47 protein-coding genes (1 of these 47 cut by a window edge) are annotated in these 47,500 nt (G+C 49.8%); all 47 read left to right on the top strand.

Features of this window, described 5'->3' with window-relative positions:
• On the top strand, positions 1 to 943 hold the 3' portion of the coding sequence (locus GF409_00315; GenBank protein ID MBD3425657.1) for a hypothetical protein. 38 nt of this gene lie to the left of the window's left edge; only the last 943 of its 981 coding nucleotides appear in the window; the start codon falls outside the window, past its left edge; its stop codon occupies positions 941 to 943.
• A gap of 140 nt (positions 944 to 1,083) precedes the next feature.
• Positions 1,084 to 1,254 (top strand): hypothetical protein, encoded by a 171-nt coding sequence (locus GF409_00310; protein MBD3425656.1) that lies wholly within the window; start codon positions 1,084 to 1,086, stop codon positions 1,252 to 1,254.
• A 2-nt stretch (positions 1,255 to 1,256) separates the two neighbouring features.
• Positions 1,257 to 1,529 carry a hypothetical protein gene (locus tag GF409_00305; protein MBD3425655.1) on the top strand — a complete coding sequence of 91 codons (273 nt, stop codon included), beginning with the start codon at positions 1,257 to 1,259 and terminating at the stop codon, positions 1,527 to 1,529.
• Positions 1,530 to 1,692: 163 nt separating this feature from the next.
• Positions 1,693 to 1,884, top strand: coding sequence for a hypothetical protein (locus tag GF409_00300; protein ID MBD3425654.1), 192 nt, complete (start codon positions 1,693 to 1,695; stop codon positions 1,882 to 1,884).
• Between the two features lie 8 nt (positions 1,885 to 1,892).
• The gene (locus GF409_00295) at positions 1,893 to 2,648 is read left to right on the top strand and encodes a hypothetical protein (GenBank protein MBD3425653.1); all 756 of its coding nucleotides are present in this window, start codon (positions 1,893 to 1,895) and stop codon (positions 2,646 to 2,648) included.
• A 284-nt stretch (positions 2,649 to 2,932) separates the two neighbouring features.
• Positions 2,933 to 4,972 (top strand): elongation factor G, encoded by a 2,040-nt coding sequence (locus tag GF409_00290; GenBank protein ID MBD3425652.1) that lies wholly within the window; start codon positions 2,933 to 2,935, stop codon positions 4,970 to 4,972.
• A 43-nt stretch (positions 4,973 to 5,015) separates the two neighbouring features.
• Positions 5,016 to 5,771: a YebC/PmpR family DNA-binding transcriptional regulator gene (locus GF409_00285; protein ID MBD3425651.1), complete on the top strand. Its 756-nt coding sequence runs from the start codon at positions 5,016 to 5,018 to the stop codon at positions 5,769 to 5,771.
• 23 nt (positions 5,772 to 5,794) lie between these two features.
• Positions 5,795 to 6,319, top strand: a complete 525-nt coding sequence (ruvC, locus tag GF409_00280) for a crossover junction endodeoxyribonuclease RuvC (protein MBD3425650.1) — start codon at positions 5,795 to 5,797, stop codon at positions 6,317 to 6,319.
• Entirely contained in the window at positions 6,265 to 6,948 is a 684-nt protein-coding gene (locus tag GF409_00275) for a hypothetical protein (protein ID MBD3425649.1), read from the top strand. The genes ruvC and GF409_00275 overlap by 55 nt, the downstream gene beginning before the upstream one ends.
• Before the next feature lie 15 nt (positions 6,949 to 6,963).
• Entirely contained in the window at positions 6,964 to 8,010 is a 1,047-nt protein-coding gene (ruvB, locus tag GF409_00270) for a Holliday junction branch migration DNA helicase RuvB (protein MBD3425648.1), read from the top strand.
• A gap of 120 nt (positions 8,011 to 8,130) precedes the next feature.
• Positions 8,131 to 9,225, top strand: coding sequence for a radical SAM protein (locus GF409_00265; protein MBD3425647.1), 1,095 nt, complete (start codon positions 8,131 to 8,133; stop codon positions 9,223 to 9,225).
• Positions 9,222 to 10,436: an aminotransferase class I/II-fold pyridoxal phosphate-dependent enzyme gene (locus tag GF409_00260; GenBank protein ID MBD3425646.1), complete on the top strand. Its 1,215-nt coding sequence runs from the start codon at positions 9,222 to 9,224 to the stop codon at positions 10,434 to 10,436. The genes GF409_00265 and GF409_00260 overlap by 4 nt, the downstream gene beginning before the upstream one ends.
• On the top strand, positions 10,433 to 11,641 hold the full coding sequence (locus tag GF409_00255) for a hypothetical protein (protein ID MBD3425645.1): 1,209 nt from the start codon (positions 10,433 to 10,435) through the stop codon (positions 11,639 to 11,641). Before GF409_00260 ends, GF409_00255 begins: the two co-directional genes overlap by 4 nt.
• A gap of 155 nt (positions 11,642 to 11,796) precedes the next feature.
• Positions 11,797 to 12,972: a hypothetical protein gene (locus GF409_00250; GenBank protein ID MBD3425644.1), complete on the top strand. Its 1,176-nt coding sequence runs from the start codon at positions 11,797 to 11,799 to the stop codon at positions 12,970 to 12,972.
• A gap of 13 nt (positions 12,973 to 12,985) precedes the next feature.
• Entirely contained in the window at positions 12,986 to 13,138 is a 153-nt protein-coding gene (locus tag GF409_00245; protein MBD3425643.1) for a hypothetical protein, read from the top strand.
• The gene (locus tag GF409_00240; protein MBD3425642.1) at positions 13,110 to 15,461 is read left to right on the top strand and encodes a tetratricopeptide repeat protein; all 2,352 of its coding nucleotides are present in this window, start codon (positions 13,110 to 13,112) and stop codon (positions 15,459 to 15,461) included. The genes GF409_00245 and GF409_00240 overlap by 29 nt, the downstream gene beginning before the upstream one ends.
• Before the next feature lie 7 nt (positions 15,462 to 15,468).
• Positions 15,469 to 16,191, top strand: coding sequence for a glycosyltransferase (locus tag GF409_00235; protein MBD3425641.1), 723 nt, complete (start codon positions 15,469 to 15,471; stop codon positions 16,189 to 16,191).
• A gap of 8 nt (positions 16,192 to 16,199) precedes the next feature.
• Positions 16,200 to 16,415: a DUF2905 family protein gene (locus tag GF409_00230; protein ID MBD3425640.1), complete on the top strand. Its 216-nt coding sequence runs from the start codon at positions 16,200 to 16,202 to the stop codon at positions 16,413 to 16,415.
• A 7-nt stretch (positions 16,416 to 16,422) separates the two neighbouring features.
• Positions 16,423 to 17,598 (top strand): SpoIID/LytB domain-containing protein, encoded by a 1,176-nt coding sequence (locus GF409_00225; GenBank protein MBD3425639.1) that lies wholly within the window; start codon positions 16,423 to 16,425, stop codon positions 17,596 to 17,598.
• 18 nt (positions 17,599 to 17,616) lie between these two features.
• On the top strand, positions 17,617 to 18,627 hold the full coding sequence (queA, locus tag GF409_00220) for a tRNA preQ1(34) S-adenosylmethionine ribosyltransferase-isomerase QueA (GenBank protein ID MBD3425638.1): 1,011 nt from the start codon (positions 17,617 to 17,619) through the stop codon (positions 18,625 to 18,627).
• A 49-nt stretch (positions 18,628 to 18,676) separates the two neighbouring features.
• Entirely contained in the window at positions 18,677 to 19,126 is a 450-nt protein-coding gene (locus GF409_00215) for a hypothetical protein (GenBank protein MBD3425637.1), read from the top strand.
• The gene (locus tag GF409_00210; protein MBD3425636.1) at positions 19,127 to 21,304 is read left to right on the top strand and encodes a PAS domain S-box protein; all 2,178 of its coding nucleotides are present in this window, start codon (positions 19,127 to 19,129) and stop codon (positions 21,302 to 21,304) included.
• A 40-nt stretch (positions 21,305 to 21,344) separates the two neighbouring features.
• Positions 21,345 to 21,782 carry a hypothetical protein gene (locus GF409_00205; GenBank protein ID MBD3425635.1) on the top strand — a complete coding sequence of 146 codons (438 nt, stop codon included), beginning with the start codon at positions 21,345 to 21,347 and terminating at the stop codon, positions 21,780 to 21,782.
• Positions 21,775 to 22,497, top strand: a complete 723-nt coding sequence (locus GF409_00200) for a hypothetical protein (GenBank protein ID MBD3425634.1) — start codon at positions 21,775 to 21,777, stop codon at positions 22,495 to 22,497. The genes GF409_00205 and GF409_00200 overlap by 8 nt, the downstream gene beginning before the upstream one ends.
• Before the next feature lie 161 nt (positions 22,498 to 22,658).
• Complete coding sequence (locus GF409_00195) at positions 22,659 to 23,042, top strand: response regulator (protein ID MBD3425633.1); 384 nt, start codon at positions 22,659 to 22,661, stop codon at positions 23,040 to 23,042.
• A 35-nt stretch (positions 23,043 to 23,077) separates the two neighbouring features.
• Positions 23,078 to 24,154, top strand: a complete 1,077-nt coding sequence (locus tag GF409_00190; GenBank protein ID MBD3425632.1) for an undecaprenyl/decaprenyl-phosphate alpha-N-acetylglucosaminyl 1-phosphate transferase — start codon at positions 23,078 to 23,080, stop codon at positions 24,152 to 24,154.
• A gap of 9 nt (positions 24,155 to 24,163) precedes the next feature.
• Positions 24,164 to 24,976 carry an AAA family ATPase gene (locus GF409_00185; protein MBD3425631.1) on the top strand — a complete coding sequence of 271 codons (813 nt, stop codon included), beginning with the start codon at positions 24,164 to 24,166 and terminating at the stop codon, positions 24,974 to 24,976.
• A gap of 8 nt (positions 24,977 to 24,984) precedes the next feature.
• Complete coding sequence (locus GF409_00180) at positions 24,985 to 26,034, top strand: HD domain-containing protein (protein ID MBD3425630.1); 1,050 nt, start codon at positions 24,985 to 24,987, stop codon at positions 26,032 to 26,034.
• A gap of 20 nt (positions 26,035 to 26,054) precedes the next feature.
• Complete coding sequence (locus GF409_00175) at positions 26,055 to 26,837, top strand: hypothetical protein (protein ID MBD3425629.1); 783 nt, start codon at positions 26,055 to 26,057, stop codon at positions 26,835 to 26,837.
• A 35-nt stretch (positions 26,838 to 26,872) separates the two neighbouring features.
• Complete coding sequence (locus GF409_00170; protein ID MBD3425628.1) at positions 26,873 to 28,828, top strand: AAA family ATPase; 1,956 nt, start codon at positions 26,873 to 26,875, stop codon at positions 28,826 to 28,828.
• Between the two features lie 120 nt (positions 28,829 to 28,948).
• Entirely contained in the window at positions 28,949 to 30,313 is a 1,365-nt protein-coding gene (locus tag GF409_00165) for a hypothetical protein (GenBank protein MBD3425627.1), read from the top strand.
• A 35-nt stretch (positions 30,314 to 30,348) separates the two neighbouring features.
• A complete protein-coding gene (locus tag GF409_00160) occupies positions 30,349 to 31,032 on the top strand; it encodes a methyltransferase domain-containing protein (protein MBD3425626.1) in 684 nt (227 codons plus the stop codon).
• The gene (locus GF409_00155) at positions 31,025 to 31,870 is read left to right on the top strand and encodes an FkbM family methyltransferase (protein ID MBD3425625.1); all 846 of its coding nucleotides are present in this window, start codon (positions 31,025 to 31,027) and stop codon (positions 31,868 to 31,870) included. Before GF409_00160 ends, GF409_00155 begins: the two co-directional genes overlap by 8 nt.
• Before the next feature lie 106 nt (positions 31,871 to 31,976).
• Positions 31,977 to 32,624, top strand: coding sequence for a methyltransferase domain-containing protein (locus tag GF409_00150; GenBank protein MBD3425624.1), 648 nt, complete (start codon positions 31,977 to 31,979; stop codon positions 32,622 to 32,624).
• Positions 32,625 to 32,752: 128 nt separating this feature from the next.
• Positions 32,753 to 33,691: a glycosyltransferase gene (locus GF409_00145; GenBank protein ID MBD3425623.1), complete on the top strand. Its 939-nt coding sequence runs from the start codon at positions 32,753 to 32,755 to the stop codon at positions 33,689 to 33,691.
• 32 nt (positions 33,692 to 33,723) lie between these two features.
• Positions 33,724 to 35,226: an oligosaccharide flippase family protein gene (locus tag GF409_00140; protein ID MBD3425622.1), complete on the top strand. Its 1,503-nt coding sequence runs from the start codon at positions 33,724 to 33,726 to the stop codon at positions 35,224 to 35,226.
• Positions 35,227 to 35,862 (top strand): methyltransferase domain-containing protein, encoded by a 636-nt coding sequence (locus GF409_00135; GenBank protein ID MBD3425621.1) that lies wholly within the window; start codon positions 35,227 to 35,229, stop codon positions 35,860 to 35,862.
• Positions 35,859 to 36,896 carry a glycosyltransferase gene (locus GF409_00130; GenBank protein MBD3425620.1) on the top strand — a complete coding sequence of 346 codons (1,038 nt, stop codon included), beginning with the start codon at positions 35,859 to 35,861 and terminating at the stop codon, positions 36,894 to 36,896. Before GF409_00135 ends, GF409_00130 begins: the two co-directional genes overlap by 4 nt.
• Positions 36,797 to 37,687, top strand: coding sequence for a methyltransferase domain-containing protein (locus GF409_00125; GenBank protein MBD3425619.1), 891 nt, complete (start codon positions 36,797 to 36,799; stop codon positions 37,685 to 37,687). Before GF409_00130 ends, GF409_00125 begins: the two co-directional genes overlap by 100 nt.
• Positions 37,688 to 37,694: 7 nt before the next feature.
• Positions 37,695 to 38,879 carry a glycosyltransferase gene (locus GF409_00120; GenBank protein MBD3425618.1) on the top strand — a complete coding sequence of 395 codons (1,185 nt, stop codon included), beginning with the start codon at positions 37,695 to 37,697 and terminating at the stop codon, positions 38,877 to 38,879.
• Between the two features lie 21 nt (positions 38,880 to 38,900).
• Positions 38,901 to 40,034, top strand: a complete 1,134-nt coding sequence (locus tag GF409_00115; protein ID MBD3425617.1) for a glycosyltransferase — start codon at positions 38,901 to 38,903, stop codon at positions 40,032 to 40,034.
• 27 nt (positions 40,035 to 40,061) lie between these two features.
• Complete coding sequence (waaF, locus tag GF409_00110; protein ID MBD3425616.1) at positions 40,062 to 41,249, top strand: lipopolysaccharide heptosyltransferase II; 1,188 nt, start codon at positions 40,062 to 40,064, stop codon at positions 41,247 to 41,249.
• Positions 41,239 to 42,702 (top strand): hypothetical protein, encoded by a 1,464-nt coding sequence (locus GF409_00105; GenBank protein ID MBD3425615.1) that lies wholly within the window; start codon positions 41,239 to 41,241, stop codon positions 42,700 to 42,702. The genes waaF and GF409_00105 overlap by 11 nt, the downstream gene beginning before the upstream one ends.
• Positions 42,699 to 43,826 (top strand): glycosyltransferase, encoded by a 1,128-nt coding sequence (locus GF409_00100; protein MBD3425614.1) that lies wholly within the window; start codon positions 42,699 to 42,701, stop codon positions 43,824 to 43,826. The genes GF409_00105 and GF409_00100 overlap by 4 nt, the downstream gene beginning before the upstream one ends.
• A complete protein-coding gene (locus tag GF409_00095; GenBank protein ID MBD3425613.1) occupies positions 43,823 to 46,063 on the top strand; it encodes a glycosyltransferase in 2,241 nt (746 codons plus the stop codon). Before GF409_00100 ends, GF409_00095 begins: the two co-directional genes overlap by 4 nt.
• Complete coding sequence (locus tag GF409_00090) at positions 46,056 to 47,147, top strand: radical SAM protein (GenBank protein ID MBD3425612.1); 1,092 nt, start codon at positions 46,056 to 46,058, stop codon at positions 47,145 to 47,147. The genes GF409_00095 and GF409_00090 overlap by 8 nt, the downstream gene beginning before the upstream one ends.
• Positions 47,144 to 47,500 (top strand): glycosyltransferase (locus tag GF409_00085; protein MBD3425611.1); only part of this gene is annotated, 357 nt, incomplete at its 3' end. The genes GF409_00090 and GF409_00085, both read left to right, overlap by 4 nt.

Genomic DNA, 47,500 nt, shown 5'->3' with positions numbered 1-47,500 from the left:
GCTGGCGGTTTGCCTTCTCGGCGTGACGGCGGTATATGTTTTCAGTGATCATTTCATAAAACTCGCCGGCATCCGACTTATGGAGAACCTTTCAGGGGCGCCTGTCGAAATGGAAAGCCTCTCCTTCGACCCGGAAGAGCACATCATACATATAACCGGTTTTAAGATACATAATCCCGCGGGTTTTCCCGATGGGACGCTTATTGATATAAGTAAGATAGCCTTAAGAGGCGTCAGTATCGATATGGAACATGGTAAAATACCCGTCGGGTTCGCCGATATCGAGATAGATGAGTTGAACGTTATCAGGAACGAGAGCGGACGCCTTAACATCGATGAGCTCAGGTTCGTCAAGGAAGGCAGGGAAAAAGGTCTTCACCTTTCGGATATACTGCCCATTGATACGTTCGAGTTCAGTATGGAGAAGGTTCTGTATACCGATTATTCGCGGGAAGGAGAGGCCCCATTCTTCCGGGTCTTTGACGTCCAGATCAAAGACCGCAAATACAGCGACATGCTGGATGTAATGGACCTGCTTATAATAATCTTCCACGAAGCCGTGGGGGAGACCACCATAAAGGGCGCGGCCGTGGCGGGTCTTCTCACCATAGGAGGGGCAGGGCTTCTTCCCGTAGGTGCGGGATTCCTGGTCCTGGGAAAGGACTCCGCGACGGCGGAGTTCCCCGACAGGCCTGAGGATATTTTCATAAAGAGCGTCGAAATAATCGACAGGCTGGGCAGGAGGACTAAAACTCGCAAGGTAGAGCATCACAGGATCATAAGAGCGATAATAGAAGGACATAATGTCATCGTAAAAATCCGTGAAAGCGGCGGTGCTTCCTGCAGGATGACCGTTTATGCCCGGAAATTCCTTATACCCCAGCCGCATTTCGCTTCGACCGTGCTATACCAGATCTCACGCGATCTGGGGTGTCCCGATTAGGAAGGGCCAGTTCTGTATCTTATCATCCGTGAATACGCCGCATCCGGTCGAATTGCCGGATAGAGCCGGCCTTTGCTCCCTGTTTTTATTTATGCCCGTGTTGGGTTATACTTGAATCCATACCGAAAGGAGGATCACGAATGAACAATGAATGGGGCATAAAGAAATGTCCTCTTGTGGACAGACAGTGCATGCAGGTACAGTGCGCCTGGTGGATGGAGCGGGAGATGGAATGCGCTCTGAAAAAAATAGCCTCCCGCGGACAGGATGAGAGCTCAGGCAGTATACACAAAAAACAAGGAGATCGATGAATATGTGCGAAAGAACTAGACTTATACTTGCGTTCATATTATTGTTCGGCGCGGCCACTTTCTTTTGCGGGCTGTGCTTCGCCCAGTTTGACAGGGGGGAGGCTGAGACCCCGGATTACACCCAGTATGAAGTCCTGGTCTATCCTTCGGGCCTTACGGGGTTCTTCGACCGGGCCAGCGGCAGGATATATGTTTATGACACCAGGCTGGATGATTGCATCATGGTGCGGCATATGACGAGCCCGGGCAGGTCAATGAGGATCATCAAGGACTAGAACGCCTAAAGGTTTGCTTGATACGATGCTCCGAGGTATACTTTAGAAAAAAAGAGGTGCCCGTATGGAGTTTTTTATAACTGATATTTGGTTGAAAGGCGCAGGCCTTTTCTTGAACATTATTGGCATATCACTTATCTGGGCCTTCGGCTTTCCGCCTAAAATGGATATCGCCACCAGGGCGTATGTTGCAGGCGTCGATCTCGAAGCGGATAAGATGAAAAAAGATGCCTTTTCCGATATCTTGTCCAATATCGGCATGCTGCTTCTGGTGCTTGGTTTCGTTCTTCAGTTCATTGCCAACTATGTAGAGGGGGCGATGATGTTCGATATTTCTTTCCGGCCGAACTTCTGAAGCTCTATATGCGGTCAAATAAATTTTTCCATAGCATTCTTGTTGCAGCTGTTGTTCTTACCTTTTCCGAGGCATCCTCAGCGGATAGTGACATACTCGTAAAAAGCCGGGCCGCTCAATTCAGCATAAAAAGCGGGAAAACCCGAAAGAGCGAGATACTGGGGTTTTTCGGTAAACCTTTTTTCGAGAGGACCATCCAGGACAAGGAATGCTGGTTCTATAAAAGCGGCATGAAGGTCCGGAGCGCGGAGAAGAAGAATTATCTTATCTTTTTCCAGTTCTCCGACGCCGGTGTGGTGGAGAACGTTCTTTTGGTCATGCCCGGGGCGATACCGGCACTCGGCAAAAAGGTCTGGGAATACAGGCTGGAGCACGATGAGCTCGGAACGCAGTGGAGAGCCAACCTGGAAAAATACGGCCATCCGGAAAAGGTCTTTTTCAGCGGCGAGAAGATCGTCTGGAGGTGTGACACACAAGAGAAGGTAGTATCCCGCGAGGATATTTTCCACGGTCTTGCCGCGCGTACGGTGCTGGTCGAAAGCAGGATCGTTGAGTTCGATGATTCCGGAAGGATGCTTAAAGATTACGTCTCGAGAAAAGAGGTCCCGCGCCTTGAGGTCAAGGTTACCGAGGATTTGCCCGAGAGCAGGAAAGAGGTTCTCAGGGATATGAGCGAGGAGATATTGAGCGGGCCGAAAGCGGGCCTGATAATATATGAGGACGAGACCGGAGCGAAAGGAAAAGTCCCTTCGGTCGAAAGGTGAGAATGAAAGCCGCCTACCCCTTTGCGAAAAACACGATCTGCCAGACATCCGAGGGACCGGGCTCTATGAGTGAACTGCGGATATTATAATTACCTGCCGCCTAACCACAGGTCTTTTAAGGCGCGGGCCACTAATTCCATTGACAAAAGTCCCTTTACTATTATAATAAAAAATAATGTATATATTATAAAGTAATAATTCTTTTACGCTGGACGCGTAGGGGGAAATAATTGTTTTTTCAATTAACTTTCTGAATCCTATTCATATGAGAAGGGGGTAATCAAGTGGCAGTCACGACCAAAAATATCCGTAATGTTGTTCTATTGTCCCACGCCGGCGAAGGTAAAACGACTCTTGTCGAGAATCTCCTGTTCAAGGGGGGTGCCGTCTCGAACAAGGGAAGCGTAGCGGAAGGGACCACGGTTTCTGATTATAATGATGACGAAAAGGAGCGCAAGAACTCAATAGACCTGGCGGTGGCGTCCTATGAGAAAGACGGCGTCAAGGTCAATCTCATAGACACCCCCGGCTACCTGGACTATGTGGGCGATGTGATCGGGGGCGTTCACGCCGCCGATGCCCAGATAATGCTTGTCGACGCTTTCGGGGGCGTGAAGGTAGGAACAACAAAATACTGGAAGATATCCAGGCAGAGATCGCTGCCCGGTATGATCGTCATCAACAAGATGGACAGCGAGCATGCCAATTTTTCCAAGGCCCTGGAAAGCATTAAATCATCCCTCGGCAAGAATTGCGTCGCTTTGTATTACCCCAACGGCAGCGGCTCAAGTTTTTCCGGTATGGCGAACATACTTACCGGTGAAGGGATCGATAAGCTTCAGGGGGATGACCAGACCAACGCAGAGGTGCTTTCCAAGGAAATGATGGAAGGGGTTGCCGAATCTGATGATGCGCTCCTGGAAAAGTATTTCGAAGCCGGCACTCTTACCCCGGAGGAGCTGAAACCCGCTTTCAGGAAAGCCGTAATCGAAGGTAAGATCATCCCGGTCATACCCGCCGCCGCGGAAAAAGAGATAGGCATCGAGGAAATAATGACGGTGATAGCCAATTACATGCCCTCGCCGGAAGATGCTCCGGCCAAGGCGACCGTCGAGGAAGGCAAGACTGTGGAGGCAAAGCCGGATGCGCCTTTTGCCGCGCAGGTTTTCAAGACCATATCCGATCCTTTTGCCGGACAGATATCGATATTCCGCGTATGGGCCGGGGAGATATCCACCAACCAGTCCGTGCAGAACTCTAACAAGGAAATAACCGAAAAAATGGGACAGATCTTCTACCTGAAGGGTAAGGACCATATCAACACGGATAAAGTGCTTGCCGGGGATATTGCCGCTGTGGTCAAACTGAAGGATACCGCTACCGGAGATACCTTGTGCGACAGCAAGAACCCGGTTAAGTTCAAACCCATTAATTTCCCGGACCCGGCGATAAGCTATTCGCTGAAACCTAAAAGCCGGTCCGACGAAGATAAGATATCCGATGTTCTGACCAAGTTGATAGCAGAAGATCCTTCGTTCTCCATGGTGCGGGACAAACAGACGCACGAACTTGTCGTCTCGGGTATGGGTGAGCTCCACCTGAAGACCATGCTCAACAGGATGAAGGACCGGTATAACGTCGAGGTCGACATCGGGACGCCTAAGGTTGCTTACAAGGAAACGATTACCGCCAAAGGTGATTCCAAGTACCGCCACAAGAAGCAGAGCGGCGGTGCCGGGCAGTTCGCAGAAGTATGGATGAGGATCGAACCCCTGCCCCGGGGGGAAGGGTTTGAATTCGTCGACGAGGTCGTAGGCGGTGCCATTCCCAAACAGTTCCTCGGAAGCTGCGAAAAGGGCGTGCTTAACGCCATGGAGGAAGGTACGGTCGCCGGTTACCCCGTGGTCGATGTAAGGGTGGTAGTGTATGACGGTAAGACCCACCCGGTGGATTCGAAGGATATAGCCTTCCAGATCGCTGCCGCGCATGCTTTCCGTGAATCCACCCAGAAAGCGAAACCCGCGCTGCTTGAACCCATAATGAACGTTGAACTGACCATACCGGAGGAGAACATGGGTGATATTACAGGTTCTCTGAGCACCCACAGAGGTCGGGTGCAGGGAATGGATTCCGAAGGTGGCATGCAGGTGGTGAAGGCGCAGATACCCCTTGCTGAGATGTACACCTATGCCAACGAGCTCAAGTCCATAACCGGCGGCAGGGCCACATATACCATGACGTTCTCCCATTACGATCCAGTGCCCTCCAATGTCGCTCAAAAGGTCATTACCCAGAGCAAGAGTGGTAAGGAAGAAAGTGAATAAAGTGAATCTGTTTACTATTTAAAAGCACCAGGAGGCGCGAAATATGTCCGGACATTCCAAATGGGCAAGTATCAAACATAAAAAAGGCGCTCTGGACGCTAAAAGGGGTAAGCTTTTTACCAAACTCATTCGGGAGATAACCGTCTCCGCAAGAGAAGGTGGAGGCGATCCTGATGCCAATCCCCGGTTGAGGCTTGCCATCCAGAAGGCGAAGGATTCCAACATGCCGGCGGACAATATCGACCGCGCCATAAAAAAAGGGACCGGTGAGCTTGAAGGCGTTTCTTACGAGAACGTGTCCTTCGAAGGTTATGCCCCGGGAGGTGTGGCCATTATCGTCGAAGGTCTTACCGATAACAGGAACAGGACAACCAGCGAGGTCAGAAGTATATTTTCCAAGCGCGGCGGTAATATGGCGGGGGAAGGCTCGGTTTCCTTCCAGTTCGAGCGCAAAGGGGTTTTCATGGTAAGGCGTGAGGATGCCCAGGAGGACGAACTTCTGGATATAGCCCTGGAAGCAGGAGCAGAGGACCTTACTTCAGACGAGGACTTTTACCAGATAGTATGTGCCCCGCAGGATTTTGACAAGGTACGCACCGGTCTGGTCGAAAAGAACGTCGAGCTGGAATCCAGTGAACTCAGCCAGGTTCCCAAGAACACCATAAAAGTGGATGACATCGAGACAGCGAAAAAAGTGCTCGCTCTGGTCGAGGACCTTGAGGATAACGATGACGTCCAGAACGTATACAGCAATTTTGACATACCCGATCAAGTGCTCGCGAAGATAGAGAACGAATGAAGATCTATTAACCTCCAGGATCTATGCGTATATTAGGGATCGACCCAGGACTGAACAGGACCGGCTACGGCCTTATCGAGTTTACCGGTAACGGACGTATGAAGGTCGTGGAAGCCGGGGTGATCCGCACCTCTGCCGATAGCGGCATAACGCAAAGACTTTCCGAAATATACCGTAACGTCACGGATGTTATCCGTGAGCATAGACCTGAAATCCTTGTTCTCGAGAAGCTGTATGCACATTACAAGCATCCTACCACCGCTCTTCTGATGGGACATGCCAGAGGTGTTGTCTGCCTGGCCTGCGGGGTGGAAGGTGTCCCCCTGGTAAGTTATGCTTCAACGAGGATCAAGAAAGCCGTCACCGGTAACGGCAGGGCCGGCAAGCACCAGGTCCAGGACATGGTCAGGTCAATGCTGGAGCTTGAGGCTTCACCGGGACCGTTCGATGTCAGTGACGCTTTGGCGATGGCGATCTGTTATATTTATATGGAATGCGGCGGAAGGCCCATGGGGCCTGGCGCCAGAACAGTAAAGGCGGCCGAATGATATCCAGGATATCGGGCGAATTGACCGAGGTAAAAGAAGATGCTCTTATGATAGCGACGGGAGGACTGTGCTATGAGGTGCTTATCCCTGTCGCGGTAAGGAGCGCTCTTGAGGAGACAGGTTCTCTGCAGGGCGATCTCAACCTGGTTACGTACCACTATCTTCAGCTTTCTCAGTCCTCCGGAGTACCTGTTCTCATAGGGTTTCAGAACGAGGTAGAAAGGGAGTTCTTCGAGAAGTTCATATCCGTTTCCGGTATAGGACCAAAGGCCGCGTGCAGGGCCCTGGCGGAACCATTTTCACTCATAGCCGAAGCGATAGATTCGGGCAATGAAGCGTTCCTTAAGAACCTGCCGGGCATCGGCAAGCGTAAGGCCGCCGAAATAGTCGCCAAACTGAAAGGGAAAGTGGGCAAATACGGTCTTATAAGGGATGCCTCGCTCAAGGTCGCCAGGCGCCACGAGGACATAAAAAGCGAAGCGCTGGAAGTCCTCCTGCAGCTACAGTACAAGAAGACCGAAGCGGAGAACATGATAAGCAAGGCCCTGGAGAGGGCTCCTGCGACGAAGACCAGCGAGGAGCTTCTTAACGAGGTCTACCGGGAAAGAAAACAACTAAATACAGCTTAGCGATGAGGTAATAAAATGACTGATGCGGGAAGAGAAAAATTCATAGATAAAAGCGAACAGATCGTGCGCGAGGGGGAGACAGAGGACGATGTTATAATGAACCTCAGCCTGAGGCCGAAACATCTTGAGGATTTTATCGGCCAGTCCGCCGTGGCCGATTCCCTGAGTATCGCCTTACAGGCCGCGAAAAAGCGCAATGAGCCCATGGAACATGTTCTTCTTTCAGGGCCTCCGGGACTGGGAAAGACTTCACTGGCGTACATCATAGCTAACGAAGTCGGGACCAAGGTAACGGCTACCAGCGGGCCGGCCATAGAAAGGGCCGGGGACCTCATAGGTATCCTCACGAACATGTCCGAGGGGGACGTGCTCTTCATAGACGAGATACACCGCCTGTCCAAGGTGGTGGAGGAATTCATCTACCCGGCCATGGAGAATTTCCAGATAGATTTCCTCGTGGACAAGGGGCCGTACGCCAAGACCATAAAGTTCAACCTGAAAAGGTTCACCCTGGTCGGGGCCACTACCAGGGCGGGGCTTTTAAGCTCACCCCTGAGGGACAGGTTCGGGATGTTCTACCACCTTGAATTCTATTCACCGGAGGAACTCAAGACGATAGTAAAAAGGTCGGCGGAACTATTAGGGATATTCGTGGACGATGAGGGGGCCGGCGAGATCGCAAGGCGTTCCCGCGGAACACCAAGGATAGCCAACAGGCTGCTGCGCAGGGTCAGGGACTGGGTCGAGGTCAAGTCCGACGGACGGATAACGAAGCAGGCCACGATATCCGCCCTGACCAGTCACGGTATCGACGAGGCGGGTCTTGACAGGATAGACCGCAGGTTGCTGGATATAATACACGGCGCCTACAAGGGAGGGCCCGTGGGAATAGATGCCATAGCTTCTTCGCTCAATGAGGAAACCGATACAATTCAGGATATAGTCGAACCGTATCTGTTGAAAATAGGTTTTCTTAGAAGGACGCCCAGAGGCCGGGAACTTACCGAAAAAGCATACGAGTACATGGGGAAAAGGAGTGATCCGCAGAAAGAGCTATTTTAGTACATTCGCCGCGGCGGACGCGGCAGGTGTTTGATCAAGGGGCTGCACCCTGGAACGTGAAAAAGATGTTCTTAGCGCACGTTTAGGGTCCGGCCCTTTGCTTTTTTGCGGACGAGACGCATGAGGGGACTTTCAGTAAAAGACATAACGGATCTCTGGTCCAAGTACGGCAGGCATCCCGTGCGGTTGCTCAGGACTTTTCTGGATAACGCTCGTGTTCTCAGGCACAACGCCATTCCCCGAAGGGGACCTTTGGTCCTGGTGTTCAACGCCAGTACCGTTTGTGATGCCAAATGCTCTTTCTGCGAATACTGGCGGCGCCCCCGCAGTAGCGACCGGCAGGAAGCCACGTTAAAAGAAAGGGCTGAGATCGTCAGACAGGCGGGTGAAGCTGGGGTCTGGTTGCTGAGTTTCTGCGCGGCTGAACCGTTCCTTATGAGCGATTTGGAGGACCTTATCTTAGTGGCAAAGCGCGGGGGGATGCTCGTCAATATTTCAACCAACGGTTCCAAGCTGAGAGAGAAGGCAGGTATGTTATGCGAGTTCGGGGTCGATATGGTCACCATAAGCGTCGATAGCCACATAGCCAGTGAGCATGACAGTTTGCGGGGCTATCCGGGTCTTTATACCCGGATAGAAGAGGGGGTACACGAACTTCTCAGGATGCGCAAAAAGAGAAGGCCCTGGATATCCGTCAGGCATTTATTGACGGGGAAGAACGCTTTCGGTGCGGACGAACTGGTAAAGAGCTGGAGGAAAAGGAGCGATGATATAATTTTCAAAGTGATCAGTTCTACCGGAGACGGAATGTACAAGGTTCCTCCCGGATTCGAAATAGATCAAAATAAGGCGCCGGAATTCAGAGAATATTTCCTAGGATTGCTGGAAAAATATCCCGAACTCGATAATGAGTATCACCGGCGGATACCCGATCACGTGGCTGGAACGCTCTCTGGGGAAGAATATCGCTGCATGGCAGGCATTTTTTTCGGTGATCTTGATCCGGAAGGGGGTTTATACGCATGTATCGAACAGGGTGAGGTCCTGGGGAACGTGATCGAAAGCGGATTTATGGGGGCGTGGACGGGGGATAAGATGCGCAAGTTCAGGGAGAACCTCCTCATGAAGAAAAGATGTGATCGATGCTGGGGGGACAGGTTCAGGCAGGGTCTTCTCGTAGAGAAGGCGCTTAAGATCATCGGAGGCGGGGTATGATACGCAGGCGCCGCCCTCGTTTTTACAGCGGCATGTGGAAGGACATCGCAGGCTGCCTGTTCGATGATAAATGCAACGAGGATCTCATCGGGCTTTTTGAAGATCGTTTCGCCGCTTTTATAGACAGCCGCAATGCTATATCCTGCTGTTCGGGGCGCAATGCGATGGAGCTTATCCTCTCATCCATCGGCCTGGAGCAGGGAGATGAGGTTATCATTCCCGCCTATACGCTCAAGGACCTGGTGCCCCTGATAAAGAAGCTGGGGTTTAAGGTCGTATTCTGTGATGTTGAAGATGATAGTTTCAATATCGATCCCGACGCTATCAGTAAAAAGATAACCCCTCGCACCGGTGCCATCATGGCAACCCATTTATTCGGTGTTCCCTGCGACATGGAACGGATACTCTCCATTGCCCGCGAGCACGGCGTTAAGGTCATTGAGGACTGCGCGCATGCGGCCGGCGCCGAGTACAAGGGCAGGAAGGTCGGTTCTCTGGGTGACGCTTCTTTTTTTAGTTTTGAACTGACAAAGCCGGTCAATACTTTCGGCGGGGGCATGATAACCTGTAATGACGATACGCTTGCTTCGGGGATAAGGGAAAAGATCTCGGAATATCCGCTTGATCACTGGGGTGTCGTAAACAAGATAGTCTTTTTATGTTTTGAGAACCTTATGGTGCAGGGGCCGCTATTCCCCTTACTGATAAGGATATACAGAAAGAACGAGGAGCTCATTAAGAGGCTTTACTGGAAGGCGCATGCCGGAACGCGGCAGGAACGCACAAGGTTTACTTCCCTGCAGGCCAGACTGGGCATGAGACAGCTGGAGCGGCTGAAGGGTAGAGAATCGCTTCGCCGGGAGAAAGGCGCCCGGATAACAAGCGCCCTGCCGGATACGGTCATCCCCCAGAGCATACCCCGGGATTCACAGAGGGTGTATTATTTTCTGGTGGTAAAGATCAGAGAACAAAAACCTCTGGACGAGGTAAAGCTTGAGATGCTGTCCAGAGGCGTCGATTGCGGCATCGCAGAAGAAATAACGGATAACTGTCCGGTGCTTTTTGGATCAGAAGGGGAAGATTTTCCGGCAGCCACACGGCTTTATTCGGTCAACCTGCAGCTACCGATCTATGATGAAATGACCGACCGTGAGATTTTGAAGATAACAGGATCTCTTCGCGAGGTGCTTGGCGCGGAGGAAGCCCGATGACCACGATAAATGCATTAATTTTCCTGGCGGGCTCTCTTGCCGTTTACTGGCTTATACCTTCAGCCCGGGCAAGAAGATGGATGGTCATGCTTCTCAGTCTAGGTGCCGTATGCGCGATCGGCCCGATGTTCGGAGTGTATTATCTTCTGATGTGCGCTTTCGTTTACTGGATATGTCGCCTGATGAGTGCCGCGGCTGAGCCTTCCAGAAAACCCTATCTGATAACGGTCATAGCGCTTCTGGTGGCGAACCTCTCTTTTTACAAGATCTTTGGTGCGCGGGTTATGTACCTTAACAGTAATATTTTCCCTGAATGGTCAGGCCCCTTGATTGAAAATTCCAATATAATAATACCCATTGGTCTTTCGTTCGTGACATTCAGGCTTATTCATTATGCCGTTGAAACATACCGGGAGAAAGTGCCTGATCCCGGGCTGGCGGATTTCGTCTCTTACGTTTTGTTCTTTCCTACTTTCCTTGCAGGTCCCGTTGAAAGGTTCCCGGCTTTCCATGGCCAGGCGGTCTCCGGTCAGAGGATAGGTCTTGGAGATTTCAATTACGGGCTTTGGAGGATATTCCGCGGCATTATCAGAAAATTCATGATAGCCGATACCATAGCGGTATTTATCATGCCGGTCCTCCAGGACCCGCTTTCGTTCTCCGGGTGGGCTGTTCTTCTGTCGATATACGCCGCGGCCATATGGCTCTACATGGATTTCGGGGGTTATTGCGACATGGCTATAGGTGTATCACGGCTTTTCGGTTTCCGGATAATCGAGAACTTCAATAACCCCTTTTTCAAGAGCAACATAGCACTTTTCTGGAGGAACTGGCATATATCGGTGTACAGCTGGATCAGGGACTATTTTTACCTGCCGTTTTTCGCCTACAAAGGGACAAGGGCCAAGATGTATGTCGGGATATTCCTGACCATGCTTCTTTTCATGCTCTGGCACGCACCGACCGTGAATTTTTTGGTCGCGGGAATATATAACGGCATCGGACTGGTCGTTTGGCGGTATTTCCAGGATATAAGGTCCAAAAACCGTCTGCTTTCCCGGATAAGTGCATTGAGGGGAATGGGGGTGGTATCTACAATAATTACTTTCAGTTACGTGAGTTTCGGCGTTGGTATAGCTTTCGGGGGGCGGGGTATCGATTTCCTCAAGGGTGTGGCAAGTTCCTTTCTCTCCGGGATCTTCTAGAATGTCCCTCCCAGACAGTATTGTCTTGCAATAATCCCATCTTATGTTAGATTATTATAGTAATTATAATATTAATATAAGCAAATTTCGGCTTATATCTGGAAATGAATATTCGTATTCTTATAAAGCATTTTACAGCGTCTACCATCGTATCTATGCCCGCTTTGCTGACTCTGGCGGTCTTGCTGAACATCTGGCTTAACGTGAACAGAGTGAACACGGAGCTTGACCTTGATATTTTCAGGGAAAGAGTAAGCTCTTACCTCAGATCTGAAAGAAGAGAGGCTTCCGCCAGGGTACAGGACGGGGAGTTGACCATTAGATATGAGTATCTTTATCCAAGGAGCCAGTACGATTATTTCGAAAAGACAATAGAGTTCGCGCCTTCTTCCGAAGACAAGACTATTTACATATACGGCAGCTCCCCCGCCGTGTCCAGACTGCCGGTTATAGGCGGACGGTCCAGCGCCTTCCCGGTTATCCTGGAGAGGAAGTTGAATTCAGTTCCGCAAGAGCCGGAATTCAAGGTCTACAACATGGCCATGACATCCGCCGATTCGGAAGCCATCCATGAAATTATCCGTGCCACTGTAGCTGTTAAAAAACCAGACCTGGCGGTATATTTCTACGAAGGAGGGATGGATTATGAGGCCGCTTATCACGCGGCCGGAATAAAGGAATTTTTCTACCCTCTGAAGATCATTTCAGTGAAAGGCCTGTTGAAGGCATCGGGCCTGGATAAGAACAGGACCCTCACCCACTGGGCGGGATATCTTTCATGGTTCAACAGGTGTTATTTTCAGCCGGCTCTTTTGAACTTTGTCCAGGCTACCGGTCTAATGCGCGTTCCCGCTGGAAGTTTCAAACGGGTTAATGCCATGATAACATCTGATTATAAGAAAAATCTGGATGAAACGGTAAGCTTCCTGGCAAGCCGGGATGTCCCCGTCGTGTTGGTGCTGAACCCGGACAACCTTGAGGCAAAACCTTACGGGGTCTATTCAGTGACAGAGTTCTATTATGATAGTGCGATGGGCTCTGGGGATCCGGAGGATAGATTGTCTTTGCTGAAGAAAGCGAGGGATTCGGAAATATTCACCGGTGACCTTGGCACCAGGACCGAGGCGTACGAAGCAATGAAGCGCCTCGCGAAGGAAGGCAAAAAGGGAGTGTATGTTCTCGACCTTGCGGGGGAGCTGGAGCAACAGGGCTATCCATTGGGGTATGAGAGTTTTTACGATTACGGGCATATGAAGCCGGCTCTCCAGGAAGAGGTCTCCTCGGAAATCTACGAATATCTTGATTCCCGTGGATTGTTGGCGGGGATCTAAGGAAGGTTTATATATGGAAAGGCTGATCGATGCTGTTTTAAGTGAAATATATCACTACAGGCATATCATGCTCCTGCCGTTACTGCTGCTTCTGCTGTTTTTTGCGGTAGTTATGGTCTGGGACCGTGGCGCATTGAATGTTCCGGTGGTTTACGCGGGGTTTTAATATGAAACGAAGGCACTTGAGGATAATATTCGTTCTGTTCATAGTAATTGCGGGTGTTTTGGTCTATTCCAATTCCCTGGATAACGGATTTTTACTCGATGACAGGTATTCGGTTAAGGAGAACGCCTTTATCGGGGACCTTTCCAACCTTAAGTTCCTTTTTGACCGGGACAGGTTCTTCAGGGGCACGAAAGAGGGTACATACAGGCCAATTACCACGATAACATACTTTCTGGATAACGCTATATGGGATTACGAGGCTTTCGGTTATCACCTGACCAACGTTCTGTTTCATGTGGTGAACGGGGTAATGCTGTATTTCGTTCTGTGCGCACTTCTCGGCGCCCGGCCAGAGGACGATCTCTCACCGGGGGAAGCCCGTGCCTGGTCGGCCCGTATTCTTGTGCCTTTCGCGGCAGCCGTTTTTTTTACCGTCCATCCCGTCCAGACCGAAACAGTGAATAATATAGGCACGCGGCATGAGGCGGTAATGACCCTTTTTTATCTTGGGGCGATCTGGACATATCTGAGGTCGGTGTCCCCGGAGGCGGGCAGAAGAGGGCTGTTTTACGCGCTCTCGCTTTTATTCTATGGCCTGAGCTGTTTTTCCAAGGAAATGGGATTCACGCTTCCTGCGGTGCTTGTCCTATGTGATCTTTACGCGGGAGGTTCTATCGAACGCGACCGTATGTTCAAGTACGCCGGCTATGCTGTCGTGGCGGCGCTGTTTCTTTTCGTCAGGTTCGGTGTCATGGCATACCCCGGTGAAGCCGGGGCGGGATTTTTCGACCCGGCCAGACTCCTTCTCACGGGAAGGATGATAGCTACCTACCTGTGGCTCTTTATCTTTCCATTAAGGCTCAGCGTCGAGTATCCTTTTGGGCAGATGTTCCCGGGGAGCATGCCTTCTTCGGCGGCCGATCCCGCTTTCTTTGTCCCTGTTATCGTGACGGCTGCGGTTTTAGCCGGTGCCATCGCCATCAGGAAAAAGGCACCGCTTGCCTTCTTCGGCGCGGGATGGTTCTTCATCACGATACTCCCGGTTTCGAATATCTTTTTCCGTCTTATGCAGTTCCCCATAAGGGAAAGATATATCTATCTTCCCTGCGCGGGTTTTTGCATATTCCTTGCAGCTGTTCTTTGGAAGGTTTTCCAGTCCCCGAGGATCAAGGCTTTCCGCTATAACAGGATGGCCCTGGCGGCCGTGTTCATTCTGCTGACAGTTCTCTATTCGGCGAGGACCTATGCCAGGAACAACGACTGGCAGAACGCGGTCACTCTATGGAAAGCCACTAAAGGAACTTCCCCGGGGAGCTATCGCGTCTATTATAACCTGGGAATGGCCTACCAGTATGAAAAAGGCAATACCGAAAGGGCACTGGAATATTTCCAGAAGTCCCTGTCCCTCAGGGACATGGCCATTACACATGATGCTGTGGGATATATCTATTATCAGCAGGGTGATTATGAAAAAGCCCTCAGCGAGCTTCAGAAAGCCAGGCAGATGGACCCCTCTCTCGGCTCGGTTTATTACCATTTGGGATTATTGTATGTGGCGATGGGGGAATACGACAAGGCCATAGCGCTTCAGGAAGAAGGGTTCAGCCGTGACGAAAACAGAGAAGGGGCGCTTTTCCGTTATGTTTACAATCCCATGCCCCGCGCGGATATGCATTTTGTGATTGGTCTGGCCCGTTTCAATAAGGCGCAGTACGATGAGGCCGTCCGGCAGTTCAGGGAAACACTGCGTTTTGACCCCATATATCCCAATGCGCATTATCACCTGGCCTACTCGCTTATCAAATCGGGCCGTTACGCCGAAGCGGAAAAAGTCCTTGAAAAAGGTATCGATCTTTATCCCGACGATCCCGGGTTAAGATATCTTCTGGCGACATCTCTGATGAAAAGACGTCTTTACGAGAAGTCGCTTGAGCAGTACGAAAAAGTGCTTGAGCTCGATCCGGGAGACGTTAACGCGAGGAACAATCTGGCCAATATATATTATACCAAGGGCAGAATTGATGAGGCGATGGAGCAGTACCGCAGGATACTCGAGTCTAAACCTTCGCATTACAAGGCAAGGAACAATCTCGCGAACATATATTTGAGCAGGAAGATCTACGACAAGGCTATCGGCGAGTATAAGGCGATAATAAGGCAAAGACCCGCGTCCCCGGTGGTACGCTACAACCTGGGTCTGGCCTATTACGGCAAAAAGATGTATGACAAGGCGCGGGAAGAGTGGCAGGAAGCTTTGAGGCTTAAACCGGATTTCGAACCGGCGAGGAACGCCTTGTTGAAACTCAAGATAAAGGGATACTGAACTTAAAATGACGAGCGTCTCCGATGAACAGATGAAACTGGTGCTCATTCCCGCCTGCAATGAGCGGGATAATATACGTCTTCTTTTGGAGAAAGTGCTTTCGACGAGAGAAGATCTTAATGTCCTGGTCGTCGATGACAGTTCAACCGATGGTACTACGGAGATAATCCGAGGGATATCCGAACGGGAGTCGAGAGTCGAGATGATCCAGCGCGAGGGCCCCAGGGGAATGGGATATGCCATAAAGGACGGTCTGGAATACGCTCTGGATAAAGGGGTCCGTTTCGTAATCGTAATGGATGCTGATCTTTCTCATGATCCGGTGTATATTCCCGAAATGATAGAAGCTCTGAGCGGTCACGATCTCGTCGTGGGGTCACGCTTTGTTCCGGGAGGCTGCGACGAAAGGCGTTCATTGGTGAGGATGCTGATAAGCCGTCTTGCCAGGAACATAATAAACGGTTTGCTTAGAACAGGGGTGGAGGACCCTACTTCCGGGTATAAGTGCTTTACCGGTAGTATCCTCGCAAAGATAGAACCGTATACTCTGAGGAGCGAGAACCATTTCATCTGCACCGAGACGCTTTACCGCGCTATCCGTAAAGGTGCCCGGGTAAGTGAGGTGCCGATCAGGTTCCATCCCAGGAGCGGTAACCTGTCAAAACTCACGGTGGGTATAGTTTTTGATTGTTTTTTCAAGGTCATCATGCTGGCCATAAGAAAATGGTGATGTGAATGTTGCAGGCTGTGGGTAAAATGCTTGTCATACTGGGTTTAGTTCTCCTGCTCGCGGGCGGGCTTTTCCTCTTATCCGGGAAGATCCCCTGGCTGGGCAGACTGCCCGGCGATATCGTGATCAGGAGGGAGAACTTCACGTTCTATTTCCCGGTAACGACCTGTATTTTGGTAAGTATAGTGATTTCGTTCTTATTGTTTCTGTTCACAAGAAAGTGATTCTCTTATGTTCGAACATAGATCTTTCAAGCTGGCGCTGGTGCTGATCGCGGTCCTCCTTGCGCTTGTTATGTTCTTCGGTCCTTTCGGCGGCCGCCAGGTTAGCAGGGAACCCTTCCTGGTGCGCGTGAGAGTCGCCCATGATGCGGATACCGTTCTCATCTCGGCAAGGGGCCAGGCCCAGATAAAGGAGATGGGTACCGGAGATATCCTCCTGGAGAGAACCGAGGTCGCTGAAGGCACTGAAGTAAAGGCTTCCTCACGGGGAATTAAGTTCGCGGATAAGACCTTTTTCACCGAGGCGATAAGGGTGATACCGCAGGAGGGGGACGCTTTAAGGCTGAACGGGGTAGTTTACAGGGGACAGATGGATATTATAAGGACGGGCAGCGGCATCGATGCGGTGAACAGGGTGGAAATCGAGGATTATCTCAAGGGGGTCCTGTCCAAAGAAGTTCACCATTTCTGGCCCTTCGCCGCTCTGAAGGCGCAGGCCATAGCCTCGCGCAGTTATGCCGTTTCCAAGGCCCGTCGGCGGAAGAACAAGTATTACGATCTTACCGCGGATACTTATACCCAGGTCTACGGAGGCAGGTCATGCGAAAAATGGAGGACCAACCGTGCGGTCAACGCCACCAGAGGGAAGGTTCTTGAGTATGAGGGGAAGATACTGCCCGCATATTTTCATTCCTGTTGCGGAGGGAAGACCGAGAACGCTGCCGTGATATGGGGTGAGGATCTGGCGCCTTTGCGGGGTGTCCGCTGCCCCTGGTGCAGGTGGTCGCCGTATTTCAGGTGGCAGGAGAGGGTCCCGGTAAAGACGATAGCGGAGAAGTTGAGGGATAAAGGTTACCAGGTAAACAGGATCGATGATATACGCCCGGGTGAACGCGACAGGTCGGGCAGGCTAAAGTACGTGAGGATAAGGACGCGTAACAAATGGTTCGAGATATCAACCGGCCACTTCAGATCCGCCATAGGAAGGAGGACCCTGAAAAGCGCCAACTTCAGGGTCAAGAAGTATCCGACCTTCTATCTTTTCAGCGGATATGGCTGGGGCCACGGGGTCGGCATGTGCCAGTGGGGGGCTTTCGGTCTTGCTCTGAGATGGAAGAGCGCTGAATGGATACTCAGGCATTATTACCCCGGTTCAAAGATCGTTCAGCTGGGCCAGCTTGATTAGTATGGGTAAAGAGATGATATGGAACTGAAAGAATTTGATTATGAACTTCCGAAGGAACTTATCGCGCAGGAGCCTCTGGGGAAAAGGGACCGATCGCGTTTGATGGTCCTTGACCGCGAGACCCATAGTATAACCGAGAAGACCTTCAGGGATATAACGGGGCATATCGCTCCGGGGGACTGCCTTGTTCTAAACGATACCAAGGTGCTTCCCGTGAGGCTGTTCGGTAAAAGAAAGACCGGGGCTAAAGTGGAGATCTTCCTTCTTGATACGAAAGGCGAGAAGCTGCGCGCGCTTGTACGCCCCTCTAAGCGTATTAAGCAGAACGAAGAGATAGAACTTGAAAGCGGCATAAAGGCAGTTGTTCACGGCGAAGCCGATGTCGGGCGTTTCGTGAGCTTTGATTCTGATATAGAAGAGGTGCTTGATTCGGGCCATATACCCCTGCCCCCGTACATTACGCGCAAGGACAGTCTGCGTGACAGGGAGGATTACCAGACGGTTTACGCTTCAAAGGAAGGCGCCACAGCCTCACCTACCGCCGGGCTTCATTTTACCGGAGAGATCCTTGAAGAGCTTGCCTCTAAAGGCGTTTCCATAGTCCATGTGACACTGCATACAAGTTACGGTACTTTTTCGCCGGTAAAAGCCAGGAATGTGGAGGACCACCGGATGCATTCGGAATATTTCGAGATAGGTGATGATGCCGCTGAAACGGTCAACCGCACAAAGAGCGATGGCGGCAGGGTCTTCGCCGTGGGAACCACTTCAACGCGTGTTCTTGAGAGCGCCTCTTCTTCCGGGGAGGGGGTCAGGCCCGAGAAGGGAGCGACAAACCTCTTTATTTACCCCGGTTATGAGTTTAAAATAGTAGATGGCCTTATCACTAATTTTCATCTTCCGGAGTCGACGCTTTTGATGCTGGTGAGCGCTTTTGCGGGAAAGGATTTTGTTCTTGAAGCTTATAGCAGGGCGGTTGAATCGAAATTCAGGTTCTTCTCTTACGGGGACGCCATGCTGATAATATGAACCGTTTTTATTTTTGTGAGGGTAAATACAACCGAAAAAGGGGGAAAAGATGAATAAATATATCATGACCGGTGCGCTGGCCGCAGCATTGTTAGTGTGTGGGGGCGCCTCCGCCCAGGAAGTTACCGCAAGTTCCTTATCGAGCGGAACTTATGAAGACGGGAACTACGAAAGGTCCGGGGACGGTTTCGAATGCAAATATTTCATCGACGAAGCCAGGGGCACGGTTACGCTCAGCAAGATAATAACCAATAACCGGGAAGGGAAGATCGAGGAAGGCGCCGAGTATGAGATAACGAATGTGATGATAAGTGAAGGTATCTCATCGCTGCTTGTCTCGCGCGAGAAAAAAGGCCAGAAGATCATTACCGCTGTGCGTGAAGGTGATCTCGGGTCGTTCGAGACGCTTATGATCGGTGCTGATTTTTATGAATTTTGCTACGCCTCCAACGGAAGATTCTATCTGGAACATGGTGAGGTCGCCGCAAGCAAACGTTAAATGTGTCAAAAAAGGAAAGATATGGAAAAAACGAACATACTCATAGTCGGAGCCGGCAAGGGCGGTTGTGCTCTGCTTGAACTGCTTCTTGACAACGATTACGTGAATATCTCGGGAGTGGTCGACAAGGATAAGAGCGCCCCGGGTTTACGGATAGCCCGGGATGCCGGCATTCCGACCGCAGGGGATTACGCTGATTTCATCGGCAAGGGCAAGATAGACGAGGTGGTTAACGTTACCGGCAGTGAAGAAGTTCAAAAAGAGCTTCTCAGGGACACAGCGGACGAGGTGGAGATCATCGGAGGCCACAGCGCCAAGCTCATGTGGAGGCTCGTAGATGAGCGAAAACGTGTCGGAGAGCACCTCAGAAGGAGCGAGAAAAGATTCCGCATGCTCGCCGAAGCGAGCATGGAAGGAGTCCTGGTCCATGACGGGAAAAAGATAATAGAGGCCAATAACGCTCTCGCGGACATGATGGGGTATGATCCGGGGAAGATCGTTGGAACGGAAGTCATTGATATAGTGGCCCCGGAATCCCACGAACTGGTCAGGAAAAATATAAAGCAGGCATATGAAAAACCCTATGAGGCAGTCGGCAGAAAGAGTGACGGGAGCACTTTTCCGATCCTTATTCGCGCCAAAACATACACTTATGACGGGAGCAGCTGGAGGGTGGCGGCCATAAGGGACCTCTCGAGACAGAAAAAAGCCGAAGCCGCTCTTCGCGAGAATGAGCAGAGATTAAGGCTGATAACCGAGAATACCAGTGACCTTGTTGCCGTTACGACCCTTGGTGGTACTTATAAATACCTGAGCCCTTCGCATAAACGCATACTCGGTTATTCGCCGGAGGAACTCATCGGGAGATCGGGATATGATTACATGCACCCGAAAGATATCGAACAAGTTGAGAATATAGCGCTGAAATATACCGAAAACAGGCTCAGGAGCCTGTTTTCGAAAGGGCAGAAGTTCATAGGAGAGACCCTGCAATACCGCTTCAAGAACAAAGCCGGGCAGTGGCGGGATATAGAGGCTACGGCGAACATCGTCTGGAGCTCTTTGGACAGGGAGTTCAATGTTATTTTCATCTCCCGGGATATCACCGCGCGCAAGAAGATGACGGAGGATATGCACCGCCAGAGGCAGCTTTTGAGCAATATCTTGTCGAATATCCCTCATTACGTTTTCTGGAAGAACACGGATCTGGTTTACCAGGGCTGTAACGAGAACTTCGCGAGGGTCGCCGGGGTGGGGGAGCCGGAGAACATAGTAGGAAAGACCGATTACGACCTGGCCTGGAAAAAGGAGGAGGCGGATTTCTTCAGGAAATGCGATAAGGAGGTCATTAAAAACCGTAAGCCCATGCTGAACATAGAAGAGCCGCAGCTTCAGGCTGACGGCAAGGAGGCTACGCTTCTGACCAGTAAGGTGCCGCTTGTAGACTCGGAAGGGAATGTGTTCGGGATGCTGGGTATATACGCCGACATAACCGACCGCAAGAACATGGAGGAGATACTTCGCCAGTCCGAAGCAATGTACCGCACGATCTTCGAGAATACTGGATCCTCCATGGTGATAGTGGATGAGAACCTGCTCATAACCATGTCCAATGATCAGTTCGAGAGACTTTCAGGATACTCCAAGAAAAAACTTCAGGGGGTCAAGAGCCTGGTCGATTTTATCCCGGAGGAGGATAAAAGGAGGATAAAGGAATTTCACAGGCTGAAGATGATAGATTCTGAAGCGACCCCCGGCAGTTATGAACTTTCATTCATGGATAAGAACGGGGAAGAAAAAGAAATATATGTTACTGTCGCGGTCATACCCGGCATGGTCAAGAGCGTGATATCCATTCTGGATATATCCGATCTCAAGGAGAACGAAAGGGAACTAAGGCGGCAGAAGGAACTTCTGGATAACACCAACCGGGCGCTTGAACATAAACTCAAGGAACTGGAACAGGCGGCGGGCCACATTAAAAAACTGGAAGGTTTGGTGCCCATATGCGCCAGATGTAAGAAAATGAGGGTCGAGGGTGGTAATCCAAAGGAAGAAAAGGACTGGGTAAGCCTTGAAAAATATATCTCGGAAAGGACCGATGCGAGTTTTACCCATGGACTTTGCCCACAGTGCATACGCGAGATGTACGGGAGCATGGGCAAGGGTAAGGAGTGATCTTAATTTATCTTTGGGGACAGAAAGGCGGTAACAGATCATGAGATATTTTATCGCAAGCTGGGTCTTTTTTATTTCACTGACAGTTATGTGCGGCAATGTTGCCTTATCCCAGCAGAGGGATGAAGGGGGAGTAGTCGAATACCCGGACGGGGCGCTGGGCATGGATATAGGCGGCGGATACCAGGCCATGCCTGACGAGCAAGGCGATGAATACGATGTATTGCCCGCTCCGGAATACAGGGAACCTTACAAATCCACAAGATACGGCGCTCAGCTGGATGAAGGTTTCGTGGGAACATTCCCGGGGTTCAGTTTCAAGGAGAGAGGCACCCCTTCCCCCCAGCTCAGGGAAGAACAGGAACTTGAAATAGAGGAGTATATCTTTTACGAATCCACCACGACCCAGCCTGCCAGTCCATTCTGGGGGGTATCAGGTCCGGCGGAAGAGACTGACAAGGATAAGACGGATGAATGACCGAAAGCGGATAGACCAGATGGATGCGGTCAGGCAGCTGGCCGGGGGTATCGCACATGACTTTAACAATCTGCTCACCGGAATAATGGGCTTTGTCATGCTTGTTCTCGAGGACATGGACGAGAACGACCAAGCCTATTCTTACGTTAAGGAGATAGAAAAATCGGCTGTTGATTGCCGGGAATACACCGGCAGACTGATCTTCCTGAGCCGGGATATATGTGTCGAAAAAAAAGAAACGGACATCAATGCTGTCATTGATGCTGCTCTTGATGAAATGCGAGGCTATCTCGGGAAAGATGTCGAAGTGTCCACGAATATGCAGGGGGCTGGGGGACTGGAAATGGACGCTGAGAAGATCCAGGGGGCTGTTGCATGTATTATCTCCGATGCCAGCACACGGAAAGGCGATCTTGAGAGTATGGATATCTCAGGCGGTAAGATCGAAGCGGATGAGCGATATCTGGAGCAATATACGCCAATACAGGAAAAAGGAAGCTACTTTTGTTTAAGATTTTGCGCGCGGGGAATTTCTATATCCCCCGATGCAATGAAAACTCTGTTCCGGCCGAGGTTTAGCTCCGGCAGGAGCAGGTATTTTGGTTATGAGCTTGCTATCTGCAGGGAAATAGCCGAAAAGCATGGCGGATACGCATCCGTTATCCCGAGGGATGAGCGAACGGTCGATTATTATATGTGGCTTCCGGTATCCTGAAATGTGTTAGGATTACTTGAAATCCGGTTTTTATTGTGTATACTTAAAACAATTAATAATTATATATATAAACGGTTATAGCATTGAACTTTATAAACATTTTTATAGAATCGATCAATAAGTGGCATTTGTCCTGATAGAAGAGAGAAGGAGGGACATTCATGGATGAGAAAAGATTCAAGGCAAAGATCCTGGTAGCCGATGATGAAGAATCCGTGCGAGAGGTGCTTAAAACTTTTTTCGTCAGAAAAGAATATGATGTTGAAACCGCTTCCCAGGGGCGTGAAGCTATTGAAAAGATAGAATCCTATAAACCGGATATATTGCTTCTCGATCTTAAGATGCCGGATATGGACGGGGAGGAAGTATTAAAATATATTAACGATAGTAATCTTAAAATAGGGGTTATAATCATAACCGGACATCCTGATTTCATCAAGGACAGAAAGCTTCTCAACAGGGCTTATGACTACATTGTCAAGCCGTTCGATCTTGATTACCTGAATAATACGGTCTTGACAAAGGTGGTTCTCCTGTCAGAATGACCGGTGGCAGAGAGAAAATACGTTAATAAAACTTTATGTTTAAAATATTTATATTCGCGTTCGCGGGCTCTGTGATATTCACCTGGATCGCCATAAGGGTGGCCAGGAAATTTGATATCATGGACCGCCCAACAGAGAGAAAAGTGCATTCGGAACCTGTACCCCTTTTAGGGGGGCTGGCCATATATGCCGCCTGCATGCTTGCTATACTGCTTAATTTTCATTTTTCCCTTGCTCTTAAGGGAGTTGTGATAGCATCCTCCATCATGCTTGTATCGGGGCTTGTCGATGATATCAACGATCTCCCCGCCTGGATGAGACTTATAATCCAGTTGGTGTGCGCCGTCATCGTAATAATGTTCGGGGTGAGGCTGAATATCATCCCGGACCACCTTCCTTTTGCGGTTTTGCTGGAAGGGGTTATCACGGTCATATGGATAGTCGGGATAACCAACGCACTGAACTTCCTGGACGGAATAGACGGTCTGGCGGCCGGACTCATGGTGATAGCCTCCGGGACATTTTTTATTATCGCCTACCAGACGGCCCAGCCATACTTCGCTTTTTTGAGCGCTGCGCTTGCCGGCTCAAGCCTGGGATTTCTTCTTTTTAACTTTAACCCGGCCAAGATATTCCTGGGGGATGCCGGAAGCAGTTTTCTGGGGTTCATGATAGCTTCTCTGGCTGTTATGGGGGAGTGGGCTGAAAATAAACCCATAGTTGCTTTAAGCATACCGCTGCTTATACTCGCGCTTCTGATATTCGATATGATATATATTTCGGTTTCACGTATAGCCCAGGGGAGGGTCAGGACTTTCAGGGAATGGATCGAATACGTGGGAAAAGACCACCTCCATCATCGCCTGATGTGGCTGGGGTTCACGCAGAGGCAGACGGTCTTTTTCATCTATCTGGTGAGCTTGGTGTTCTCGCTCGGGGCGTTGGCCCTTCACAAAGCTACCACCGTGCAGGCACTTTTGCTCCTGCTCCAGGGCATTATGATACTTGTAATAGTGACCGTGCTCATGCTGGTAAGCAAGGACCATATAGACAAAAGCAGGGCGTATGATCACCGATCGGAGGGCATGATCGATCTGAAGGAAACATCATAGGAGGACATCATGGATTTTTTGAATTACTGGGGGCTTGGCAAGAAACCTTTTGAGAACATAGGCGACCCCAAATTCTTCTATTACTCACCCTGCCACAAGGAAGCAATGGTGCGCCTTGTATATGTTATCAAGCAGAATAAGGCCGGGGCACTCCTTGCGGGTGATTACGGGACGGGTAAGACCACGATAGCCAACGAACTTCTCTATGAGATAGAGGAGAACGACGACTATAGGAGCGTGTACATAAGTAACCCCCTGCTGACGTCAAAGGAGCTTCTGCAGGAGATCGCTTACAAGCTGGATATCAAACAGGGGCGTTCATCGCGCCCCAATCTGCGACGGATGATCGAAAACGAACTCAGGGCCACTATCGCCCGGGACCAGCAGGTGATAGTCATCGTGGATGAGTCTCATCTGATCACGGACAGGAATGTTCTCGAGGAACTCAGGCTCATGATGAACATGCAGGAGAATAACAGGTTCCTGGTGACCATTATCATGATGGGGCAGCTTGAGCTCAGGGATATAATCAACCAGATGCCCCAGTTCAAACAGAGGTTCGCCATGTGTTACCTCCTGAGGCATTTGGATGCCTATGAGACCAAGGGATACGTCAGACACCGTCTTAAGATAGCGGGGACCGAAAGGGATATATTCGATGATCAGGCCGCTTCTCTGATATACGCCTCGTCAAACGGCCGTCCCAGACAGATCAATAATATCTGCGATATGTCCCTTCTGGTGGGATTCATGAAAAAGGCGGAACGTATTGACGAACAGATCATCCGGGAAGTCGTAAAAGATCTAGGTGAGGAGATATAGGCGGGAATATGGTTGATCTTCATAAAGGATTCGAAGGATTCGAGAGCCTGGGGCCTTCCAAGAAAGAAAAAAAGGAAGAGGAGCTTTCTCTGTCCAAACACGGGGGCGAAGAGGGCCTGGACAAACCTTCTTCGGACCTGGCCAAGGCGGAGGCAGCCTATGACATCATGCTCAACTTCGTGACGACGGTCTTCAACAAAGTGGCCGAAGGCGAAGAGGGCAAGATAAAAGGCGAAGAGATTCTCGGATGGACCCAGGAATTCTGTGACCAGTTCAGGGGATTTATCAGCCCCAATGATTTGATAAGGCTTGTTTTCAGGCATGACGAATACAAGAATAATTACGTTTACACGCATTCGGTTAACGTATGCCTCTTGTCGGTGCGTATGGCGCTAGAATTGAATTTTTCGCAGGATAAGCTTCAGGATCTTGTGGTAGCCTCACTTTTTCACGATATAGGGCTGATGAAGATACCGGAGAAGATCTGGAACAAAGACAGTCGTCTCAGCAACGCCGAATACGAAGAGGTCAAGAAACACGTTATCTACGGGGCCGAAATCTTCAGGAACATACACGGGATAGACGAGACCATACCGCTGGTGATCAGCCAGTATCACGAGAAGGTTGACGGGACCGGTTACCCGAAAGGGCTCACCAAGGAGGAGATACATTATCTGGCCAGGCTGATATCCCTGATGGATAAGTACGAGGCCAAGACGCACACGAGACTCTGGAGGCCTCGCTTCCTGCCGGACAAGGCCATACAGCAGATACTGGATAACGAGGGTGGAAGTTTTGATCCCCATTACGTGAGAACCATGCTTAAATGTATATCTATATTCCCGGTCGGTTCGTGGGTCAGGATAAGTACCGGGGAGATAGGGGAGGTCATCGAGACCAACCCCAATACGCCTATGCGGCCGCTTCTGAACGTGGTTTATGACCGTAACCGCAGAAAACTGCAGGAGGAGAGGAAGCTGGATCTGTCCAAACAGTTCCTGATCCATGTTGAACACTGTATCGATCCGAACGAGATAGAGGCGTCGCAGGGGAGCTGATCATAAAAAAGAGGTGAGAGATGCATAAAAAAGACTTATTATCAAAGGCGCTACTTATCGTTATATCGGCCTTTTTCGTTCTTGCTGGCACGGGTTGCGCCAGGTTCGCCGCTCCGAACCATAAGCTTGACCGTTCACTTTATGACCCCGAAGGCTCCATTGGAGCCGGAGGGCAGTACGTTATCGGGGTAAGGGATGAGCTGCGGATAGCGGTATGGAGATGCCCGGAACTTGAAAGAACGGTCGTAGTTCGTCCGGAGGACGGGAGGATCACTTATCCGCTCGTGGGGGACGTGGAGGCCGCGGGACTTACTCCCAAGGAACTGGCGCGTTCTTTGAGCACGAAACTGGCTTATTACGTAAAGGAACCCCGCGTGGCGGTTGGTGTCCAGAAGTTCGGCGATAAGAAAGTATATATTTTCGGAGAGGTCCTCAAGCGCGGGACTTACCGGCTGGAGCGGGGGGACAGGGTGATAGATCTGGTATCCCGTGCCGGCGGTTTTACCGAGGATGCGGTGCTTTCGACCACTTATGTCGTCAGGGGCGGGTACGAAGAAAGCCAGGTGATCAGGATCAATCTGGCGAGGCTCATACACAAAGGGGACCTTTCTCAGAACGTTTATCTTAAAGAAGGCGACCTTGTCTATGTGCCTGTCTCAGAAATAGAGAACTATAATACCGCGCTCAGGAAGATCTTCCCGTCGATGTTCTTCGCTGACCGTTTGGCTAATATCCAGCGTGATATCGTTGAGGGCAGATGGGACTGGCACGACGTATGGCTGAAAATGGCCGGGGAAAAATAATATCGATAATTCAATGTAAATAAAGGGTTCATAATATGGCTGAATACGGACTTAACCTGTGGGATTACTGGAGAATTATCCATAAACGCAAATGGATAATCATCTCCATATTTCTGATATCTCTTTTCAGCGCGCACTTCTTCGGGAAGAAGACGGTGTCCATCTATAAGTCCAGCATTACGCTTAACGTTGATATGCAGCGACCCATAGCCGAGATCACAGGCTCCGGAGTCACTTTCTGGGGCGCGTCGGGCCCGGGCCAGCTTTCCACCCAGCTTGAACTTATTAAAAGTTACAATGTTCTCTACGATGCCGCCAAGAAGATGGGCATGATAACGGATAATACCCCCAAGGCTAAAGCCCAGGCGGCTGTCGCTTCGCTCAGGGGAAAGATAGCCGTTGAAAGAAAAAGCGGTACCATGCTGGTGGACATAATCGCCACCGATCAAAATGCGGAAAGGGCGAAGGAAATAGCCGAGACCGTGGCTGAAGAATTCATCCAGAAGAACTGGGAAAGAAAGGTCGAGGAAGCGAGGAACACGAAGAATTTCGTAGAAAAGCAGCTCCAGAAGCTTGAGAAGCAAAGCGCCAGGATAAAACAGAAGCTGGACGCTCTGGGCGTTGAGCCCGCAAGATCCGGGGAGGATATGCCTGAAGCGGTCTCGCTAAGGACCCGTCTTATGAGGCTCAAGCTCGAGGTGAGCAACCTCAGGGAGAGATACACGGATAACTATCCGGGGATCATCAACAGGCTGGCGGAGATAGAGAATATCGAGAAGCAGCTGGCGAAACACAAGACGTACGAGGACAAGGACGAACAGATGTACGCGGTCGAAACGATGGACGCCGATAAGCTCAGGAACGAGCTTACCATCAACAGGAAGCTCTACGCTATGCTCAAGGAAAGGTACGAAAAGGCCCTTATACTGGAGGCTTCCAAGGCCAAAGGCATCGAAGTCGTAAATCCCGCCATGGTCCCGAAGATGCCCGCAACCGTTCCGGCGGCTACCAACGTCGTTTTCGGCGGTGTCATAGGTCTTATACTGGGGCTGGTCGCCGCACTTATCACTGAAAGCATGGATACCTCGATAGGTACCATTGAGGATGTCGAGGAATACCTGAGGTTGCCGGTACTTGGCGTGATACCACATATCGAGATCAAGAAGGAAGCGAAGCTTGATTTCTGGAAAACACCGCCTGCCTCTGCGGAAGAAAGATCGAAATACACCGATATCATGAGCCGGCTGGTCACTCAGTACCGTCCCAAGTCACCCATATCCGAAGCCTACCGGAACCTCCAGACATATATTAAGTTCTCCGGATTGGATAAGTACGGTAACTGTCTTATGTTCACCAGTGCCGGCGTACAGGAAGGTAAAACGATAACGAGCGTCAATTCCGCTTTGAGCATGGCCCAGATGGGGTATAAAGTACTTATCGTTGATTGCGACCTCAGGAGGCCTTCGGTTCACAAGGTCTTCGGAATAGACAGGGAGACGGGTCTTACCGAGGCGGTGCTGGGAACTTTCAAGCTCGATGACGTGGTAAAGACCATGGACGACATCATGATGGGGAACATAAAGTCAAGTATGATACTCAAGACATACGGTATGGAGAACCTCAACATCATAACGGCCGGCCACCTGCCGTCCAATCCTTCGGAGATACTGGGTTCTCAGAACATGTCGAATTTTATCAAAGAGGCAAAAGAAAAGTTTCAGGTCGTATTGTTTGATTCAGCACCGATTTTGCCCGTGACAGATTCCTGTATACTGAGTTCCAAGGTGGATGGGGTCATTCTGGTCTATGAAGTCGGCAGGGTATCCAGGGGGGCGTTACGAAGAAGTAAAATGCAGCTTGAAAGCGCCAAAGGTAGACCTATCGGTGTGGTCCTGAACAGCATGAGAGCTTCGGATATGAGGTTCGGCTCCCCCTTCTACTATCACTATCAGAAATATTATGGTGACGGCACTCCCAAGAGCATGCGATGAGGGAGGTGCGTTGAGACCATCCTGTCTTATGGACGAAGCCGGCCAGGCAGCCGCGACCTTTAACGGATCCGGGGGGTAATCATCAGATTTACCAGTTTTGAAGGAATAAATTACAAGATAGTGATAACTATCTTCTTTCTCATCCTGGCGGCGGTCATGTCGACCTTCCTCATATCGGGGGCGACCGATATCCAAAGGGCCGCGATGATAATACTCTCGGTGGCCCTGATCATCGCCACCTTCGTGGATACGAACATAGGCCTTATCGCCATCCTGCTGTCGATGCTTCTATCCCCGGAACTTGAAGTGGGCTCGACCCCGGGCAGGGCGATCGTCCTCAGAGCCGAAGACCTGCTCCTTATAATCGTATCCCTGACATGGCTGGCGAAGATGGCGATAAGGAAGGAGCTGCCTGTTCTCAGGCGAAGCCCACTTAACGCGCCCATAGGGCTTTATATAGCGGTTCTGGGTATTTCCACGCTTCTGGGTATGATCACGAATCATGTATCGCCACTTAAGGGAACTTTCTACGTACTGAAGCTCGTTGAGTATTTCATACTTTATTTTATTGTACTGAACCACACCACTACCGTTAAACAGGTCAAACTTTTTCTTGCTGTTCTGATCATCACGTGTATTGTTGTGGGTATTTATGGTAATACGCATATAGGCCGGGTCGCCAGGATATCCGCTCCTTTCGAGGGGGCGGGGGAACCGAACACCCTCGGCGGGTACCTTCTTTTCATAATGTCCATCATAGGCGGCTTGATTTTATATTACAAAAAAAGGGAAAAGCTCCTTCTTCTGGTCTTTGTCTTTCTGGTTCCGACTTTTGTGTTTACCCTCTCCAGGGCCTCATACCTGGGCATGATACCGGCTCTTATAACCTTTGTTCTGCTCTCAAAAAGAAAAGGGGTCATGATCTTTACCACGACAATCATCCTGGTATTCATATTACTGGTGTTAGCCGGCCCGCCCGTAATAAAAGAGAGGGTCCTCGGGGCGTTCAGGCCCGAAATGGCCCAGGAGTTACACAGGGTGGGACCCGTTACGCTGGGGCCTTCACCTGCGGCGAGGATCGTATCGTGGCGGAATGTTCTTTTTAACCTTTTTCCCAAGAAGCCTTTACTGGGGTACGGGGTCACCGGCGGACCTTTCCTGGACAGCCAGTATATATTGGCCATACAGGAGACCGGATTAGTGGGGCTGGGGCTTTTCCTCTGGCTCATGTGGCGGATATGGGCAAGCGGCATGAAAACCCTTCGCGAGGTGGAAAGACCCCTCTTTAAAGGCCTGACGGTAGGGTATCTGGCGGGTTTCGTAGGGCTTTTGTTCCATGCGATAGGAGCTAACACCTTCATAATCATAAGGATAGCCGAGCCATTCTGGTTTTTTACGGCAATAGTCGTAAAACTGGTCGACATAGAGACAGGTAAAGCCCAGATGGAGGATATGGTGCCCAGGCTTCACAAGTATCGGGCATAATTAAAAGAAGATTAAGACCATATTGAGGTAATTATATGCTATCGATCGCAAAATCCCTGAAAAGACTGCTTCCAAAGAGGATCCGGAGCGTGCTCGTGAAACTCTGGATAGGTATCCTTAAACTTTTTGGGAAGGATCTTGATTACTTTTATGGAGAAGACTTCGCCGGTATGAGCGAGTTCCGTAACAAGGAGTGGGCAGGGGAATTCGCCGAAATTATCATAAAGTCTTTTGACCCCGCATCAGTCATAGATGTCGGTTGCGGGACAGCCGACATACTGCGGCCTTTCCAAGATAAGGATGTGAAGGTTCTTGGTGTCGACGGCTCCGGGGCAAATAAGAGACATTCAAGGATAAGTCCTGAAAATTTCGTTCTGCATGACCTGCGAAAAGGTTATGATCCACAAGAGAAGTTCGACCTGTGCCTTTGTCTGGAAGTAGCCGAGCATATTGAAGAGAAATTCAGCGATAAGCTGATAGATACTTTGACAGCTTCCAGCGACACGGTAATTTTTACAGCTGCTCCCCCGGGGCAGGAAGGCAAAAATCATGTAAACCTTAAACCAAAACGATGGTGGCTGGAGAAATTTCGTTCTCGCGGGTTTGCCCTGGATGAGGAAACAACAGCTCAGGTAAAATCGCAAATGGAGCGTGTTCCCGGGGTGCATTGGTGGTATATACAGAATCTCATGGTTTTTAAAAAAACCGTTAATGGATGAGACTATAGGCATACTATGTAAGTGCAGTCAGCGGGAGTTCCGCTCTTGGCAGGAACCGGATCGAAGGGACAATATGTTACGCATGCTGAAAACGATAGCGACCCGTATGCTGGGGAAAGAGCTTAAGGGCAAAATCGGTAATTATCTGCGGGAAAGAAGGGTTTTAGGCTTCTATTCACGTTTCATCCGCGAAGGAGATTTATGTTTTGATATCGGGGCCAACGTGGGGGAGAAAACCTTTATATTTCGGGAACTAGGCGCGAAAGTGGTATCCGTGGAGCCCCAAAAGGAATGCCTCAATGCTCTGAAACGCAGATTCGGTGGCGATGACCGGGTCACGATCGTTGGGAAAGCTGTAGGAAAGCAGGAAGGCGTGGCAGAAATGATGTTGAGCGAGAAGAACATAATCTCATCCTTGTCCAGTGAATGGGTCGAAAAAGTCAGTAATAGCGGCCGGTTCGTTGCCGATGTTTGGACCGGAAAGGTGAGGGTATCCGTTACCACTATAGACAAACTGATCGAGAACTACGGAAGTCCGGTCTTCTGTAAAATAGATGTAGAAGGTTATGAGCTTGAAGTTTTAGAGGGCCTGAGCCGGCCAATCAAATATGTCTGTTTTGAGTTTACTCCGGAAAGGCGAGAAGAAGCGCTAAAATGCGTTGATAGATTGTCCTCCCTCGGCAGGGCGAAGTTCAATTACTCCCGTGCAGAGAGCTGTCGTTTTGAGTTCCGGTATTGGGTGGATGGCTCCCGGATCGGGGACCTTCTGTCGGGGATGCCGGTAAAAGAGGATACGGGGTTCAACTGGGGGGATGTGTACGCAAGGTATGAGATGTAACAGCATGGTCTTCTTTGACGGAAAAGTTCTATTTTTCCCAAAAGCACATTTGTAGACACAGCGAATGAAGACCGGCAAAATAAACAGATGGAGGATGCGAGGAAGGATGAGCCTTGCAAGACCACTAAAATCATTGATCAGGGCTCCTCTCAAGCTTGCGGCAAGAGGGCTTGAGAAGGGTGCTCATATAACCAGATATTACATGTACGGGCATTTGACGAGACTATTCCGAAACACATGCTTGGAGCCGACCGGCGGCGTTCGGGTTCTTTCTGTGAGCGGATCCCTGTCGCTGTGCGGGCTTTTAAATATACACGAGCCCGAGATCGTTGAAATTAATTATCCGGAACATGACCTGCTGGATCTGGATTTTCCCGGGGAAAGTTTTGAATATGTGGTCTGCGATCAGGTCCTCGAACACGTTGAGGGCAATCCCCAGAAAGCTGTTAATGAGGTTCACCGGGTACTCAAGCCTGGAGGCATTGCAGTCTTGACGAGCTGTCTTATCAATCCTGTTCATAAAGAGCCCTCAGATCTATGGCGTTTCACGCCCGATGGACTTAAGTTTCTGTTTGGAGGCTTTTCGGATATTATAGAGGCTCAAGGGTGGGGCAACCGTGTGTTATGGCTCATCGACTGGATAGGCATGAGGTATGACCCGGTACCGCATGCCGCGTGGCACCCTTTACACAAAATAGCTATGTTCAATGATCCAAATTGGCCTGTCGTGACTTGGATAATAGCCAGAAAGTAGGAATACTTCATTGGTGTACGGAAAACTACTGGAAATTGTAATGAGGTTAAGACCGGGAGGAATAATAGAGCACATTTCATTTTCAAAGGCGGCGGTTTTGCTGCAGGTTTCCTGGATGGAGGTTTGAAATGAAGGACATATCAGTAAGCATAATTACCTATAACCGCAAGGACATACTTAACCGCGTCATTAAATCCCTTGAGAGACAAACTTATCCTCATGAGAAGTTCGAGGTCGTGGTTGTGGATGATGGTTCCACGGACGGTACCGTGGATTATATGAAGGGTGTTCTCGACAGGACAACCTGCGACATAAAATATATACGCAGGGAGGAGAACATGGGTACATCCGTGGTCCGTAATGTCAGTCTGGAGAATGCGGAAAGTCCTCTGGTGCTTTTTCTGGAAGACGATACCATAGCGGATGAGCGGTTATTGGAGGAACATGTCCAGTGGCACCGGGAATGGCCTGATGAAAGAGTAGTGGTGGTCGGCCGGGAGGTTAGGGACGAAAGGTCTTTCGCTACGCCCTTTGGACATTATGTCAAAGATACTTCGGAGAGGTTCTTTGATTCAGTTCACAGGAAGAAAGGAGGTAATGACGTCGACCTATACAAGGGGTTCATAACTTTCAACCTGTCGGCGAAGAAAAGATTTATTGTTAATAACGGCATGTTCGATCCGGAATTCAAATATTTTTCCGAGGATATAGAGCTGGGGTACAGGCTTTCCAAGGCGGGCCTGGAAATAAAATACAACGAAAAAGCAGTTATATTCAATCATCATCCGGCGTATTTGGAAGAATATTGCAGACGCAATCTTAACAGGGGATATTATGCTGTTTTATTCACCAGAAAACATCCCGAAGCAGTTCTGGCATCCATGCCGGCCGGGGCGATTAAGTGCCGCCTTAAGGATGCCGTATATCCTTTGTTATTAAAGGCGGGGGATACGCTTGACAGGAGAGGTATAGCCTTGCCGAGGACTATCTATCGGAAAATTCTTGATTATTATATGGAAAAGGGGGTGAGGTTAGCTCTAGAGGGCCGGCCTCTTTCTTGGGAATAATGTGTTTTGCTCAGTAGCGGAATGAATCTATTATGTTGAACGAGAAGTCTTTTGAAAAAGATATGGAATCTATGCGCCAGCATGAACAGAAGTCTCTTGGCACTATGGCGGTGAAAGGGGCGTCATGGCTGTTCTCGTTCAAGCTTGCGCAAAGAGGCATGGGATTGCTGAAAACAGTGATCCTTGCCCGGCTTCTCGCGCCGAACGATTTCGGTCTTATGGGAGTCGCTGTGCTTGCTATAAACACGCTTGAGACTTTTTCCAAAACGGGCATCGAGGCGGCCCTGATACAGAAAAAGGAAGATATCCGCAGCTATCTTGATTCCGCCTGGACCGTTCAGATCCTCAGGTCTCTGTTGCTTTTTGCTGTTTTGTTTACGGTCGCCCCGGTTGTGGGGGCTTTCTTCAAAAGTCAGGAGGCTGTTTCCGTCATACGTGTACTCGCCTTGATGGAACTTCTTACGGGCCTTAAGAACCCGGGAGTGGTATATTTTCAGAAGGAACTGCGTTTTGAGAGAAAATTCGCTCTGGAGTCGATCGGGCTCGCGGCCAATATAAGCATTTCCGTCACTCTTGCGATACTTTTTAGAAATGTATGGGCGCTTGTATGGGGGTCGCTTTCCGGCGTTCTGGTGACCACCGTTGCTTCGTACCTGATGCAGTCTTACAGGCCCACATTGCGTTTTAAGGCGGACAAGGTCAAGGAGATGTTAAATTTCGGGAAGTGGCTATTCGGTTCCAGTATCCTGGTTTTTCTGGTTACGCAGGGAGATGACGCATTTGTAGGCAGGGTTCTGGGGATTACGGCACTGGGCTTTTACCAAATGGCGTACCATCTTTCGAACGCGCCTGCTACCGAGATCGCTCATACGATGTCTCAGGTGATGTTCCCGGTATTTTCCAAGATGCAGGGGGATTTAGCAAGATTGAGAAGTGCCTTCATCCAGTTATTGCAGCTTACCATTGCGGTTGCACTGCCTTTATCGGCGGGGATATTCCTTTTAGCGGGTGTTTTTACGCGCTCAGTGCTTGGCGATAAATGGGTGCCGATGATACCGTCCATGAAAGTTCTGGCCGCCGCGGGTTTCCTGAGGGCTGTTTCAGCTATGATAGGAACGACGTTTATCGCGTTAGGGCGTCCGCAACTGGATACACGATGCCAGGCGATCAGGTTGTTCGTTCTGGCAGTAACTATTTATCCGTTAATGCGGATCATGGGGCTTACAGGTATTGCTCTTTCGGTCTGTCTAAGTATCGGTGCGGCTCTTCTCGGTTTTCTTCTCAGCGTCAGTGATATGCTCAGGGTAGAAAAGGTCGAACTTCTGATCAAGCCCGCATGGGGAGTCGCGCTTACGATCTTGATGAGCGGGTTCGTCCTCCTAGTCAGGGAACTTTTGAAAGACAATGATCTTTTATCTTTCTTGGTTTCTGCAGTTTGCGGTGTGTTGATTTACACCGTGGGATTATTAATATGCGATAGATTGACCTCATTCAAGGTGGTGGAGATGGTTCGGAAAAGGATAAGGAGCACATAAATGGGAATAAAGCCCGAAGAGCGGGGACATTACCTTTCCCGGGAATATGATACGAAGGAAAGGTTTGCCAGTTACTGGCACCAGGCCGATGAAACGCTTAAACGCAACCCCAGAAGTGTGCTGGTGGTAGGTTCCGGAGGAGGTTTTCTTGAGCAATACCTTGAAAAAAGGGGGGTGGATGTTACGACCGCGGATATCGACCCGGCTCTTTCACCTGATATTACGGCTGACGTGAGGAAGATGCCTCTCGGTGATGAAAGTTTCGATGTATCAGTGTGTTTTGAGGTGCTCGAGCATATTGAATATGAAGATTTTACAGCTGCCCTTAAAGAGTTAGGCAGGCTATCCCGGCAGTGGGTCATTATATCCATTCCGGAAGTGAGGCCGGTATTCAGGGTTTTCGCTGATCTTCCTATTATCGGGTGGTTCAGGTTCATGATCCCTAAATTTCAGATGGGGACGCCGGAACATACTGACAGGGGCATGGGCCATTACTGGAACATAGGCGAGAAGGGATATTCACTGGACCGTATCAGAAAGGATATAAGCGCCTCAGGATTTATGATAGAAAGCACTTACAGGGTATTTGAAAACCCCTTGCACAGGTTCTTTGTGCTTAAGAAGGTAGCGAAATGAGAGAAGATAAGCAAAAACAGGACAACGGTCCGTTAGTAAGCGTGCTTACGGCTGTTTATAACGGGGAAAAACATATCGCCCAGTGTGTGGAGAGCGTATTGCGGCAAGACCTCCGGGATCTAGAGTTCATAGTGGTCGATGATGGGTCCAGTGACTCAACACCGGAGATTTTGCGAACATATGCTGAAAAAGACGGACGGATCAAATATTTCAGGAACGCGTCTAATGAAGGAATATCTTTATCAAGGAATCGTGCTTTCGGACTCTCTTCTGCCCCTTACGTTGCTGTTATGGACGGAGATGATGTTTCGTTGCCGGCACGTTTGGGCGAGCAGTTGCGTTTTCTAGAAGAGCATTCCGAATACGGCGGATGCGGGACTTTTCAGCAGTACATAGACGGCGAAGGCATAATAATGGATATCAGCGAACCTCTCCAGAAGCCCGGCGATATCGGGGATATGCTTGAAGATCCCAGCCAGATATCCCATAGCACCTGCATGTTCAGGCGTGGTGTTATAGAAAGTGTGGGCGGATATAGAAAAGAGTTCAAGAGAGCCGTTGATTACGATCTTTTTCTTCGCTTGCAGGAAGTGACCCGGCTCTGCAACGTTCCCGAAGTCCTGCATTTACATCGTGTTCATCTGGCGAGAGGCACCATAAGGGAGAGAAAACGGCAACTGGGATATTCGCAGATAGCAAAACGCCTTGCGATTCAAAGGCGGGAGAACGGCAAAGATGTTCTTCAGAAAGGCGATGCTCACGCTTTCGAGAAAATGAAAAAAGAAGTGTTCGGTGTATTTGGCGCGCCGTCATGGATGGAGATATCATCTAATTATCTTTATTGGGCGCACAGGATCTACCACAGGGGGCCGATCGGATTTGCCAGGAGACTTGCGGCTGGTTCTATTAGACAAAACCCCCTCAATGCTAAAGCATGGCTTTATATCGGGTTTCTTTATTTACCGGAAAAGTTTCGCGCTGTCTTGGTCGGCGCGAAAAGGTTCTTCGCCGGTACCTGGAGGAAGGAGAGCTGATCCTGACTACATCTTATGACGATATATGGGACAAATGGGACGGATCGACTATAAGCAAGCAGGTCGAGGCGCACAGAAGCGCCAGAAAAAGATATCTTGAAACCTTAAAAAAGTATCTAAGCGTGAAGGTAAATCCAAAAGTTCTGGAAGTGGGCTGCGGTTCGTCCATTGACCTGCATTTGCTTGCCGAAGAAAGAGAGATAGAAGCATATGGGGTTGATATTTCTGAAACTGCGCTTGAGATCGCAGCGGGTGTATCGGAATACTTTAATAAAAAGATTCACTTATCGCAAGGAGATGCCGAAAACCTGGAGTTCAGGGACGAAATGTTCGAGATGGTCTTCAGCCAAGGACTGATAGAGCATTTTGATGATCCCCTTTTGGTGCTGAAGGAGCAGGCCAGGGTCTTGAAGCCTGGCGGGATATTAGTAGTCAATGTTCCTCAAACATATACGGTATATACTGTCTACAAGCATTTTATGGCCAAGTTAGGCCGATGGGAATGGGGCGAGGAAAAACAGTTTTCAGCATGGCTCCTCGAACAGATGGGAAAATATCTGGATCTTGAAATGCTGGAAAAGTGCGGCTATGATTACTGGAGATCGCCGTTCGAAATGGTTTTTTCCCTCAGGACATTGAATAACAAGATAAAGAAGATACCTTTTATAGGCAGGCATCTTATGAATTCGTCGATCTCAAGGATTTGGGATGAAACATGGTCTAAGCTGGAAGACAAATGGGGATGGGCCTTTATGAAGAACTTGGTCATGGTCTTCAGAAAGCCCGAATGACAGGAACATGAAAATACTTTTCGTTAATAAACACATGAGAGAATGCGGAGGCGTGGAATATTACATAAGAAGCCTCTCGAGAAGATTAAAACGTAAAGGGGCGCACACTTTTATCATGCACTGGGACGAACCCGATGAAAGCGGTGTTTTCGATGGGGCGAGCCGTATCCGTGATATATGGGAAGATGAATTTAGAATAACCAAGTCCGCCAGAAAAGAAATTGATTCTTTTCTGAAGAACGTGAAACCGGACATAGTATTTTCGCATAACGTCGAGAACGCGCAAGTGTTAAAATATCTCTGGCAGAGGTCAAAGCTGGTCCAGTATGTCCACGGTTACAAGAAAGTGGATCCTGACGGCAAGATGCTGCTGAAGAACCCGCTGGAGCCAAATACGTGCGCTCTTGGACCGGGCTGTTTCCTCAGGGCCTTTACAAGAGGGGCCATGCCGCGTAACCCGGTGAAGGCGATAAGAGCGTATGCCAGAGCAAAAAGATCTCTGGAGGCATTGAAAGAACTCAGTAATATCCTTGTCGCATCGAGTTATATGAAGGATATACTTGCCAGGAACGGAATAGAATCCCGGAGAGTGGAGGTATTCCCTTATTTCGTGGATTTTGAAGAGGTCCCGGGACCTGCTACCGAGCGAGGGCGCCTTCTTTTTGCAGGACGCATCGCCGGGGGTAAAGGCCTGCCGATACTATTGGATATTCTCGCGTCCGTAAAAACGGATTTCGTGCTTGATGTTGTGGGAACAGGTCCCCTCGAGAGTAGATGCCGGGAAAAGGCCGAGAGACTGGGGCTCTCGGGAAAGGTCGATTTCCATGGATGGGTGGATCACTCAAGGCTTTCGGAATTCTACAGTAAGGCCGCGTTTTTGGTGATGCCGTCGGTGTGGCCGGAACCTTTCGGCATATGCGGTATTGAAGCGGCCTATTTCGGCAAGCCCGCTGTCGCTTTTAATGTAGGCGGGATCTCGGACTGGCTGATCGACCGCAGGACGGGGTTCCTTGTTGAGCCCTATGATAAAGATGCCATGTCAGGACGGATACGGGAGCTGATCCAGAACCCGGCGCAGGCCGCCTTAATGGGTGAAAAGGCAAGGGAAAAAGCGTATAAAGATTATATGCCCGGAGAACACGTGCAAAGGCTCATGGGCCTGTTCGAAGAGGTGCTCCGGGACATAAGATAAGCTTATTGTGAAATCTTTATTATGAAAATATGCATGATATTTCCCACATACCCGCCTAATTATCAGGTGGACGGGATAGGTGATTATACCCGTATCCTTGTTTCCAAACTGCGGCAAAGAGGTCATGAGGTTTTCGTTATAACTTCGGGGCGCTATGCTGGCAACGATCCTCGGGTCATAAAGATCGGAGGGGGAAAATGGGGGATCAGGGAACTGGTGAGGGTCTTCAGGCTCATACGCAGGGACGGTTTTCAGGTGGTACATATGCAGTATACCCCCATCAGTTACGGTTACGGGTTGACGTTTAAATTATTGCCACTTCTCATACGCTTAAGTGCTCACAGGATACATTTTATCGTTACGTTCCATACTCTTGTAGCGGGCAGATGGATATCCCGTATAAACGCGCTTTTACTGGTCATGTTCAGCCACAAGGTCATCAGTACTCACGAAGAACTGACCCAGCTATACCAGAAATGGCTTTTCCCGTTCAGTAAGAAGCTCGTTCAGATACCGATAGGCACCAATATCGAACCGGTAGAAGTTGATGGCGAAAGGATAAGGGAAGAAATAAACAAAAAATACGGCATAAGCAAAAACGCCACACTGCTGGTTAATTTCGGTTTTCCCAATCCATGGAAAGGTCTTGAGACACTTTGCGAGGCTGTGAAAATACTTTCCCGGGAAGGGGATTACAGGCTTATCATCATGGGAGGGCTGACCGACAGGGGCATCGAATACAGATACGAGATAAAGGGTTTTATCCGGCGTCTGGGAATAGAAAAAGAGGTCATATGGATGGACGGGCTCAAGGAGAAAGACGTTTCCGGCGTGCTACAGGCAAGTGATATAGCGGTATTCCCGTTCGTCGACGGGATATCTATAAGGCGGGGAACACTCATGGCCGCGATGGCTCACGGACTGCCGATCGTAAGTACACGCCCCAGGGTCAAGTGCCCATATTTCAGGAACGGTGAGAACGTTATGCTCGTTGGGCCGGGGGACAAAGTAGCTCTCGCCGAGGCTATCAGGAAACTTTCCAAGGACAGAGAACTGCGTGATAGGTTATCCATGAACGTAAAAGCCCTGTCCCTGGGGTTTGACTGGGACAGGATAGCCGGCAGCATGATAAAGGTCTACTCTGAATTTGATTGAAACTAAACAATGTGAAAAACCGGTAAAATGACTATCGTGGAATTACTTAGATTCATGGCCAAGAACTTCGTTGAAAGCATAGAGTATGTTTTCTGGGGGCTATTCTTGCTGTTAAGCAGGAAAGGGCGCAAGAATCACCCCGGGCAGGATCCTGAAAAGATACTCGTGGTACAACTGGCGTCCGTCGGGGATGTGGTAATGTCAACTCCCGCCATTAAAAGATTAAAAGAGCGTTATGCGGGCAAAAGGATCGATGTTCTGACAGCACAGAATACCGGCGAGTTGCTGGAGAACGACCCTAATGTAGATGATGTTATAAAATGTTCTCCCAGATTCTGGCGGTCGGCAAGGTATATGGTAGAGTCCGTCAGAACAATAAGACGTTTGCGGGAAAACAACTATGATATCTGTATAGATCTTGGCGGGGTTTTTGAGTCTGTGGTTTGGTCCTCTCTCGCGGGCACGCGTTTCACATTGGGGCCCCTCCGCAAGATAAAAAGAGGACCATTCTCCTCAAGCACACGGGCTTTTTATGGCCTATCCCAAAAGATCGAATGTGAGCATATCCTCAAGCGCTATCTTGAAGTTCTCAAACCACTCGTCGGGGAGGCGCCTTTTCGTGAAGGGAGCGAGTCGCTCAGCATTCCCGATGAAGCGCGGCAAGAATGCGATAGATTCCTGCACGATAACGCCCTGGTCTCCGGCAACTACGCGGTTATCCATCCCGGGGCCAAGTGGCCCCCTAAACGCTGGCCCGAGAGCCATTTCGCGCGCTTGATCGACCTTTTATCCGGGGAAACCCCGATCACACCCGTACTGGCAGGAGGCAGGAAGGATCTGCCTTTATTGAATAGAATACGCGATATATCCGAAAACAAAAAATTGGTCGTTGCCGACGACCTCTCCTTGTTGGCTCTGGCTTCCTTGATAGATAAAGCCGCTGTTTTCGTGGGGAACGATTCCGGGCCGTCCCATATAGCGGCGGCGGTCGGAACACCTCTAGTAGCTCTTTTCGGTCCCACCGATCCTGCGGTCTCTGCACCGGTCTCGGATAAGATGGTGCTTCTGCATGATAAGATATCATGCTGGCCCTGCACCATGTATTACAGAAGGGACAGGTGCGAGAAGGGAAGTAACACCTGCCTGCAGAGGATAGAGCCCGAAATGGTATTTAAAGCTTTGCAAAAGCTGATGGAGCGATGCAGTGAAACTTGATGTAAGAGTGAAGATATTCATAAGTGTATGGCTAGTGTATCTGGTTTTTGTGTATACAAAACCGGAATCTATCTCTTCTAACCTCGTCGACATGGCAATGTCCATAGTCGATAAAGGGAATCTCTTCTTGAGGTATTCTGTTAACACGGTAGATGTGGCTATTTATAACGGCAGTTACGTGACCACTCATTTTCCCGGAGGCAGTGTTCCCATCGTTATTCTCTATTTTCTGTGCAGGCCGCTTATGGCGGGGCTGGAGGGATATTCGCGTTTTCTTGCCCTGAACGGTCTTTCTGTGGTCTTTATTGCTTCTGTTTACGGGGCACTTACATGTGTTGTTTTCTACAGCATTCTGGACCGCCTGGATCTTTCGGCACAGAACAAGCTTATATTGACTTTTCTGTTGGCTTTCGGAACGATGCTTTTCGGATATTCTACCGCGATATATAAATTGAACCAGGCGACTTTATATCTGTTCCTGGCTTTCTTCCTGTTGTTTCGAATGAGGACAAGCGGTGAACATAAGAAAAGCCATTATTTCTGGACAGGGTTTTTTCTTATGGGAGCGGTATCATGTCATCCTATAGTCGTTCACATAAGTGCGGTGCTGCTTGTTTACGCGATCTTCGTTGGCGGCATCAGAAGACTCCCTTACCTCTGCGCTGGAGCGGTGCTGCCTTTAGTGATGATCCTGCTGTATCTGAATTACGGGTTCGGTTCTGTTCTGGCCAATCCTTATGCATACAAGGTCAATGCTGATCCGAACGTTCTTACCTTTCCGAATATTATCAATATCTTGGACCTTTTCCTGGGGGTTGAAGAAGGGCTGTTTATATATACGCCTATAATGTTCATCTCGATCTGGGGGCTTGTTTCTGGTCTTTCCAAGAAACAATACTTGCCGGAGATGGTGATCATCGGTTTCATATTTATCTTATCGGGAGTAGCGGCCGCCTCATTTTTCAGCAGGTTCAGCACGTACAGGGATATCTGGCCTCACGAAGAACATATAGCGATACGATATCTATTACCCCTTTGTCCGTTCCTGATGTTACCGATCGCGCTGGTAATCGACAGGGCGAAACGTGTTATTGTTTACATCCTGGGCGGGATCAGCGTATTTTTCGCGTATCTTGGAGCCCAGGCGGGGATATTCCCTACAAGGGGGTGGCAGCTGATCTATGCGATCAAGGTCTTTATCAGCAGTTTCGGGATGCCGACATTTTTTTCTCAAACTTTGCCTGCTATTACCGGGGTTGATATATTCCATACGTATGTGAGCAGACCTGATGTGCGTTTGACGGACTTATTGGCCGCGGGGAACAGAAACCTTTTATTGGTTCTTCTGTGTAACCAGATGATCTTTTTCGGAGCGTTTGTTGTGGTTTTGCTCATTATAGCCGTTATATTAACCAGATTGTGGAAAGATAAACCCGAAAGGATATACACATGAAGATTCTTTTCATTGCTAACAGGGCGGAGGTTTTCAGCGGAGGACAGATAAGTCTTCTTGAGCTGGTAGCCAACCTTGACAGGAATAAGATCGAGCCGGTCGTTCTATGCCCGGGGAAGGGCCAGATATACGAAAGAACGCAGGCAATGGGGATCACATCGCTCGTATGGGATATGCCCACCGCCAAGACACTGGACCTTTTCAGGATGTTCGATAGGGTCTCGAAACTGAGATCCATAATAAAAGCGCAGAACGCGGATATCGTCCATACCAACGGCAGCAGGGCGCAGTTTTACGCCGCGCTTGCCCGGAGAGGGACACAAGCGAAACTGGTGTGGCACCTCAGGGAGTCCACGCCGGATATATTCCTTTACGACTGGTTCATTGCTAAATCCGCCGATATGATAGTATGCGTTTCTAACGGAACTGCCCAAAAACGGATAACCAGCCGATTCCCAATGTTCGCCGATAAGACAGAAGTCGTGTATAACGGCGTGGATACGGAAACTTTCAAAAGGAATGCGACCTCAAGGGAGAAGGTAAGGGACGAGCTTGGTGTTAAGAACGAGGACATCCTGATCGGTTTGATAGGGCTTATAATCCCCCAGAAAGGTCACCAGATACTGCTCAAGGCTCTGAGCGTTCTGATAGAGGATCATCCCAACATCAAGTTGCTTGTTATGGGCAGGAGTATCGATGCGGCTTACCTGGAAAGGGTGAAGACCATGGCGAACCAGCTGGGGCTGGGGCCAAATGTTTTCATTTCGGGCCAGCGTGATGATATGGTCTCGGTGCTTTCCGCTCTTGACATTTTCGCCCTGCCTTCACAGGGAGAGGGTTTCAGCAGGGTGCTCATTGAAGCCATGTCGGTCGGGCTTCCGGTGATAGCGACTGATGTCAGCGGCAATAACGAAGCAATAACCAAGGAAACTACGGGTTTTCTGGTTCCCTACGGTGACGTATATCTTCTTGCGGAAGATATACAGAAACTGATCAATAACAGACGGATGGCCATCAACATGGGGCTTAGCGCGAGAAAACGCGTGGAAGAGAATTTCAGCATGCGTGAACACGTATCCGGTATGCAGAAAATCTACGGAAAGCTGAAAGAAGGGACTTCATGAATATCGGAATAGACGCCAGGGAATTCAAGCGGGGTGTCTACACTGGTCTACGCACGATGTTGGATGACTTTCTCTGTCATTCCGCAGCGCGGAAGGAACATGATCTAGTGCTTTTCTGCAACCAGCATACCGATATGGAACATCTTCCGGCATTCGCCAAGAAAGTCCTTATTCCCGAGCGGAACACTTTTTTATGGGATCAGTATGAATTGCCTCGCGCGATCTCCAGAGAGAAAATACATGTTTTTTATACCCCTTACGTCAAGACGCCTCTATGGAGAGTATGTCCGTATGTGAACATGATCTGCGATATAATTCCCCTAAAGAGGCCCAGGCGGGGCGGTATCGCCGGTTTGGCGGAGAAGGCGCATTTTTATGTTTATTCATTCCTCTTCGGGCATCGTGCAGTCAAGACAGTGACTCTCTCTCGAGACGCCCGCTGCAAAGTCGCCAGACGCTTCTGTATGGGGCCGGAAAAACTCAAGGTTATATATCCCTCCGTGAGCCCCAATAGGATTGGAGAGGACATAAGGCGTACACTTTCAGAATACGGCATTGAAAAACCGTATTTTCTGTACGTGGGGAACTTCAAGCCACACAAGAACGTGGGGAACCTTATTGAGGCTTTCTCGCGTCTTCCGCGCGATATACTCGGACGATACAGGCTTGTTCTTGTCGGAGGCAAGGAAGAAAGTTTGCAGCATGTGAAGGGGAAGATATCCGATCTTGGGCTTGATGAGAGGGTAACCCCCCTGCCGAACGTGGATACTAACACGGTACGGTCTATTATGCAAAACGCGGATATCTTCGTTTTTCCCTCGCTCGAGGAAGGTTTCGGTATACCCCCAGTGGAAGCCATGGCCTCGGGAGTTCCTGTAGCCTCTTCGGATCTTGCTCCCATGACGGAAACTCTTCAGGAGGCAGCCGTTTATTTTGACCCCCTTGACCCCGATGATATCTCCAAAGCGATGGCCGGTCTGGCGCGGGATGAGAGCCTGAGATCCCGTTGCATCGAAAAAGGCCTCAAAAGGGCAGGTGAGTTCGATCCCGAAAGGATGTCACGTGAACTGCTGAATGTCCTTGAGGATGCCGGAAAGCCCAAAACCCTCTGCGTTAGCAGTGAATTCCCGCCGGTAAAAGGAGGGATAGCCACCCATGTCTACAATCTCTGGAGCAGGCTTCCCGTAAAAAGGGTGGCGATACTTACCTCCAGGCCGCCCGGAGTGGACTATGATTCGCAGGAGGGAATGGACATAACAAGGAAGACGTATCCCCTGGGAACGGACATCGTATCCAGGACAGTACGCGCGTTGATGGTAATATGGCATGTTATAAGACAGAACTCTATCAGGAACATAAAACGGAACCATTGCGCCCAGGTCCTTTCGGCTGGCGTGGGGGCTCTTTTGGTGAAAATGGTCAAGGGCACCTCTTATGTGGTATATATGTACTCGGCGGACATCCTGGAATTCAGCCGGACATTCCTCACCAGGTGGATAATGGAAAAGGTGCTCCGCCAGAGCGAGCACGTTATCGCTAACAGCATTTTCACCAGGTCCCTCCTGGTTTCTCACCGTTTGGTTCCGCCTGATGCGATCACTGTCAGCACTCCGGCGGTGGACACGGATATGTTCAATCCGGCCAAGGGCGATAACGGCGTTAAGGAGAAATACGGCATTCCTCAGGGGAAAAAGGTCCTTCTTACCATATCGCGTCTTGCCGAGCGTAAAGGGCACGAGAACGTGATAAGGGCGTTCTCGAAAATAAGGAAGGATTTTCCGGACACTGTCTATGTGATAGTCGGAGACGGCCCGACAAGACCCATCCTGGAGGAACTCATCCAGAGAGAGCAACTTGAGGGACATGTTATATTGACCGGGGAGATACCCCTGGATAAGCTGGTCTTTTTTGATAATGCCTGCGATATTTTTATCATGACGCCGCGTTACATAAAGGAAAAAGGCGATGTCGAGGGGTTCGGAATAGTCTTCCTGGAGGCCAATGCCTGCGGCAAGCCCGTTATAGCCGGCAAAAGCGGAGGTGTTGTGGAAGCTGTCGCGGACGGTGAGACCGGCATCCTTGTGGATCCTGAGGACACCGAGCAGATAAAGCGCGCCATCATTACGCTCCTAGAAGATGAAGAGAAAGCCCGCGCTCTCGGAGAGAGAGGCCTTCGCAGGGTGAAAGAGGATTTCAACTGGTCAACACGTGTTAAGGAACTGGAGAAGCATGTCTGAGAACGGCTCTTCGCGGAAGACAGAAGGCCTTTGGTCGATAGTACTGGTGGAACTTACCAACCTGTGCAACTTCAGCTGCGAGTTCTGCCCGAGCGACAGCATGGATAGACCCAAGACCATGATGCCGCGCGAACTGTGGCGGAAGGTCCTGATCGAACTGGGAGAGAAGAAAATGACCCGGACGGTCTTTTTTCACCTCATGGGAGAGCCTTTATTGCATAAGGATGTTTTTGAAGCGATCCGTTTCGCCAACGCGAAAGGGTTATCGGTCAGTTTTTACACCAACGGTGCTTTATTGGACGAGGAGGTCTCCGAAAAACTTCTAGGTTCGCTGCAAAAAGGCCGCGTGGTCCTCAGCATGCAGGATATAACACCAGATGAGTTTTCGAGAAGATCTCACGGGGCGCTTTCATGGAAGGGATACCTGGACAGGCTCAAGCGATTCGTGGTCAAGGCCGAATCCCGGGGAAAGAATGTTCAAGTCCATTGTCTGGCGGATCTGAGGCATAATCTTCCGGACATCATAAGTGAGGCCGATCGCATTCAGAAGGTTTATGACCGGTGGCATGAACTTTTAAATGGCGAAAACAAGCAGAGGATAAACATATTCGATCCCGCCAGGGAATACCCTCTGGGCAAGACGACTACCTTTTTCGTCAAGCACAAAGGCAACTGGGATAACAAGCTCATCGGCAGCGAAATGGTGGTCAGGCCCAGTGAAAGGGGCAGCTGCGACCTTGTAACGGACACTTTTGCCGTGCTTGCCGACGGAACATGCACCTACTGCTGTTGTGATTATGAAGGGGAACTGGACCTGGGTAACGCCATGGATGATTCGCTTGAGGATATCTATTACGGGGAGAAGGCGACCAGGATACGCCAGAAGGCCAAGGAAGGGCGGTTCATAGAAGACAGGTGCAAAATATGCAGGGGCACGGTCGTTTATAAAAAGACCGGCAAGCCCGTACCTACGAGGAGTCTCGTCTCGGAATATTATTTTTTCCTGGATCACTTTAAAAGGTACGGTTTCTTAAGTTCACTTCGCAAGATAATGGATAATATCAGGAGGAGGCTGGGAAAGTGAATGCAGACAATAAAACGAGGGTCTTACATGCCATTACCCGGTTGGACAGGGGCGGTTCATCCGAAAACACCCTGTTAAGCGCCATCGGTCTGGTAGGGAAGGGATATTCGGTGGATATTCTTTTCGGGCGCACGGAAAACCCGAACCTTGGACTTCTGGAACGCGCGGAAAAAGCGGGAGTCGAGTTCATCCAGGAGGAGGACCTTGTAAGGAACATACATCCGGTGGCGGACCTGACGGCGCTTCTTAACATACGTTATTTCCTGAGGCGCAACAGATATGACATAGTCCATGTGCATTCTTCAAAGGCGGGCCTGATCTGCCGCCTCGCGGCCAGGGCGCTAGGCATCGAC

Source organism: Candidatus Omnitrophota bacterium, from assembly GCA_014728045.1.
GTDB lineage: Bacteria > Omnitrophota > Gorgyraeia > Tantalellales > Tantalellaceae > WJMH01.
Note: the sequence above shows the minus strand (reverse complement) of the source record. Positions and strands in the feature narration are given on the sequence as shown.

What these genes read in the sequence shown, in the direction of transcription:
- GF409_00310 (MBD3425656.1), top strand. Translation starts at nt 1,084, where the DNA reads ATGAACAATGAATGGGGCATAAAGAAATGTCCTCTTGTGGACAGACAG.
- GF409_00305 (MBD3425655.1), top strand. Translation starts at nt 1,257, where the DNA reads ATGTGCGAAAGAACTAGACTTATACTTGCGTTCATATTATTGTTCGGC.
- GF409_00300 (MBD3425654.1), top strand. Translation starts at nt 1,693, where the DNA reads ATGGATATCGCCACCAGGGCGTATGTTGCAGGCGTCGATCTCGAAGCG.
- GF409_00295 (MBD3425653.1), top strand. Translation starts at nt 1,893, where the DNA reads ATGCGGTCAAATAAATTTTTCCATAGCATTCTTGTTGCAGCTGTTGTT.
- GF409_00285 (MBD3425651.1), top strand. Translation starts at nt 5,016, where the DNA reads ATGTCCGGACATTCCAAATGGGCAAGTATCAAACATAAAAAAGGCGCT.
- ruvC (MBD3425650.1), top strand. Translation starts at nt 5,795, where the DNA reads ATGCGTATATTAGGGATCGACCCAGGACTGAACAGGACCGGCTACGGC.
- GF409_00275 (MBD3425649.1), top strand. Translation starts at nt 6,265, where the DNA reads ATGCGGCGGAAGGCCCATGGGGCCTGGCGCCAGAACAGTAAAGGCGGC.
- ruvB (MBD3425648.1), top strand. Translation starts at nt 6,964, where the DNA reads ATGACTGATGCGGGAAGAGAAAAATTCATAGATAAAAGCGAACAGATC.
- GF409_00265 (MBD3425647.1), top strand. Translation starts at nt 8,131, where the DNA reads ATGAGGGGACTTTCAGTAAAAGACATAACGGATCTCTGGTCCAAGTAC.
- GF409_00260 (MBD3425646.1), top strand. Translation starts at nt 9,222, where the DNA reads ATGATACGCAGGCGCCGCCCTCGTTTTTACAGCGGCATGTGGAAGGAC.
- GF409_00255 (MBD3425645.1), top strand. Translation starts at nt 10,433, where the DNA reads ATGACCACGATAAATGCATTAATTTTCCTGGCGGGCTCTCTTGCCGTT.
- GF409_00250 (MBD3425644.1), top strand. Translation starts at nt 11,797, where the DNA reads ATGCCCGCTTTGCTGACTCTGGCGGTCTTGCTGAACATCTGGCTTAAC.
- GF409_00245 (MBD3425643.1), top strand. Translation starts at nt 12,986, where the DNA reads ATGGAAAGGCTGATCGATGCTGTTTTAAGTGAAATATATCACTACAGG.
- GF409_00240 (MBD3425642.1), top strand. Translation starts at nt 13,110, where the DNA reads ATGTTCCGGTGGTTTACGCGGGGTTTTAATATGAAACGAAGGCACTTG.
- GF409_00235 (MBD3425641.1), top strand. Translation starts at nt 15,469, where the DNA reads ATGACGAGCGTCTCCGATGAACAGATGAAACTGGTGCTCATTCCCGCC.
- GF409_00225 (MBD3425639.1), top strand. Translation starts at nt 16,423, where the DNA reads ATGTTCGAACATAGATCTTTCAAGCTGGCGCTGGTGCTGATCGCGGTC.
- queA (MBD3425638.1), top strand. Translation starts at nt 17,617, where the DNA reads ATGGAACTGAAAGAATTTGATTATGAACTTCCGAAGGAACTTATCGCG.
- GF409_00215 (MBD3425637.1), top strand. Translation starts at nt 18,677, where the DNA reads ATGAATAAATATATCATGACCGGTGCGCTGGCCGCAGCATTGTTAGTG.
- GF409_00210 (MBD3425636.1), top strand. Translation starts at nt 19,127, where the DNA reads ATGTGTCAAAAAAGGAAAGATATGGAAAAAACGAACATACTCATAGTC.
- GF409_00205 (MBD3425635.1), top strand. Translation starts at nt 21,345, where the DNA reads ATGAGATATTTTATCGCAAGCTGGGTCTTTTTTATTTCACTGACAGTT.
- GF409_00200 (MBD3425634.1), top strand. Translation starts at nt 21,775, where the DNA reads ATGAATGACCGAAAGCGGATAGACCAGATGGATGCGGTCAGGCAGCTG.
- GF409_00195 (MBD3425633.1), top strand. Translation starts at nt 22,659, where the DNA reads ATGGATGAGAAAAGATTCAAGGCAAAGATCCTGGTAGCCGATGATGAA.
- GF409_00190 (MBD3425632.1), top strand. Translation starts at nt 23,078, where the DNA reads ATGTTTAAAATATTTATATTCGCGTTCGCGGGCTCTGTGATATTCACC.
- GF409_00185 (MBD3425631.1), top strand. Translation starts at nt 24,164, where the DNA reads ATGGATTTTTTGAATTACTGGGGGCTTGGCAAGAAACCTTTTGAGAAC.
- GF409_00180 (MBD3425630.1), top strand. Translation starts at nt 24,985, where the DNA reads ATGGTTGATCTTCATAAAGGATTCGAAGGATTCGAGAGCCTGGGGCCT.
- GF409_00175 (MBD3425629.1), top strand. Translation starts at nt 26,055, where the DNA reads ATGCATAAAAAAGACTTATTATCAAAGGCGCTACTTATCGTTATATCG.
- GF409_00170 (MBD3425628.1), top strand. Translation starts at nt 26,873, where the DNA reads ATGGCTGAATACGGACTTAACCTGTGGGATTACTGGAGAATTATCCAT.
- GF409_00160 (MBD3425626.1), top strand. Translation starts at nt 30,349, where the DNA reads ATGCTATCGATCGCAAAATCCCTGAAAAGACTGCTTCCAAAGAGGATC.
- GF409_00155 (MBD3425625.1), top strand. Translation starts at nt 31,025, where the DNA reads ATGGATGAGACTATAGGCATACTATGTAAGTGCAGTCAGCGGGAGTTC.
- GF409_00150 (MBD3425624.1), top strand. Translation starts at nt 31,977, where the DNA reads ATGAGCCTTGCAAGACCACTAAAATCATTGATCAGGGCTCCTCTCAAG.
- GF409_00145 (MBD3425623.1), top strand. Translation starts at nt 32,753, where the DNA reads ATGAAGGACATATCAGTAAGCATAATTACCTATAACCGCAAGGACATA.
- GF409_00140 (MBD3425622.1), top strand. Translation starts at nt 33,724, where the DNA reads ATGTTGAACGAGAAGTCTTTTGAAAAAGATATGGAATCTATGCGCCAG.
- GF409_00135 (MBD3425621.1), top strand. Translation starts at nt 35,227, where the DNA reads ATGGGAATAAAGCCCGAAGAGCGGGGACATTACCTTTCCCGGGAATAT.
- GF409_00130 (MBD3425620.1), top strand. Translation starts at nt 35,859, where the DNA reads ATGAGAGAAGATAAGCAAAAACAGGACAACGGTCCGTTAGTAAGCGTG.
- GF409_00125 (MBD3425619.1), top strand. Translation starts at nt 36,797, where the DNA reads ATGGCTTTATATCGGGTTTCTTTATTTACCGGAAAAGTTTCGCGCTGT.
- GF409_00120 (MBD3425618.1), top strand. Translation starts at nt 37,695, where the DNA reads ATGAAAATACTTTTCGTTAATAAACACATGAGAGAATGCGGAGGCGTG.
- GF409_00115 (MBD3425617.1), top strand. Translation starts at nt 38,901, where the DNA reads ATGAAAATATGCATGATATTTCCCACATACCCGCCTAATTATCAGGTG.
- waaF (MBD3425616.1), top strand. Translation starts at nt 40,062, where the DNA reads ATGACTATCGTGGAATTACTTAGATTCATGGCCAAGAACTTCGTTGAA.
- GF409_00100 (MBD3425614.1), top strand. Translation starts at nt 42,699, where the DNA reads ATGAAGATTCTTTTCATTGCTAACAGGGCGGAGGTTTTCAGCGGAGGA.
- GF409_00095 (MBD3425613.1), top strand. Translation starts at nt 43,823, where the DNA reads ATGAATATCGGAATAGACGCCAGGGAATTCAAGCGGGGTGTCTACACT.
- GF409_00090 (MBD3425612.1), top strand. Translation starts at nt 46,056, where the DNA reads ATGTCTGAGAACGGCTCTTCGCGGAAGACAGAAGGCCTTTGGTCGATA.